Here is a 55,437-nt window from a genome sequence, read left to right on the forward strand (position 1 = left end):
CATTCCGAACCCGGAAGCTAAGCCTCACAGCGCCGATGGTACTGCAGGGGGGACCCTGTGGGAGAGTAGGACACCGCCGGACTCCTTTTAGACAAGAAAGCCACCCAATGCTGGGTGGCTTTCTTGCGTTGTGCTCGAGAAGAGTTGAGCAAGAAGAGCCATCCTTCGTGGGGTGGCTCTTCTGCGTTAACGCGGGTGTGGTCGCGCAACTCAGCGCTTCCGTTACCCAGCGCTTCAAGGTCGCACAGCTCAGCGCTTCAAGCGTGCCTCGAGCATGGCGGCGCACTCCTGCACAGCGGCAGCGAGCAGCTCCTCATCCAGATCCGCGCGGCCCCACGTCACCGCCACCGCGGCAACCGGCCAACCGGCAGCATCGAGAACTGCGGCGCCCACACTGCGCAGCCCATCCGCGATCTCGCTGTTCTCCGTCGCATATCCCCTCGTCCGCACATGCTGGAGCAGTTCGCGCAGCTCGCGCGGCGTGCGGGGCCCGAGCCCTGTGCGATCGGGGAACGCCGAGACGTCCGGATAGAGCGCCCGCACCTGTTCCCGGGGGAGCGCCGCCAGCATCGCGCGGCCCGAAGCCGTGAGGTGGGCGGGGAGCCGCACCCCCACATCCGTCACCAGGGCGGGCCTTCGAGGTGCGCGTTCCTCGACGATGTACAGCACATCCCCACCGCTCATCACCGCCAGGTGCGCGCTCTCCCCCAACCGGTCCGAGAGCGCAGCCACCAGAGGACGGCCCCTTCGCGCCAAAGGCTGTTGGCGGGTGTAACCGCCGGCGAGCTCGAAAGCTGAGGTGCCGAGCCCCCAGCGTCTCTCCTCGCGCAGGTGCAGCACGAATCCGTGAGCGGCCAGGGTGGTGAGCAGATGGTAGACCGTGGACCGGGGCAGTTCGAGCTCACGCGCGATCGCCGACGCCGCCACGGGTGCGGGCCGTCCGGCGAGATAGCTCAGGATGCGGAGCGTGTTCTCCGCCGCAGGCACCTGCGCGGTCGGCACTTGCGCCGCAGGCACCTGCGCGGTCGGCTGCTGCGCGGTCAGTGTTTCCACCGCCGGCACCTCCACCTCCGGCACCTGAGCGCTCTTCGCGTTGTCTGGGATCACAGACACAGCATCGCACGAACGGGTGTCCCCAGCCACACGTCGGGTGTGGAATCGAACCATGACTGAACTCGCCCCCGTGCTGGTCGGAGCGGCCCCGCTGTCTCCCGCCGATGTCGTCGCCGTCGTCCGTCGCAACGCACCAGTGCAGCTCGACGCGAATGCGCTCGCGCGCGTCGCCGACGCCCGTCGCGTGATCGACGGTCTCGCGGCGGACCCGAACCCGCACTACGGCGTGTCCACCGGGTTCGGCGCTCTCGCAACCACCTTCATCGCCCCCGACCGTCGCATGCAGCTGCAGGCCAGCCTGATCCGCTCGCACGCCGCGGGCACCGGGGCCGAGGTCGAGCGCGAGGTCGTGCGCGGACTCCAGCTCCTGCGGCTGCAGACCCTCGCCTCCGGCCGCACCGGCGTGCGTCCGGTCGTCGTCGAGACCTACGCCGCGCTGCTCAACGAGGGCATCACGCCTGTCGTCCGCGAGTATGGCTCGCTCGGCTGCTCCGGCGACCTCGCACCCCTCGCACACATCGCCCTGGCCGCGATGGGCGAGGGCGACGTCCGCGACGCATCCGGCACGCTCCTCCCTGCCGCCGACGCCCTCGCCGCCGCCGGCATCGACCCGCTGACCCTTGTCGAGAAGGAGGGGCTCGCGCTCATCAACGGCACCGACGGCATGCTCGGCATGCTGGTGCTCGCCCTCCACGACCTCGAGACGCTGCTGCTCACCGCCGACCTCGCCGCGGCGATGTCGGTCGAGTCGCAGCTCGGCACCGACGCGGTGTTCGCCGCCGATCTGATGGCACTTCGTGCGCAGACGGGTCAGGCCGAGTCCGCCGCGAACCTGCGCGCCTTCCTCGGCGACTCCCCGATGGTCGCGAGCCACAAAGGACCGGACGACGGCCGCGTGCAGGATGCCTACTCGCTGCGCTGCTCGCCCCAGGTGCACGGCGCCGCCCGCGACACCCTCGCGCACGCCACGCTGATCGCCGGCCGCGAGCTCGCCAGCGTCATCGACAACCCCGTCATCACCCTCGACGGCCGCATCGAGTCGAACGGCAACTTCCACGGCGCTCCGGTCGCGGCGGTCCTCGACTTCCTCGCGATCTCGGTCGCCGATGTCGCCTCTGTCTCCGAGCGTCGTACGGATCGCGCGCTGGATCCGGCCCGCAGCCACGGCCTTCCTCCCTTCCTCGCGGACGAGGTCGGCGTCGACTCCGGTCTCATGATCGCGCAGTACGCGGCAGCGGGGATCGTCTCCGAGCTCAAGCGCCTTGCGGTGCCGGCATCAGTCGACTCGATCCCCTCTTCCGCGATGCAGGAGGATCACGTCTCGATGGGATGGGCCGCCGCCCGCAAGCTGCGCCGGGCGATCGACGGCCTCGGCCGTGTGCTCGCGATCGAGATCCTCACCGGCGCCCGCGCCCTCGACCTGCGCGCCCCGCTGCAGGCCGGACCCGCCACGGGTGCCGTGCGCGACCTGGTCCGCACCGTAGCCGACGGCCCCGGACCCGACCGCTTCCTCTCCCCGGAGATGGAAGCCGTCACCGCCCTCGTCCAGTCGGGCGACGTCGCCCGCATCGCAAAGGAGCACGCTCATGGCTGAGTCCACCGCATCCGACACCACCGCTTCCGACGTCACCGCTTCCGGCGTTCCGGTGTCCGGCGCTCCTGTCTCGGGACCTCGCGTCGTCCGCGCCGCCCGCGGCAACCAGCGCACCGCGAAGAGCTGGGGCGCCGAGGCCGCCAAGCGCATGCTGATGAACAACCTCGACCCCGAGGTCGCCGAGCACCCCGAAGACCTGGTGGTCTACGGCGGCACCGGCAAGGCCGCCCGCAGCTGGGACGCCTACGACGCGATCGTGCGCACCCTCGACGAGCTCGAGCCCGACGAGACCCTGCTGGTGCAGTCGGGCAAGCCGGTCGGTGTCTTCCGCACGCACGAGTGGGCACCGCGCGTGCTCATCGCCAACTCGAACCTGGTCGGCGACTGGGCGACCTGGCCGGAGTTCCGCAAGCTCGAAGAGCTCGGCCTCATCATGTATGGGCAGATGACCGCCGGATCCTGGATCTACATCGGCACACAGGGCATCCTGCAGGGCACCTACGAGACGTTCGCCGCCGTCGCCCGCTCGCTCGGCCGTGACTCGCTCCGTGGCACGCTGACACTCACGGGCGGAGCCGGCGGGATGGGCGGTGCCCAGCCGCTGGCCGTGACCATGAACGACGGGGTGGTGCTGATCGTCGACGTCGACGAGTCGCGTCTCATCCGTCGTGTGGAGCACGGCTACCTCGACGAGTACACGACCGACCTCGATGCGGCCGTCACCCGAGTCCTCGCTGCCAAGGATGCGGGCGAGGCCCTCTCGGTCGGCGTGGTCGGCAACGCGGCCGAGGTGTTCCCCGAGCTGCGGCGCCGCGGCGTGCCGATCGACATCGTGACCGACCAGACCAGCGCCCACGACCCGCTCGCCTACCTCCCGCTCGGCATCGCCGTGGCGGACTGGAAGGCCGAGGTCGAGCGCGACCCCGAGGAGTTCACCCGCCGCTCGCGCGAGTCGATGGCCGCGCACGTCGAGGCGATGGTGGCTTTCCAGGATGCGGGGGCCGCGGTGTTCGACTACGGCAACTCGATCCGTGCCGAAGCGCAGCTGGGCGGTTTCGCGCGCGCGTTCGAGTTCCCCGGATTCGTGCCGGCGTACATCCGCCCGCAGTTCGAGGAAGGACGCGGACCGTTCCGCTGGGCAGCGCTCTCCGGCAACCCGGAAGACATCTACAAGACCGACCGCGCGATCGCCGAGCTCTTCCCCGAAGACGCCGCCCTGCACCGCTGGCTCGAGAAGGCCGGCGAGAAGGTGCACTTCGAGGGGCTGCCCGCCCGCATCTGCTGGCTCGGCTACAAGGAGCGCCACCTCGCCGGACTCAAGTTCAACGAGATGGTCGCGTCGGGCGAGCTGTCAGCTCCGATCGTGATCGGGCGCGACCACCTCGACTCCGGATCCGTGGCATCGCCGTACCGCGAGACGGAGGCCATGAAGGACGGTTCCGACGCGATCGCCGACTGGCCGCTGTTGAACGCCCTGCTGAACACGGCCTCCGGCGCGTCGTGGGTGTCGCTGCACCACGGTGGCGGTGTCGGCATCGGCCGTTCCATCCACGCCGGTCAGGTCACGGTCGCCGACGGCACGGAACTCGCGGCCGAGAAGCTGGAGCGCGTGCTGACGAACGACCCGGGTACCGGCGTGATGCGTCACGTCGACGCCGGCTACGAGCACGCCCGCGAGGTCGCCCGCGAGCGCGGCCTCAAGGTGCCGATGCTCTGAGAGGCTCAGGACATGGCAACGCTCATCACGAACATCGCGGAACTGACCACGAATGTCGCCACCGGTGACGACATCACCGGCACCCTCACCGATGCCGCGGTGCTGATCGAGGGCGGGCGGGTCGCCTGGGTCGGCGCCGCAGCGGAGGCACCGGAAGCCGATGAGGTCGTCGACGCCGGGGGCCGCGCGGTGATCCCCGGCTTCGTCGACAGCCACAGCCATCTCGTGTTCGCGGGCGACCGCGCCGCCGAGTTCGAGGCGCGCATGGCGGGGCAGAAGTACGCCGCGGGCGGCATCCGCTCCACCGTCGCCGCCACCCGCGCCGCGAGCGATGACGAGCTGCGCGCGCGACTGCGGGGCTTCCTCGACGAGATGCTCGCGCAGGGCACCACGACCGTCGAGATCAAGAGCGGCTACGGGCTGAGCGTCGCACACGAGGAGCGCCTGGTGCGCCTGGCCGCCGAAGTGACGCCCGAGGTGACGTTCCTCGGTGCGCACGTCGTGCCAGCCGAGTATGCCGACCGCGCCGACGAGTACGTCGATCTGGTCACGGGCCCCATGCTCGACGCCTGCGCTGCGCACGCGAAGTGGATCGATGTCTTCTGCGAGACCGGCGCCTTCACCGTAGCGCAGTCGCGACGGGTGCTGGAGGCCGGCATCGCACGGGGACTCGCCCCCCGTGTGCACGCGAGCCAACTCGGTCCGGGCGAGGGCGTGCGTCTGGCCGTCGAGCTCGGCGCGGCATCCATCGACCACGGCACGTACCTGACGGATGCCGACATCGATGCGCTCGCCGGATCCGACACCGTGCTCACCCTGCTGCCGGGCGTCGAGTTCTCGACGCGGCAGCCGTATCCGGACGCACGCCGCCTGATCGACGCGGGAGTGACCGTTGCCCTGGCGTGCGACACGAACCCGGGGTCGAGCTTCACGTCGTCGATGCCGTTCTGTATCGCGGTCGCCGTGCGCGACATGGGGATGACGCCGGCCGAAGCCGTGTGGGCGGCGACCGCGGGCGGCGCGAAGGCGCTGCGTCGAGACGATGTCGGCGTGATCGCGCCCGGTGCCAGGGCCGACCTCGTGCTGCTGGACGCACCGACGCGCATCCACCTCGCCTACCGCCCGGGAGTGCCGCTCGTGCGCACCGTCTGGAAGGACGGCCGGGCGGTCGGCTGAGCCCGAAGCCCCCGCCGGCCGCCCAACCGCCGACCGCTCAGCCGATCGCCCGGCTCAGCCGATCGCCCCGCTTCAGCCCAGCGCCTGCGCGACGACCACCGCGGCTGCGGCCGACCATGCCTGCGGGCGGCAGGCCGCGGGGTAGGGAAGGGGCGCGCCACCGGGAACGCGGGCATCGCCCGCGTGCAGCTCGGGAACGCGGTACTCGAAGCCCTCCGCGAGGTCGAGCAACTGCTCGGCGACCATCCGCGCTTCCGTGTCGAGTCCGGCGCGCATCATGCCGTGCACCGCGATCGCGGTGTCATGTGCCCACACACTGCCGCCGTGATAGCTCAGCGGCCAGTAGCCGGCGGCCCCGGTCGACATCGTGCGGATGCCGTAGCCGCTCGACATGCTCGGTGCGGTCAGCAGTGCCGCACAGGCCTGCTCCTCCTCCGGATCGAGGATGCCGGTGCCGATCAGGTGTCCGATGTTGCTCGTGAGGGTGTCGACCGGGGCGCCGTGCGCATCGAGGGCGATGGCCGGGTAGCGGCCCTCGGGCGTGGTCACCCAGTACGCGGCGCGGAAGCGTGAGCGAAGATCTGCGGCCCACGTCCGGAGCTCGGCCGCGCCCGGTTCACCGAAGGTGTCGAGCAGGTCGGCACCGCGGATGGCGGCTTCGTACGCATAGCCCTGCACCTCGCTCAGGGCGATGGGCCCCTCGGCCAGGCGCCCGTCGCGCCACTGGATCGAGTCGCCCGAGTCCTTCCACCCCTGGTTCGCGAGGCCGTGGCCCGACTCATCCGCGTAGTCGATGAAGCCGCTGCCCGAGGCGTCGCCGTGCACTGTCATCCACGTGAGCGCGGCGCGAAGAGCCGGGAGCAGTGCCCGCACCTCGCGCTCGGACATCCCCTCGGCGTGGGCATCGGCGAGCAGGCAGATCCATAGCGGAGTCGCGTCGACGGTGCCGTAGTACAGCGGCGGCAGGTGCACGCCCTCGTTGGGCAGCGAGAGGGCGCCGCTGCGCAGCTCGTGCGCGATCTTGCCCGGAGCCTCGGCCGTCGACGCATCGTGCACGGTGCCCTGCAGGCGCGCCAGCACGCGCAGGGTAGAGGCCGCCATGTCGGGGTCGACCGCGAGCGCGAGTCGTGCGGCCCAGAGCGAGTCCCGACCGAACAGCGTGAAGAACCAGGGGGCTCCGGCGGCGTAGAACGCATCATCCGGGTGCGCGGGCAGCGCGAGGCGGAGTGCGGAGAGATCGGCGGTCGCCTGCTCCATCCAGCGTGCTGCGCGCGAGGCGGAGGGAACGGCCGGCTGTGGGGCCCGCGACGGCAGCGCGGCAGCGACGACGAGAGTCGGGTCGTCGAGCTCGACCATCCAGCCCACGGCGGCAGAGCCGCGCGGCGGCACCACCACATCCCAGCGCAATACCAGCGCGTTCCCGTCCTGCGTCACCGTGGCCTCGGGGGCGGTGAGCGCGAACGACGCCTCTCCCGCGCGGCAGACGGATCCGTCCCAGCTCCAGGTTGTATCAGCGGCGAGCCCGGCCTTGACCTGCTGCATCGGCGCGAAATCCGGGAGCACCCGCACGGTGAGGGTCATCGGAACTGCGGTGTCGAGATGGGACACGACCGTGATCCGCTCGGAGAAGGCACCGGCGGCGACCCGCCGGTCGCGGTCCATCCGCACCTTCGGATCGGCCGATTCGTCGTCGAGCCCGCGGAGCAGATCCGTCAGGAGCGCCTGCTGCGGCACCGGCGACGTGCATCCGATGGATTCGAGCGCGGTGCCGTCGACCGTGGTCTCGATGCTCCGGACGTGTCGCACGTCGCCGTGGTAGATGCCGTGGATCGGAGCGGTGCCCATGCGGCCGACATCGTCGGACCATGCCTGGGTCGGTGCCTCGAGCATGATCACGGCGTCGTCCAGCAGCGGCTGGAGGGGCGGGGTGGGGGTCATTCCTTGACGGCTCCTTCTGTGGAGTTCATGATGCGGCGCTGGAAGACGAAGAACATCACGGCGACGGGGATCGTCATGATGAGCGCGGCCGCCAGCTTGAGCGGGTACTGGGTGCCCTGGCTGAGTCCGCCACTGGCCAGGGATGCGACACCCTTGGTCAGGGTCGTCAGGGCGGGGTCGTTGGTCGACACGATGAAGTGGCTGAGCTCGTTCCAGGAGCCCTGGAACGACAGGATCACGATCGTCACGAGCGCCGGCGTCGCCATCGGCAGCACCACCGACCAGAACAGCCGGAACGTGCCGGCACCGTCGATGCGGGCCTGCTCCTCGACCGACTCGGGGATCGACTCGAAGAAGTTCTTCATGATGAACACCCCGGCCGCGTCGACGAGCAGCGGCAGGATCATCCCTGCATAGGAGTTGAAGATACCGAGCTGGTTGATCACGAGGAACTTGGGGATCAGCAGCACGACGGTCGGCACCGACATCACGGCGACCAGTGCGGCGAAGACGACACCGCGCCCGCGGAAGCGGAGTCGAGCCAGTGCATACCCGGCGAGCGAGTTGAAGAACACGCGGCCGGCGGTGACGAAGATCGTCACGATCGCGCTGTTCACGAACCACGAGGGGAAGTCGGAGTTGCGGAACAGGCGCTCGTACGCGGCGAATGTCCACACGTCGGGGATGAGCGTGATCCCGCTGGAGGCGGCATCCTCATCGGTCTTGAAGCTCGTCGCGACCTGGATCAGGAAGGGATAGATGTAGACGATCGCGAGGATGATCAGCAGCGCGTAGAGCGCGATCTGCCACGTCAGCTGCTTCGACGAGAGCCGCCTCATGACGAGGCTCCCTTCGACGGGGACGATGACGAGGACGCATACGCGCGGATGCGTCGCTTCGAGACCGGCCGATCACGCAGCACCCATCGCTGCAGAAGCGTGAAGATCACGATGATGATGAACAGGATGAACGCGATGGCGGCACCCTGCCCCCACTCCTGGTTCTGGAACGCGGTCTGGTACGAGAGGTAGGCCGGAGTGAGCGTGGTCTTGCTCGGTGCTCCTCTGGTGCCCGTGTAGATCTGGTCGAACACCTGCCAGCAGCCGATGAGGCCGAGGGTGAGCACGGTGAACAGGGTCGGGCGCAGCTGGGGCAGCGTGATGCGCCAGAACCGCTGCCAGCCGTTCGCGCCGTCCATCATCGCGGCTTCGTCGACGTCGGCGCCGAGGTTCTGGAGACCGGCGAGGAAGATGAGCATGAACGTGCCGGAGGTCGTGAAGATCGCCATCAGGATGTAGGCGCTCATCGCGACGGAGGGGCCGGCGAGCCACTCCCACCACGACACTCCGAGGGCCCCGCCCTGGGTGAGGGCCACGGGGCCGGCATCCACGCCGACCGTGCCGAGTGCCAGATGCAGGATGCCGCGTGGGTCGTTGAACCAGTTGGGGCCGTTGATGCCGAACCACGAGAGCACGTCGTTGACGGCGCCGCTCGAGGTGAACAGGAACATCCACAGCACGGTGATCGCGACGGTGCTGGTCACGGAGGGGAAGTAGTAGGCGGTGCGGAAGAATCCCCGCCCGCGGAGCATGGCGCGGTTGACGAGGATGGCGAGGAACAGCGCGAGCGCGGTCTGCAGCGGGACGACGAGAAGCACGTACCAGGCGTTGTTGCGCAGCGACGTGCCGAAGTCCTTGGTCGCGAGGCCGCCGTCGGTGAGGACGGCTGCGAAGTTGTCGGCGCCGACGAACGAGACCGAGCCGGAGAGGGGGCTGCCGCGACCGCCCCAGTCCGAGACGCTCACCCAGAGCGCCATGAGGACGGGGATGAGGAGGAAGACGCCGAGGATCACGATCACCGGCGCCGTGAACAGCCATCCGGCTGCCGCCTCGCCGCGGCGGAGCCCGGAGGCCCTGCCGCGGCGAGGCGCTGCCTTGATCGCCATGGCTACTTGACGACCGCTTCGAGGTTCGACTGGACGGAGTCGAGGATCGTCTTCGGGTCGGCCGTCTTGAGCGACTCGAGCTGCGAGTTGAAGTCGGCGATGACGTCGGCGGTCCCGGCCTGGTTCGGCGGGAACTGCGCGTACTCCGCGCCTGCGAGGAACGGCTCCAGCTCAGGGTTCGCCGAGGTCCAGTCCGCGGCGGCGGACTTGATCGACGGCATCGGACCGAACGCCTTCGAGAAGGCCAGCTGGCTGTCGGCGCTCGTCAGGTACTCGACGAGGTCGAGGGCGGCCTGCTGGTTCGGGCTGTCGGCAGCCATTCCCCAGCAGTTCGTGAACTGCAGCGTGCCCTTGCCGCCGGCGCCCTCGGGGAGCTCGGCGACCGTGTACTGCAGGCTGCTGTAGTCGTTCGAGAGCGCTCCGGTGATCCAGTTGCCCTCGATCACCATGGCGGCGGACTGCTTGCCCAGCGCCTCGCCGCCCCATCCGGCCCCGACATCCTTGGCGTACGCGAACGTGCCGTCGACGAGGTGCGATTTCACGTAGTCGAGGGCCTCGACGTTGGCGGTGTCATCGGCGATGACCGTGCCGTCGTCGACGAGCCCTCCGCCCGCTTGCGCCATGAAGACGCCCACGCGCTGGTACTCGGCACCGAAGGCCAGTCCGACATGGTCGGCGGTCGTGAGCTTCTGCGCCACCGCGGCGAGGTCGTCCCAGGTCTTCGGGAGGTCGGCGTCGGTGAGCCCGGCGTCGGTCCACATCTGTGTGTTGATGATGAGGGACAGCGTGGAGAAGTCCTTGGGGGCGCAGTAGAACGTGCCATCGACCGTGAAGTTCTCGACGAGCGATGGGTAGAAGTCGTCCTTGTTGGCGAGTTCGTCGCCGTAGGCCTTGAGCGATCCGTTGGCCGCGTAGCCCGAGGCCTGGTCGGCGGAGAGGTAGAACAGGTCGGCCGGGTCGCCGGCGGCGAAGCCCTGCGACAGCTCCTGGTCGAGGTTGGTCGCGGTCTGCACCTTCGCCTTGATGTCGGATTCGGCCGACCAGGCGTCGACGGCGGACTGCACAGCGGCTGTCTCGGCGTCACCGGACGAGCCGATCAGGACGGTGAGCGCGTCGTCGGAAGAGGTGAGCCCCTCGTCGTCCGCCTTCTGGTCGTCTCCGGCGAAACCGGAGCCGCAGCCGGTGAGCACGAGCGCGCTGGTGAGCAGCACCGCCCCGGTACCGAAGACTGCGCGAGTGGTGTGCCGTGTCATGGTCTCTCTCCTTTGATGAGTCACTGCGGGCGACGGCCTCGGGAGGACCGTGCGGGTTCGTCGCAGAAATTTGAACGATCAAACTCTGCGTGGAATAGGCTAAGCGGGAGTCGCGGGAAGTGTCAACCCGGGCGTGAACGAGGAGGTGCGATGGCGAAGGCGCCGACCGTCGAAGACGTCGCCGAGCGCGCGGGCGTCTCCCGGCAGACGGTCTCGAACGTGCTCAACACTCCCGACATCGTCCGCCCGGCGACCAGGGAACGCGTCATCGCGGCGATCCACGAGCTCGGCTATCGACGTCACGCGGCTGCGCGACAGCTGCGGTTGCGGCGCAGCTCGACGATCGGCATCCGCCTCGATCCGTACCTCGGCGGGATCTCCGGCGTCGTCCTCGACCGCTTCGTGCACGCGATCACCGAGCGCGCGAGCGAGCGGGGGATGCGGATGCTCGTCTATGCCGCACGCACGCGGGAAGAAGAGATCCAGAGACTGTCGGAGCTCTGGGAGGGGTCGGAGATCGATGCGGCGATCATCACCGGCACTTCGCGCGACGATCCGCGCGTGCGCAGCCTCGATCAGGACGGGCTGCCTTTCATCTCGTTCGGTCGGCCGTGGGGGGAGGACGACATCGCCGACCCGCGCCACCTCTGGGTCGATGTCGACGGCGCCGCGGGAACGCGCGCCGCGACCGAGCACGCGCTGACCCGTGGCGGCAGCGTCGCGTTCCTCGGATGGCCGACGGGATCGGGCACGGGTGACGATCGCGAGCGCGGATGGCGGGAGGCGATGGCCGCAGCCGGGGCGCGGGGCACACGGTTGACGGCGGAGGAGGGTGTTCCGTTCGCCCGCGCCTGCGTCGATGCCGCGCTTGCCGCGGGGCCGGGACCGGTGCCGGATGCGGTGGTGTGCGCCAGCGACTCGCTCGCGGTCGGTGCGCTGCTGGCGGTCGCCGCCGCGGGGCTCTCGTTGCCGGTGATCGGCTTCGACAACACGCCGACGGCAGAGGCGCTGGGCTTCTCGAGCGTCGAGCAGCGTCCGGAGGATGTGGCGACAGCGATCCTCGAACTCCTCATGGGCCCGACGGGTGAGGTCGTCGCCCCGCGCACCCTGCAGGCGGGGTCGGCGCACGCACTGATCACCCCCGAGCTCGTGGTGCGCTGAGCCGCACGCCGACCTTCTATGCCGCGCGGCGCATACGCAGCGTGAAGGCGATCCCGGCCAGTGCGATCACCACGATCCCGTAGCCCACGCACACCGCTTCGAGGCCGACGACCCCGACCAGCGCGCCCGCGATGACCACTGGCACTCCGAACGCGAGGTACGCCAACAGGTAGATCACGGCGAACGTGTCGGCGCGACGACCTCGACGCGCTCTTCCCCGGGTTGCTCGACTCGGTGCCGCGCGGCTGAGAGGCGTGCGTATGGTGGAACTGTGGAAATCATGTGGTTCACGCTGATCTTTCTCGCGGTGCTCAGTGCCATCTCCATCGTCATGAGGCGAAGGAGCCGGAAGTAGCGATCGCTCTTCCTGCGCCTCTGGGGCCGTCGATCCCACGGAGGGCGAAAAGTCAATCTTCGAGCGATTTGATTGCGCAGATGAATAACCCTCCTCCGTGAAGGTGTTGTCGTTATGCTCCCCGATTTGGTTCGGATGCTGCGCCGGGCGGATACTTCTCGCACCCGTGACCTGCCATCCGGTCCCGGGAGCCGACATGCAGACATCCTCTTCTCTCGCCCCAGGAACGACCATCGCCATCGTCGGCGCCGGCCGTCTCGGACGCGTACTCGCGCGGGTGCTGCGGGCCGCGGAGATCGAGGTGCTCGGTCCGATCGGGCGCGACGACCGGATCCCGGATGCCGACATCGTGCTCCTCTGCGTCCCGGACGCGTCGATCGCCGGGGTCGCCGTCGAGGCCCGGTCTCACGCGCGGTTCCTGGGACATGTCTCCGGCGCGACTGCGCTCGCGGATGTGGACTTCAGCCTCCATCCGCTGCAGACCTTCACCGGCACGGAGGGGGCCGAGGCGTTCCGCGACATCGGCGCCGCGATAGCCGGCCGCACCCCCGCAGCCCGCAGGGTCGGGGAAGAGCTCGCCGTCGCCCTCGGTGCGCGTCCGTTCGCGGTCGACGACATGCACCGCGCGAGCTACCACGCGGCTGCATCGTTCGCTTCGAACTTCGTCCTCACCGTGCTCGATTCCGCGGAATGCCTGGCCACGGCGGCGGGCATCCCCGACGACGAAGCGCGGGCGCTCCTGGCCCCGCTGATCCGCCGCACTGTCGAGAACTGGACGACGAGCGGCGCTGCTGCTGCTCTGACCGGACCCATCGCCCGCGGCGACGAGGCGACGGTCGCGCGCCAACGCGCCGCCGCCGCAGAGGCCGGCATCGACGACCTGTTCGACGCGCTCGCCGCAGCCACCCGTGCGATCGCCGCACGCCGCACCGCCGTCACCCCCGTCACGGCAACCGAGGAGTCGCACGCATGAGGATCCTCCGCACGATCCCCGAGGTCCGGGCGGCCGTCCGCGACGCCAGGGCCGAGAACAAGACGGTCGGCCTCGTTCCCACCATGGGCGCCTTCCACGACGGTCATCTCTCCCTCGTGCGCGCCGCACGCGATGAGTCCGATCTCGTCGTCGTCTCGCTCTTCGTCAATCCGACCCAGTTCGGCGCCGATGAAGACCTCGGTGCCTATCCGCGCGATGAGGCTCGCGATGCCGCGCTCGCCGAGGTCGAAGGCGTCGACATCCTCTTCGCTCCGGACGCGTCCGAGATCTATCCCGACGGGTTCGCGACGAACATCCACGTCGCGGGCCTCACCGACGTTCTCGATGGTGCGAGCCGCGGCGCGCACCACTTCGACGGCGTCGCCACGGTCGTCACGAAGCTGTTCGGGATCGTCCGCCCCGACACGGCCTACTTCGGGCAGAAGGATGCGCAGCAGGTGCTCGTCGTCCGTCGTGTCGTGCGTGACCTCGAACTCGATGTGCGGATCATGGCCTGCCCCATCGTGCGGGAAGCCGACGGACTCGCCATGAGCTCGCGGAACGTCTACCTCGATCCTGCCGCTCGGGAACAGGCGTCGGCGCTGAACCGCGCCCTCGACGCCGGTCTCGCGGTGCTCGAGGCGGGCGACCGTGATGCGGGCAGCATCCTCTCCGCCGCGCGCGACGTGCTCGGCGACGCGGGGATCGATCCCGAGTATCTCGAACTCCGTGACGCCGAGACGCTGCGCCCCCTCGCCCGCGTGGACCGCGACGCTCTCCTCGCCGTCGCCGCGCACGTGGGCGCCGCCCGCTTGATCGACAACCACGTCCTGCGCTTCGCCGATGCCTCGGACTCCATCGACACGAATCCCACCGATACGGAGACTCGCGCATGAGTGCTCACGCCGATTCCCGCGCCCGCGTCACCCTCGCCACCCTCGCTGCGAAGAGGTCGGCCCGTGAACCCATCGTCATGGTCACCGCCTACGACCACCCGAGCGCGCAGATCGTGGAGGCCGCGGGTGTCGATGTCGTGCTCGTGGGCGACTCCGCGGCGATGACCGTGCTCGGCTATGACAGCACGGTGCCGGTCACGATCGACGAGATGCTCATGCTGACCACGGCGGTGCGGCGCGGACTCCGGTCTCCTCTGCTCGTCGGCGACCTGCCGTTCGGATCGTACGAGGCCTCCGACGAGATCGCCATCGCGACCGCGCAGCGCTTCGTCAAAGAGGCCGGCTGCGACCTCGTCAAGATCGAACGTGGCGGCACGACCGTCGACCGGGCGCGTGCGCTCGTGCAGGCGGGCGTCCCTGTCGTCGGACATGTCGGGCTCACGCCGCAGACCGCCACCGCGCTCGGCGGATACCGCGCTCAGGGGCGCACCGCCGAGGCCGCGCTGACCGTGATCGACGACGCCCTCGCGCTGCAGGCGGCCGGGTGCTCGATGCTCGTGGTCGAGGCGGTGCCCTCCGAGGTGACCGCCGCGCTCATGCCGCTGCTCGACATCCCGGTGATCGGCATCGGCGCCGGGGCGGATGCCGATGGGCAGGTGCTCGTCTTCCACGACCTGCTCGGTCTCTACGACGGTGGGGCGGCGAAGTTCGTCAAGCGCTACGCCGATCTGCGCGCCGCCGCGATCACGGGTGTGGAGGCCTACGTGGCCGAGGTGCGCGCCGGGGTCTACCCGGCGGCGGAGCACGGGTACGGGATGCCGACGGGCGAGGCGGCGCGTCTCGTGGAACTGCTCGCCGAACGGTAGATCGCGTTGGGCCACGCGGCTGCTCGTCGTTGCGGCTCTCCTGCACAGCCTCCGTCTTCGACGAGTTGTCGACACCTCGTGCTTCCGGGGCGGGGAGTGCAGTCGTTGGCGCTCTAGCGTTGCGCGGATGAACCTCTCACAGCATGTGAACGTCACATGGGCACTTCACGTCGGGTTGTCTGTCGCCGATCGTCCTGAACTCACCCGAGTCATCCGCGTGCCACGCGACGCCCCCTCCTACTGGGTCGTGGAGGCGTACCGCCTCAGTCTCGGGCTCGAACCCGACGTCCCCGAGAGCGAGGAGGAAGCCGACCCGCCACCCCTCATCGATCTCCTGCCCTGGCGATGTCGCACGCAGCAGGTCTCGATCCCCGGCGTCGCCGAGTCAGTCGACGTGACGATCACCGGTCCGTTCGAGACCCGTATGGGCGATCCGCGGGTCAGCGTCGTCGATGCGGTCCCTGCTGACGAGGATGAGCGGGTTGCGGGGGATTGGCAGACGCGACGCCCGCCGTTCCGGGCGGAGCATGTGGAGTTCGAGCTCGCACAGCGCTTCGGCCTGGTGCAGCCGCGCCTCGACCCGTCGGTCGGGGGAGTGGTCGGCGACGCCCTGCGCGACCCCTCACCGCTGGCGTCGCTGTGCGAGTCGTTGAGTCCGGTGCGTCGGCTGGCTCTTCTCGCGCACCTCGAAGACACAGGGCTGATCGACGCCGCACCGCCCGATTCGGTGACGGGTGATTCGGTGACGGCTGACTCGACGACGGTGGAGACCGTGGCGGAGGGGCTGCGGGCGCTGGTGGCGCAGATCGGTGCCGATGGCGTCGAGCAGGATCCGGCGGACGGATGGCTGCCCCGCGCGGTCGCAGCCCGCGCCGTCGAGGTCCTCGGGTGGCCGGACGCGGCGCCTCCCGGCCGGCCTGACCCCGCGGAGGCTCTGGTGCTGCTCGCACGTCGCACGAAGGCGGTCCGCCGATTTCGCGGGCGCGTCGTGGTCACTCACCGCGGGCAGGCACTGGCGAAGGGCGAGCGGGGTGCATTCGCGCGGATCGTCGAGGCCGTCCGCGCGATCGGAAGAGAGGGGATGTTCCCCAGCGGGCAGCCGCGCACGGTGACCCTGGCGCTGCTGGCCGTCGCCGATGGCTCGGTCGCGACGTTCGATGAGCTTCCCGAGTTCATCGAACGCGGTGAGGCGGCCGTGGCGGAGGGGCGACGAGGCGGAGCTTGGGGTTTCGAATGGTCGCTGCGATCGCGTCAGGAGGATGGTGCGGACCGCCGTTTCGGTCACCGAGACGCGGCGGGGCGGGTGATCGAGATCCTGTGCCCACTCTCGTCGCCGGGAGCGTTCGGCTCGATCACTCCAGCGATGCGCGCCGTCGCACGAGCGGCTGTGCGTTGACTCCGCTGGTGGCGGGCAGGGCTGGCGGCGTCAGTGGCGCCGCACGAGTGCTCGTATCCGTCGGACCGTGCGCCCGGCGAAGTCCTTCGCGCGACCACCCGGCCATTCACGGCGAAGCTCGACCGTGCCGTCGTCCGCAGCCACAAGCGTGCAGCTTCGGCCGGCGAGCAGCGGTGACCTTCCCGCGCGCGCGAGAACCGCCGGGGCGGCGACGAGCGGAGTCTCGAAGGTCCAGCCCATTCGCCGGATCTTCACGGTCAGAGCGCCTCCACGCGACTCGTCGTCCGGGCCGAACACCTTCACAGGGTCGATCGATATGCGGGCGGCGTCGAGGTCGCGGGGCTGCCGACCTCCGACACGGCGCTCGGCACCGGTCTCGCCGTCGGTGAGGAAGAGGTCGAGTCGATCGTTGCGAAGCTCGCGGTCGGCGACGAGAACGGTCTCCGGAAGACCGTCGATCGTCGAGACGGGGAGCGAGATCAGGCGCGTCACCTTCTTCTTCTTCTTGGAGACGGGTGCCTGGGCATCCGAACCCGAGGATTCCGCAGCCGGGGCCTCGGCGACAGTGGATTCGAAGACGAAGGCATCGCGCCCATCCCTCGTGAGGGTCACGCGGAGCGTCAGGTGCAGGCCGCCGCCGCGAGACCAGCGCGCCTCGGTCACCACGGCACGGCACGTGATGTCGGCCTCGAAGTGCGCGAGTGCCAGCAGGTCTTCGCGACGATCCGCCCGGAGCAGCGCCGCGCGGATCCGGTGCGGGAAGCCGAGTCCGGCATCGACGCCCGGTCCGAACGTCTTCTGCACCAGAGGGGTGACGACGTCGAGCAGGCGGTCGCGGTATTCATCGGGATACCGGACCATCTGTCGCCCGGAGAGCCGCTTCAGGATCTTGCCGCGGAACCAGTGCCGCAGAAGCCGGTCGCGCAGCTTTCCCGGTTCGGTGTGCGCCTCGACGAGGTCGAGCACCGTCTCGAGATGGGGGAAGTACGATTCCGGGTCGATGCGCGAAGAACTCGCGCTGCCCGGCTCTTTGACCCAGGCGTAGCAGGGTTCGCTCGCGAGGATCGAGATCGTCGACGCGGCGAAGTACGCCTGCATCACGAACAGATGATCCTCGAGGCGTACTTTTCCCTCGGGGAAGCGGATGCCGTTGCTCCGCAGGAAGGAGGTGCGGAACATCTTGTGAGGGGTGAGCATCTCCAGAAGCGGGTCGGTTCCGAGGACCGCGTTGGGGACGTCGTGGCTGAAGATGCGGCTCGGCAGACGACGGCCGATGCCCACTTCCTTGCCCACGATCACATCGGACGAGTGCTGGTCGGCATATTCGCACAGCTTCTCGAGCGCACCGTCGAACAGGTAGTCGTCCTGGTCGACGAACTGCACGTACGTTCCGCGAGCAGCGTCGACGCCATGGTTGCGGGGCATGCCGGGCCAGCCGGAGTGCTCGAGCGACAGCACCCGCACGTGCGGGCGGTCGCGGGCGATGGCGGCCAACCGTGCGCCGGTAGGCTCACCGGATCCGTCGTCGCAGAGGAGAACCTCGAACGAGGAGGTGCCCAGAGTCTGTCGATCGAGCGACGCGATGAGGTCGTCGAACGAGGGCCCTGGTCGGTACACCGGGACGATCACACTCACACGGATGCTGTCCGTGGATGCCTTGCTCGTCTCCGGCCGATCACTCTGTGACAAACGTCCCACTCCCCCAAGTCGACAATCCCCCGAGCTAAACACGACTTCCTGTGTGCGTCACCGGGCTTGCGCGACGGCCGGGCGTGTGCGCGGTTCGCGCACACGGCGCACGACGATCGGAAGCCGCGCGGCCCGGCGAAGTGCCTGAGCGGACGAGGGGACCGATCGGAGAAGCCTGCGGGAATCTCAGGAGGCGATGCTCTGCGCGCGCGAGTCGCCGGCACGCGAACCGACTTCGGCCCACACAGCATCCAGGGAGATGCCCAGCACGTCGGACACGGCCGCGATCGTCGAGAAGGCGGGGGTGGCCACGCGGCCGGATTCGATCTTCCGCAGCGTCTCGGGAGAGATGCCGGCATCGAGCGCCACGCTCAGCATCGACCGCTCACCGCGGGCTCGGCGCAGCAGCGCTCCCAGGCGCTCGCCGCGTTCGACGTCGGCCGGGCTCAGAGGCATGCGGACCATCATGATGCCCATTGTAATCCCGGGATAGTATTACCGGGATAGTTATTGGAAACCCGGAGGGAACCCCATGATCGAGATCCTGAACGCCGAGGAGCTCGTCCGCGCCAGGGCTGCCGGCGCGCTCGTCGGCGACATCCTGCAGGCGCTGAAGACCCGCGCCGCGGTCGGCGTGAACCTGCTCGACCTCGACCGATGGGCCCGCGAGATGATCGAGGATGCCGGGGCTGAATCCTGCTACGTCGACTATGCGCCGTCATTCGGGCGGGGGTCCTTCGGGCACTATGTCTGCACGGCAGTGAATGACGCCGTGCTGCACGGCATGCCCCACGACTATCGACTCGTCGATGGCGACCTGCTCACGCTCGACCTGGCGGTCACTCTGCGTGGAGTCTCCGCCGATGCCGCCATCAGCTTCGTCGTCGGCGAGAATCCCGCGGCAGAAGACCTCGCGCTGATCGCGACGACCGAGCGCGCGCTCGCCGCGGCCATCGCCGCCGCCCGCCCGGGTGCGCGCATCGGCGACCTCTCACATGCCATCGGCTCGGTCCTGAGTGCCGACGGTTATCCGATCAACCTCGAGTTCGGGGGTCACGGCATCGGCTCCACCATGCATCAGGACCCGCACGTCGCGAACGATGGGCGACCGGGCAGGGGCTACAAACTCCGCCCCGGCCTGCTGCTCGCCCTCGAGCCCTGGGTCATGGTGGACACCGACGAACTCCGCACGGATGCGGACGGGTGGACACTGCGCAGCGCGACCGGATGCCGTACGGCCCACAGCGAGCACACGATCGCGATCACCGAGCACGGCGCTGAGATCCTCACCCTCCCGTCGCGCTGAATGCTTCCGGCACGCAGAGCACTCCCGTCGCGCTGACCCGGTCCGGACCCCTACAGTGAATCCCATGCGCGACGCGGCGTCTCTCGAGTGGACTCAGGTCGACCTCACCAGCCGCCGTGGCGCATGGGGTCAGCGCATCACGGCGGGCCTGCTGGTCGCGTCGGGTGTGATCGGCTTCGCGGTGAGCTTCCCCGCGCTGTCTGCGCGGTGGTGGGAGCTTGCTCTCCTCGGCTTCGGGTGTCTGCTCATGGTGCTGCTGGGCATCGGACTCTGGATCAACGCGAGCGTGAATGCGGACGAGACCGTCACGCTGAAGGAGGCGGGGGTCCGCGTCGCCCTGCCGGTGGTCGCGGCCTTCGAGACGACCGACGAGGCCGTCCGGTACCAGCTGCAGCTGCGTCTCCCCGAGCCCGCCGATGTCGGCCGCGAGTACCTGGTGCACGCGTGCGGCGACAGTCGATGCATCGCCGCAGGGCGTGCAGCGCCGAACGCCGAGCTGCCGGTGCTGCTTGATGCGAAGGCGAAGAAGTGGGGCGTCATCCACGGGGCCGACGCATCGGAAACTCTCACCCCACCTTCAGGGTGAACGATATATCGTTGAGTATCGTTCACCCCAGCAGGAGGTCATCATGAACAACGCATTCCCCTCCAACCCGTTCGGCGGCAACAGCGGCTCCGGGAGCAACGGCGGACCCGGAGGACTCTTCGGCGGATCCGGCTTCGGCACGGGCCCTGGCGGCCCGGCGTCCGCGATCTTCGAAGCCATGGACCAGCTCCGCAAGTCGTTCGAGTCCCGCCCCTCCGGCGGCTCGCGCATGGCCCGCGGCGATGTCCGCACGGCGGTGCTCTCCCTGCTCGGCGAGAAGCCGATGCACGGGTATCAGATCATCAACGAGATCGCCGAGCGCAGCGGCGGCACCTGGAAGCCGAGCGCCGGCTCCGTGTACCCGACACTGCAGCTGCTCGCCGACGAAGGACTCATCGAGGCCGAGGAGCAGAACGGTCGCAAGACCTACTCGCTCACCGAGGCCGGCCGGGCGATCGCCGACGAGAACTCCGAGACCCCCGCTCCGTGGGAGTCGTCGTCCGGCAAGGACGGCCACCGCGACAGCGCCCGCTTCAACGCTCTGCCCAAGGCCGGCGTCGATCTCGCCGCCGCGGCAGCGCAGGTCGGTCGCAGCGGTTCGGCCGAGCAGGTGCAGCAGACGATCGAGGTCCTCGACGAGGCCCGCCGTAGGCTGTACTCGATCCTCGCGCAGGACTGACCGCGCAGTGCGGCATCAAGTGGGGACCCGCGAAGGAGCCACGCGATGACGGATGCTGCGGCACAGGGCGTTCACCGCGCCAGGTACCGCCGCATCCTGTCGTTCGCCGGCCGGGAATTCCTGAAGATCTGGTGGTTCGAACTCGTCCTTCCGCGATTCGGGATGAGCAGGATCGCGGAGCGCACACGCGGCCAGCGGATGCAGACGTTCGCGCGTCGCTTCCATGCTCTCGCGGTCGAGCTCGGCGGACTCATGATCAAGGTGGGACAGTTCATGTCGTCGCGCCTCGATGTGCTGCCGCCGGAGATCACGAAAGAGCTCGAAGGTCTGCAGGACGAGGTCCCTCCGGTCCCCACGCCCGCGATCCGTGCGCTCGCCGAAGCCGAGCTGGGCATCCCGCTCGAGCGCGCCTACGCCTGGTTCGATGAGACTCCGGTCGCCGCGGCATCCCTCGGGCAGGTGCACCGCGCCAGGCTCTCCGACCTCGACGCCGCCGACACCGGCCTGGACGAGGTCGTCGTCAAGGTGCAGCGCCCCGGCATCGACGAGATCGTGGCGGTCGACCTCGCGGCCCTTCGCCGGGTCGCCCGCTGGCTGACGCGTGTGCGCATCGTCGCCGACCGGGTGGATGCGCCCGCGCTCGTCGAGGAGTTCGCCGCGACCAGCCTCGAGGAGATCGACTACCTGCACGAAGCCGCGAGCGCCGAGAGGTTCCGCGAGAACTTCGCCGACGACCCGCGCGTCGACACTCCGGAGATCGTCTGGGAGCGCTCGACGCGTCGGGTGCTCACGCTCTCCGACGTCACGGCCATCAAGATCAACGACACCGATGCCCTCCGCGCGGCCGGTATCGATCCGTCCGAGGTCGCCGCCGTGTTCGCCGAGGTCATGTTCGACCAGGTGTTCACCCACAGCTTCGTGCACGCCGACCCGCACCCCGGCAACATCTTCGTCACGCCGGTTCCCTCGACCCCAGGAGAGCCGGGGCGGGGGTTCCGCCTCACCTTCATCGACTTCGGCATGATGGCCGAGATCCCCGCGAGCCTCCGCGACGGATTGCGCACACTCCTGATCGCGGTCGCCGGTCGCGACAGTCGGGGCCTTGTCGCTGCGGCGCAGGAGATCGGGGTGCTGCTGCCCTCGGCCGACACCAACGAGCTCGAACGCGCCCTGACCACGTTGTTCGCCCGGTTCGGCGGCATGGGCTTCGCCGAGCTGAGCAAGGTCGACCCGCGCGAGTTCCGCGACTTCGCGGAGGAGTTCGGCGACATGGTGCGCTCGCTTCCGCTGCAGTTGCCCGAGAACATGCTGCTGCTCATCCGGGCCGTCTCGCTGACGTCGGGCATGTGCAGTGGACTCGACCCCGCGTTCAACGTGTGGGACGCCGCCGAACCCTATGCCGGGCGTCTGCTGCGCGACGAGAGCGGCAACATCGTGCAGGCTTTCGCGAGCCAGGCGATGGGCACCATGAGCACGACCTGGAATCTGCCAGGACGCATCGACAGGATCATCACCCGCATCGACGACGGCAACGTCTCGTTCGACACCTCGCGGCTGGAGCGTCGCCTCGACCGGCTCGAGGGCATCGCCCGCCGCATCGCCTCGGGGGTGCTGTTCGCGGCACTGCTCATCGGAGGTGCGTTGCTGGTCCCGTCTGTGGCGCCGTTGGGCATCACGCTGATCTGCGTGTCGGTGCTCCCGCTGCTGCACTCCCTGTTCGCAGGGTTCGGCCGCCGCGGTCCGCGCTAACCAGCGAGCGGCTCGGGCGCTGTTCGGGAGGACAGGCGATCACGCCGGATCAGGCGCCTTTCGGGCGAATCGGCCTGATTCGACGTGATCGCCTGATCTCCCGCGCTGCAGTCCGCCACGCCCGAGGCCGAGCCGCCTCACGTTCGAGCACCACGGTCGGACGCCTCCCGTGACAGGATGGGATGCCATGGAGACCCCTGACGAGAAGCCCGACGAACGCTCCGCAGGACACAATCCTCCGCGCCCCCGCACAGATGCCGTCGGCACGGGAGCGAACCGCCTCCCGACGAAGGCCACCGAGACCGCGCGAAAGATCGTCCGCGACATCGCCGCCGTCCCCCCGCGCAGCGTGCACCCGGCGCTCGTGCCCGGCGTCTCGGTCGAAGAGACCGGGCGCACGTACCGCACCGACCCGCTCGTGTTCGGCGTCGCGGTCGCCCTCACCCTCGCCTTCATCGCGTGGGGAGTGTTCGCGGGAGACAACCTGGCCGGCACGACTCGCACGGTGCTCGACTGGGTGGTGGAGTACTTCGGCTTCTTCTTCACGACCATCGCCACGGTCATCCTCGTCTTCATGCTGTTCGTCGGCTTCAGCCGCTACGGGCGCATCCCGCTCGGTCGTGATGACGAAGAGCCCGAGTTCTCGATGTTCTCGTGGATCTCGATGCTGTTCGCCGCCGGCATGGGCATCGGCCTGGTGTTCTGGGGCGCTGCCGAGCCGCTGAACTTCTTCGAGAACCCACCTCCCGGCACCGTCGAGGCGAACACCCTCGACGCGATGCACACGGCGCAGACGCAGGTGCTCTATCACTGGGGTCCGCAGGCGTGGGCGTTCTACGCGCTCGTGGGTGGTGCCATCGCGTACGGGGCCTTCCGTCGCGGTCGCACCCCGCTCATCTCCTCGATCTTCGCGCCGCTGCTCGGCGAGGGCCGCACGACCGGCCCCCTCGGCCGCACGATCGACATCTTCTCGATCATCGTGACGCTGTTCGGCACCGCCGCATCGCTCGGCCTCGGCGCCCTGCAGATCGGGCACGGCGTCGAGATCGTCAGCGGTGCGGGCCCGCTCGGCAACGGCGTGCTGATCGCCGCCATCGCCGTGCTCACCGCCTGCTTCATCGCCTCCGCTGTGTCTGGCGTCTCGAAGGGCATCCGCGCGCTGTCGAACATCAACGCCGTCGTCGCGCTGCTGCTGGCGTTCTTCGTCTTCTTCGTCGGACCGACCCTCCTCATCCTGAACGTGATCCCCTCGGTCGCCGTGCAGTTCATCGGTGATCTTCCGCAGATGATCGGCCGCTCCGCTTCGCAGGGCGAAGCCGCGCAGACGTTCCTGTCGAGCTGGACGATCTTCTACTGGGCCTGGTGGATCTCCTGGTCGCCGTTCGTCGGCATGTTCATCGCCAAGATCTCGCGCGGCCGCACCCTGCGTCAGTTCGTGTCGGTCGTCATCGTCGTCCCGTCCGCCATCTCGTTGGTCTGGTTCGCGATCTTCGGCACCACGGCGATCCAGCAGCAGATGAGCGGAGCGAACCTCACGGTCGATCCTCCGGAGGAAGTGCTGTTCGGTGTGCTGGAGAACCTGCCGTTCTCGCTGATCACCAGCATCGTGCTCATCCTGCTGATCGCGATCTTCTTCGTCACCGGTGCGGATTCCGCCTCGCTCGTGATGGGCACCCTGTCGCAGCAGGGGCGTCCGGAGCCGGCGCGCTGGGTCGCGGTGGTCTGGGGTGTGCTGGTCGGCGTGATCGCCGCCGTGCTGCTCGTCACGGGTGAAGAGGGCAGCGGCTTGAAGTCTCTGCAGAACGTGACCATCATCGCCGCGCTGCCGTTCGCGATCATCATGGCGTTCATGATGGTCGCGTTCATGAAGGACCTGCGGCGCGACCCGCTGATCCTGCGTGAGCGTTACGCCCGCGCCGCCGTGCGGCACAGCGTCATGGCGGGGCTCGAGGAGTACGGTGACGACTTCGCGTTGGTGCCGGTCGAGTACGACCATTCCGAGGACGATCTCGACTGGATCGACGAGTCGACCGTCGATGACTCGCTCGCCGAGGTGTACGAGGCCGCGACCGAGGCGATCGACATCATCCCGCCGGCCGAGGTGGATGCGGTCGTCGACGCGGCGCTGGAGGACGGACCGGTCTCTCCCGATGCCGCGGACGCTCCGGATCAGCCGCGCGCGGACTGACCCGGGAGGGGCGCGGAGATCAGGCGATCACGCCGGATCAGGCACCTTCTGCGGAGATCGGCCGGAATCGGCGGGTTCGCCTGATGCGGCGGCGTCTGCCTGCTCTGCCTTCGCCTCTTCGGCAGCGGCCGTGATGCGCGCGGCCATGCCGGCGAAGATCGCTCCGTGGAACGGCAGGACGGCGAGCCAGTACAGGCGCCCGGTCAGGCCGCGGGGAAAGAAGATCGCGCGCTGCTCATAGCGGGCGCCACCGCGGTGTGACGCGTCGTCGGGAACGGCGCGCAACTCCAGCCACGCCTCGCCCGGCACCTTCATCTCGGCGCGGAGGCGCAGGAGCGATCCGGCGTCCGTCGACTCGACCGCTTCGACGCGCCAGAAGTCGATCGCGTCGCCCACGCGGGCGGCGGTGCGGCTGCGGCGGCCGCGGTTGAGGCCGACGCCACCGACGATGCGGTCCATCCATCCGCGCACCGCCCACAGCAGTGGCGAGGAGTACCAGCCGTTCTCACCTCCGATGCCGAGGATCACGCGCCACAGCTCCGCCGGCGAGGCGGCCGTCGCGACGGAACGGGAGTCGGTGAACACCGTGCGACCAGCCCATTCCGGGTCGCTCGGCAGCGGATCGCTGGGCGCACCGGAGACCTCGGAATCCTGCCAGCTCGTCTCGATGGAGTCGCCGCGCACTCGACCGAGCGCCAGGTCGACCGCGCGTCGGTACGGAGTCAGGCCGCCTTCGGGGCGGGGGATGAGCTCGTCGACCTCGTGGTCCTTCATGATGCACTCGTTCTGCAGCGACGCGACGAGCGGGCGGGCGATCGACCGCGGCACCGGGGTCACCAGGTTCACCCAGTGCGAGGCGAGTCCGGGAGTCAACACCGGGAGGGCAGCGATCGCGCGCTGGCGGAGCCCGGCTTCGACCGCGTAGCCGTTCATCATCTGGCCGTAGCGCAGCACATCGGGGCCGCCGATGTCGACGGCGCGGTTCACGTCGGGGCCCACCCGCGCCGCCCCGAGCAGATAGTGCAGCACGTCGCGCACGGCGATGGGCTGGATGCGGTTGCGCACCCACTTCGGCGCAGGCATGTAGGGCAGCACGTCGGTGAGATGACGGATCATCTCGAACGAGGCCGAACCCGATCCGATCACGACGCCCGCTTGCAGCACGAGGGTCGGCACGCCGGATCGCAGGAAGATCTCGCCCACGTGCACGCGCGAGCGCAGGTGCGGTGAGAGCTTCGCGTCGTCGGGATGCAGTCCACCGAGGTAGACGATCCGACGTGCTCCTGCGTGGGCTGCGGCCGCGGCGACCGTCGTCGCCGCGCGCTCGTCGCTCTCCTCGAAACCCTTGCCCGCCGACATCGAGTGGATCAGGTAGGACACGATGTCGACGTCGTCCATGGCCGAGGCGACGGCATCCGCGTCATCCGCCGAGCCCTCGACGATCTCGCATTCGGGGCCCCAGGGGAACGAGGCCGCACGCGTCGCATCCCGCGCCAGGACCCGCACCCGGTATCCGGCGTTCAGCAGCCGCGGGGTCAACCGCCCGCCGATGTATCCGGTCGCGCCGAGCACGAGCGCGCGGGGCGCGGAACCGTCGTCGCGAGGGACGGCACGCAGCGTCGCTTCGCGGCCGGTGGGCTGGGTGAGTTCGGACATGCCACGAGCGTAGGCCGGGCGACGGGTCCGAGGAACGGGGTTGCGGGGCATGGCGACGGTCGGTAAGAGGGGCGCGCGGTGGCTCACGGGGTACCGGCAGGATTCGTCGGGCCGGACGGCGGATCCGTGTCGGCGCCGACCCTCGAAGCATCGTACGATCGTAGACATGGCTTCAATCGAATCGATTCGACGACCGGCGCCGGATCAGGCGTCCCGACGCGCGCGCATCGCCGTCTCTGCGCTCTTCCTGACGAACGGGGCCCTGTTCGCGAACATCCTGCCGCGCTATCCCGAGATCAAGTCCGCGCTCGGGCTGGACAACCTGGGCTACGGTTTCGCGATCGCCGCCTTCCCCGCCGGCGCGATCGCCGCTGGGCTCCTCGCGGCCGTGCTGATCCGGCGATTCGGGTCGGCGCGCATCGCCGTCATCGGCACCGTGTTGACGAGCCTGGGGCTTCTGTCGGCCGCACTCGCGCCGTCGGGCGTGCTGTTCGCCGTCGCGCTGTTCCTCGGCGGAGCATCCGACGCCATCACCGACGTCGCGCAGAACGCCCACGGCCTGCGGGTGCAACGCCGTTACGGGCGTTCGATCATCAACGGCTTCCACGCGATCTGGTCGATCGGTGCCGTGCTGGGGGGCGCGATGGCCGCCGTCGCGATCGCGCTGCAGCTGCCGCTCGGTGTGCATCTGGGCATCTCCACGGCCGTCTTCGCCGCCGTCGCTCTCGTCGCCCTGCGGTTCTGCCTCCCCGGCCGCGACGACGAGGTCGACGAGGAGGCGACCGCGGAACCCGCCGAGCTCGCCGGAGCGCTGCGTCGGGGCGTGACCCCGCGCACGGTGATCGCGATCATCGCGCTGACCCTCATCGCGATGGCGGGCGCCGTCGCCGAGGATGCGGGCAACTCGTGGGCGACCCTGTACCTCGCCGATTCGCTCGGGGCTGCGGCCGCGATCGCCCCGCTCGGCTTCATCGCCCTGGTCGGCGCTCAGTTCGTCGGCCGGATCATCGGAGATCCACTCACCGACCGCTTCGGGCAGCGCTGGGTCGCGAGAGTCGGCGGCATCATCGCCGCGACCGGGATGACCCTCGCGCTCGCGTTCCCGTCCGTGCCCGGCACGATCCTGGGGTTCGCGGCCGTGGGCTTCGGCATCGCCACCCTGATTCCCGCGGCCATGCATGCCGCCGATGAGCTGCCGGGGCTGCGGGCCGGCGTCGGGCTCACGATCGTGTCATGGCTGCTGCGTCTCGGCTTCCTGCTGTCGCCGCCGTTCGTGGGGTACATCGCCGAGAACGAGAGTCTGCGCGCCGGGCTCCTCGTCGCTCCGGTCGCCGCCCTGGTCGCCGTGCTGCTGGCGGGGTTCCTGGAGAAGCGCCGACCGCGCAGCTGACCTTCGGCCCCGCCGTGCGGATGGCGCACAGATGTCGGGAGGATGCACGCATGCAGGGAGTTCTCGCGGCGATTCGTCCTTCATCCGTGAATGCTCCCGACGGGTGGCACGGTGGGTGACGCTTTCTGCAACCCGGGGGTTGCGCAGTGGGATTGCTTGTGCAACTCTGGAGTTGCAGCTGGTTGATCGGCCGGCGGAACATGCAGGAACCCACGAAAGGACCCATCATGGTGAACATGACCCACAACGAGGCATCCGTCGTCGACGAGGAGACCTTCTCCGTTCGGCGGAGCATCCAGATCGCGGCCCCTGTCGACAAGGTGTGGCGCGCGGTGGCCGAGCCCGAGCACGTCTCCCGCTGGTTCGGGCGCACGGTGCTCGACGGCGTCGGTGTCGGCGCCACCGGCACGATGACCTTCCCCGACTACGACGTGATCCCCCTGCGGGTCGAGGAGTACGACGAACCGCGACGCATCACCTACCGCTGGAACAACGACGACGCGCTCGGGAAGCTGCCCGAGAGCATCGACGAGTCGACCTCGACCGTCTTCACCTTCACCCTCGAAGAAGCCGAGGGCGGCACCAGGCTCACGGTCGTCGAGAGCGGATTCGAGCGCACATCGGATCCGCGCGCCAACCTCGAGTCGCACCGCACCGGCTGGGACCTCGAGCTCGACAAGATGGTCGCCCTGGTGGAAGGCGAAGCGTGACCACAGAGACGCTGCTGCCCATGTTCGCGGCACTCGCGGACGAGACGCGCTGGAGCATCCTGACGGCTCTCGGCGAGGGGGATGCCTCGGCATCCGCCCTCGCCGGGCGCCTTCCGGTTTCTCGACAGGCGATCGCGAAGCACCTCGCCGTCCTGCAGGAGGTCGGCCTCGTCGAGCCCGTGCGGGTGGGGCGTGAGGTGCGCTTCCGCGTCGTCGGTGCCGAGCTCTCCGCGACTGCGGCGAAGCTCGACGTGATCGGACGCGAGTGGGACCGCCGTCTCGCCGCGATCAAGGAGATCGCAGAAGGGCTGTAGGTGCCGTCCGGTCTTCAGAGCGCGGTGTAGCCGCCGTCGACGAGGTGGTAGCTGCCGGTGATGAAGCTCGCGGCGTCGCTGGCGAGGAACGCGACGAGGTTGGCGACCTCGTCGGCCTGGCCCAGGCGTCCGATCGGGTGCTTGCTCACGAGGAAGTCCTTCGCCTCGTCGCCCATGTTCGCCAGCAGCGGGGTGTCGATGAAGCCGGGGCCCACCGAGTTCACGCGCACGCCCTTGGCCGAGTACTCGAGCGCGGCCGACTTGGTCATGCCGACCACGCCGTGCTTGGCCGTGACGTAGGCGGGGGAGCCGGCGAAGCCGACGCTGCCGAGGATCGAGGCGATGTTGACGACAGAGCCGCCGCCGTTCGCGAGGATCGAGGGGATCTGGGCCTTCATGTTGCGGAACACCGCGTTGAGGTTGATCGCGATGACCTTGTCCCACGCCTCGTCCTCGTACTCGGCCGTCGGCGCGGTGGCGCCGCCGATGCCCGCGTTGTTGACGCCGATGCGCAGCGGAGCGAGCGAGTTGGCCAGCTCGATGGAAGATGCGATCCAGGCCGCATCCGTCGCATCGCCGACCGAAGCCTCTGCCGTGCCGCCTGCCGCGCGGATCTGGTCGACGACCGCGTTCGCGTGCTCCGCGTTCAGGTCGTTCACGACGACGGATGCGCCGTTCTTCGCCAGCAGGAGGGCGGTCGAGCGTCCGATTCCGCTGCCTGCTCCCGTCACGATCGCCGAGCGGTTCGAGACGTCGTACTGAGCCACGAGTGACTCCACTTCCGGGCGGGCGCGGTGCCGGGAGATCTTCTCGGACGGTCCGTCCTTCCCTCCAGCCTACGCCCGAAAAGCGTGGGTGGATTCACGTGAATGGATCTATTGACACCTGTTCTCCGCAGGAATAACGTACAACCAAATGGTTGCACAAAGAGAACTGAGCGAAGCGGAGGTCGACCGTGTCTTCCACGCGCTGGCGACGTCGACCCGGCGCGACATCCTGCGCCGGACGATCGAGCGTGAGCAGTCGGTCTCGACCCTCGCCTCCGAATACGAGATGTCGTTCGCCGCGGTGCAGAAGCACGTCGCCGTGCTCGAGGCCGCGAACCTCATCGTCAAGCGCGCCGAGGGACGCGAGCGGCTCGTCCGCGCGAACCCCGAGATGATCGCCCGCGCCAGGGCGCTCCTCGCCCGATACGAAGAGCTGTGGCGGTCGCGCATCGCCCGACTCGACGACCTGCTGGCCGAGCCACCTCGGCCCGCCTCATCCGACACCAGCGACACCACGAAGAACGAACAAGGAGACTGAACATGCCTGTCACCGACGTCACCACCGATGCCGAGAACCTGACCATGACCGTGGTCGCCGACTTCGCGGCCCCCATCGACCGCGTCTGGAGCGCCTACAGCGACCCGCGTCAGCTCGAGCGCTTCTGGGGTCCTCCCGGATGGCCGGCCACCTTCACCGCCTGGGACCACACCGTCGGCGGGCGCGCCGTGTACTCGATGAACGGTCCGCGCGGCGAGAAGTCGTCCGGGTCGTGGGAGTTCATCTCGATCGATGCGCCGAACGGATTCGAGGTCATCGACTCCTTCGTCGATGAGAGCGGCAAGCCACTCGAGGGCTTCCCCGCGCAGCGGATGTCGTTCGCGTTCGAGCCCACGGCCGACGGCACCCGCATGGTGACCACGAGCCACTTCGACTCGGTCGATGCGCTCGAGCAGGTCGTCGAGATGGGCCAGGTCGAGGGCATCAAGATGGCGATGGCCCAGCTCGACACCGTGCTGCAGGATCTCCGCGAGTACGCACAGGGCAAGGGCACGCGCGTCGAGCTGCTCGACGACACCCACGTGCGCATCACGCGACTGGTCGAAGGGCCGCGCGAACTGGTCTGGCGGGCGCACTTCGAGCCCGAGCTCATCCGCAAGTGGATGCTCGGACCCGACGGCTGGGAGATGACGGAGTGCGTTGCGGCCACCGAGGTCGGCCAGTCGTACCGGAACTCCTGGGCGCCGGTCGGCGACACCGAGGGGCAGCCGTTCGGTTTCGAGGGGGAGGCGCTCTTGATCGACGCGCCGCGCCGCGCGGTCAGCACCGAGCGCATGCAGGGGCTGCCGACCGAGACCCTCAACGACCTGAACCTCTACGAGGAAGACGGCGCGACGCTCGTCACCCTGCTGATCGAGTATCCCGACAAGGAGACGCGCGACATGATCCTCGCCACCGGCATGGCCGACGGGATGGAGTCGTCGTTCGCCCGCCTGGAGCGGGAGCTGCTCTCCGTCTGACGCTGCATCTTGCGCGCAAGCAGTCGCCGTTTCAGGCGTTCACGCCGGGTCAGGCCGATCTCTCCCGAGACGGCCTGACCCGGCGTTTCGGCCTGCCCCGGCGGGGCCGAGCATCGAGGTGCCACACCTCCACGCAGGTGTTCGGGATAAAGTGGCGACACGATGAGGATCACGCGCCGCACTCTGCTCCTCGGCGCCGGAGCCGGTGTCGCATCGGTGCTTCTCGCCTCCTGCACCCCGGAACCGGCTCCAACGCCGACGCCCACTCGCACGCGCGAGCCCGAGCCGCCGCCCGGTGTCCCGGCAGCGGCAGGCAGCATCCGCAGCACCTGGACCACCGATCCGTTCGCACTCGGAGCCGCCAGTTTCACGCCGGTCGGCGTGCTCGCCGGCACCCGTCTCGCGCTGGGAAAACCCGTCGACGGGCGCCTCTTCTTCGCGGGTGAGGCCACGGACGAAGAAGCGCCAGGAACGGTGCGCGGCGCGATCGGCTCGGGTGCGCGTGCGGCCGAAGAGCTCCTGATCCCGGCGACCTCGGGGGAGCGTGTCGCCGTCGTGGGCGCAGGACTTGCCGGTGCCACCGCTGCCGCGCTGCTCGCCGAGGGCGGCATGGAGGTGACGGTCTTCGAAGCCAGGGATCGCGTCGGCGGACGGGTCTACTCCCGCGTCGAGGAATCGTGGCCCGTGCCGGTGCAACTCGGGGCCTGGCTCTTCGGCGCGGATGACGTCGAGGTGCTCGATCGGATGAGCAAGGGAGAGGTCGGCGTCGTCGATCTGGCGGGCGAGGTGTGGCGCGGGCCCGACGGTGACGTCGACCCGGTCGACCCCCAACCGTTCGACGCGGCGATCGCGACCGCGCAGGCCGCCCCGGAAGACTCCTCCGTCACCGACGCTCTGACCGCGGCCGGTATCGATCCCGCTGATCCTGCGACCGCTGCGCTGCTCGCGATTCTCGCCGCCCGCACCGGTGCCGGCGCCGACGAACTGTCCAGTTGGTTCGCACCGCCGCTGCCCGATGGCGACCCGAAGGCGGCGACCGGCGACGTCACGCCGTTCATCGAGCAGGCCCTCGACGGCGTCAAGGTGGGGCTCAACTCCCCGGTCGCCCGCCTCGCGTACGACGACTCCGGAGTGAGTGTGCGCCTCGGTACCGGAGAAGCGCTGTCGTTCGACCGCGTGCTCGTGACCGTGCCGCTGGGCGTGCTCCAGGACCGCAGCATCGAGTTCGACCCGCCGCTGCCGTTCTCCAACCGCGGTGCGGTGTCGATGCTCGGCATGGGCGCGATCGAGACGGTATGGCTGCGGTGGGACGAGCCGTTCTGGGAGAACGAAGAGGCGATCTGGCATGCGGTCGGCGCCGATGTGGTGATCCCGACCTGGATCAACCTGCGACCCGCGACCGGCGAGAACGTGCTCGTCGGCATCGTGGGCGGGGCTGCGGCCACCGAATTCGCGAAGCTCGACGAGGACGAGGCCGTCGAAGCGGCTCTCGCGTCGCTGGCCCTCTACGTCTGACCGACGCGTTCACCGATCGGCGCGCGTTCGGGTGTCGGCGTATCGGAGGTCGCATCGACGTCCATGCGCAGTCGTCTCGGCAGCGGCATGCGGCTGACGAGCACGAGGACCGTGGCGACCGCGGCGAAGGTGCCGAGGGCGATCGCCGACGAGAGGATGAACTCCATCGGGCCGCTCACCTGCCGCGGGTCGAGGAAGTAGTACGGGTACCAGCCGATGAGCGGCCCGCGGATCATGGTGGCGACACCCCAGAGCATCGGATAGGCGAGCGTGACCGGGATCACCCGCCAGGGGACGGAGCGGTGTCCGGGGGCCAGCGCCCATGCCGCCACCGTCACGGCGGGGAGCCAGAAGTGCAGCACCTGATCCGACCACGGTACGTCGATGCGGATACCCCGGATGCCGGCTTGCCAGACCAGGATCGCGAACACGAGTCCGGCGGTGATGGTCCAGGTCAGCACGAGCGCCAGCGCGATGGTGAGCCAGCGCGGATCCCGGGCAGTGCGCAGGGCGATGACCCCCGCGATGCTCAGCAGCACCACGAACGCGATATTCGACTGGTTGGTCAGGTACGCGAAGAAGTTCTGGCTCGCGATGGTGTTCGACGCCAGGCCCCAGGCGAGTCGATGGATGAGCGCCACCAGGCAGACAGCAGCAGCGCCGAGGCGGAGCAGGCCGAAGACGGTGCGGGCCTTCACCGCTGCGTCACCACCCATTCCGTCATCAGCCGAGTCTACGGAGGTGGCGCTGCGCAGAGCCTCAGATCAGGCGGCGGAGCGCCTCTTCGAGCGAGATGCCCTGAGCTTCGGCGCGGTCCCGCAGTCGCGCGTGCTCGTCGGACGAGAGGGGGATGCGCAGCTCGATCGGGTCGTCTTCGGCCGCATCCAGACCGTCGAGGAGATCGGATGCCTCGGCCCACAGCGGCTCGGCGACGGCAGACGCAGCGGCCGGCGACACGGCGGAGGCCGTCGCCGGCGCGGTCGCCCGAGTGGGGGCCGATGAGGGGGTGGAGGCGGCGACCGGTGCCGACGCGGCGACCGCGGCTCCGGCATCCGTCCCGAGGGTGAAGCCCGGTCCTCGTCGCGGTTCCTGCTTCGCCTGGTATGCCTTCGCTGCGGCGTTCGCGCGCTCGTCGGCGGCCTCGTTCAGCGGATGCCCCGCGTGCCCCTTGACCCAGGAGAACTCGACGTCACGACCGCGGATGGCTTCGTCGATGCCCTCGAGAAGGTCGCGGTTGAGCACGGGACCGCCGTCGGACTTGCGCCAGCCCTTGCGCTTCCACCCCGGCATCCACTTCGTCACGGAGTCGATCACGTAGCGGCTGTCGCATTCGATCAGCAGCTTCTCGTCGGTGCCCGCCGTCGCGAGCAGCAGTTCGAGCACCGCGCGCAGCTCGCCCTGGTTGTTGGTGCCGTGCGGCGAACCGCCGGCCGCCCAGTTCTCGTCGTCGATGTACCAGGCCCACCCGTTGGGACCGGGGTTGCCCAGGGCGGAGCCGTCTGCGGCGGCGGTGATCGTCATCCCTCAACCGTAGCCGCGCGGCCCGACGTCGATTCGCACTCCGGTCGCAGCCGTCCCCAGACGAGGGCGGTGCGGAGGGGCTGGCCCCGCTTCCTACCGCCGCACCACCATCGGGGTCGTGGTGACGGGATCAGGGGTCACGATCGCGTCGATGCCGAAGACCTCTCCGACACGCTCCGCCGTGATCAGCTCGGCGGGAGTGCCGGTCGCGACCACACGGCCTTCCTTCATGAGCACGAGGTTGTCGGCGTAGCGCGCCGCCTGGTTGAGGTCGTGCAGCACGGCGATCACGGTCTTGCCCTGCTGGTTGAGGGCCTGCAACAGGTCGAGCAGTTCGTACTGGTGCGCGATGTCGAGGAAGGTGGTCGGCTCGTCGAGCAGCATCACGGGGGTCTGCTGAGCGAGCAACAGTGCCACCCAGACCCGTTGCCTCTGCCCACCGGAGAGCTGGTCGACGTAGCGCTCCGCGAGGTCGGCGGTGTTCGTCGCGGCCAGGGCGTCGCGGGTGGCGGTGTCGTCGGCGGAGGTCCAGCGCTGCAGCGCCGAATGGTGGGGATACCTTCCGCGTGAGACCAGGTCGGCGACCCGCATGCCCTCGGGGGCGATCGCATCCTGCGGCAGCAACCCCATCCTGCGGGCGAGCTCCTTGGATCCGTACTCGCCGAGGGCACGACCGTCGAACAGCACATCTCCGGATTCCGGCTTCAGCACCCGCGCGAGCGCGCGCAGCACGGTCGACTTGCCCGAGGCGTTCGGTCCGAGGATGACGGTGAACGACCCCTCGGGCAGAGCGAGGTCGACACCGTCGACGACGACCTTGCCGTCGTAGGCGACGACGAGTCCACGGGCTTCGAGTGCCGGATGCTGCGTGGTCATTGTTCCTCCGGGTGTTCGAATCGCCCGAATGGCTCCGTTTCCGGTGGCATGGAGCCATTCGAGCGATTCGAAAAGCGTCAGCCGAGCAGGTCCTCGACCTGGTCGATCACCAGGTTCGCACCGATCACGCCGATGCCCACCATCCAGGTGTCGTCCTCGACCTCGAACGCCTTGTCTCCAGCGGGACCGGGCTGTGCGCCCCAGAGACCGGTGATCTGCGCCTGCGTGGTCGCGGTCGGGTCGCCGCCGGGGCTCATGTAGAACACCACGTCGCCGTCGATCTGCTCGTAGAGCTCGGGGCTGAGCTCCATCATCGAGTACTCGTTCCAGTCGCGGTCGGCGCCCAGATCGAAGCCCATGTCGGTCAGCAGCGATCCTGAGAAGGTGCCGGGGCCGTAGAGGCGGAAGTTGTCGGCGCGGAAGCGCACGATCGATGCGGTGGTGCCATCGGCCTCGACGGTTTCGCCGACCTCGGCCGCACGGTCCTCGACGCCCGTGATCAGCTCGTCCATCTTGTCGCTCTGGTTCACGGCAGCGGCGGTGAGCACGGCCTGCTCGGTCCAGTTCGTGCCGGTGTCCTCAGAGAACACGGTGGGCGCGATCGCCGACAGCTCCTCGTAGAGCGCCTCGTGCCGCACCTTCGAGCCGATGATCAGGTCCGGGGCGAGGTTCGCGATCGCGTCGACGTCGGGCTCGGCGATGAAGCCGATCGATTCGGTGCCGTCGAGGTCGTCGGCGAGGTAGGCCGGGAAGCCGCGTCCGGCCCCGATCTCCGGTGCGCCGACCGGAGTGATGCCCAGGGCGACCAGGGCGTCCATCTGCGGGGAGTCGAGCACGACGATCCGCTCGGGGACCGACTCGAACTCCGTTTCGCCCATCGCATGCTCGACCGTGTAGCTCGAGCCTTTCGCGGCGGGAGCGGACTCCTCGGCGGCGGGAGTGCTGGAGCAGGCGGTGGCGATCAGGGCGATCGCGGCGAGGGAGGCGGCGGCGGTGGCGAGCGGACGGAAGCGGCTTCGGAGAGGTCTGTTCACGTGTCACAACCCTAGCGATGTTTGGTTAGGCTATCCAAATATGAGTTCTGAACCCGTCGTCGTCGCGCGCCGTCGCGCTCCGGCCCCGGCATCCCGGTTCCCGGCGTGGTTCGGGATCGTCCTGGTGCCGGTGGTGCTGGCCATCGCGCTGGCGTTGAGTCTCGCCGTCGGCGCCCGTTTCGTACCCCTCGACGAGGTCGTGCTCTCGCTGTTCGGCACGGGCGACCAGAACGTGCTGAACATCGTCGGCGAACTGCGCGTCACCCGCACCGTCAACGCCGTGATCTGCGGCGTCGCCCTCGGTGCGGCCGGAGTGCTGATGCAGGCGCTCACCCGCAACCCGATCGCCGATCCGGGCATGCTCGGCGTCAGCGCCGGTGCTTCGTTCGGTGTCGTCGCCGGTATGAGCGTGCTCGGCGCGCTCGGCGTCGGCGGCACGATCTGGCTCGCGCTCGGCGGAGCCGCGCTCGCCTCTGCTGTGATCTTCTGGTTCTCCGGTACCCGCTTCGCCTCGGGCTCGCCCGTGCGTCTGATCCTCGCGGGCGTGGCGTTCTCGGCGATCCTCGCGGGAGCATCGCAGGCGATCGTGCTGACCGACGAGACCGTGCTCGACGCGTTCCGGTTCTGGCGGGTCGGCTCGCTCACCGCCAGACCGGTCGAAGAGGCGCTGCCGCTCGTCGTCTTCATCGTCGTCGGCGTGATCCTCGCCCTGCTGCTCGGGCCCGCGCTCAACCTCATGGCGCTCGGCGACGACAGCGCGATCGCGCTGGGGGTCAAGCCGGGCGTCGTGCGCGCACTCGTGCTCGTCGCCGTCACCCTCCTCTGCGGCACGGCGACCGCGATCGCCGGTCCCATCGCGTTCGTCGGCCTCGTCATTCCGCACCTGCTGCGCCGCCTCGTCGGGCCCGACCTTCGGGTGGTGCTGCCGCTGTCGCTGCTCGCCGCCCCCGCGATGCTGCTGCTGGCCGACACCCTCGGCCGCGTGATCGGCGGAGGCGGCGAAGTGCAGGTCGGCATCGTCACGGCCCTGATCGGTGGCCCGTTGCTCATCGCATTCGTCGTCGGCAAGCGGACGGCAGGACTGTCGTGAGTGTGCGCACCGATGCCCTCACGGCAGACGACCGCGTGCTGCGTGGCACACGCTGGTCGTTGCGGTTCAGTCACCGCACGGCGGTCGTGTGCGGCATCCTCGCCGCCGTACTCCTGGTGCTGCTGGTCGCCGCGCTCATGATCGGCGAGTACGTCGTCACCCCGGCAGCGCTGGTGGAGACGCTGCTCGGGCGCCCGCCGGAACGGCTCGACGGCTTCTTCGTGCTCGGGCGCCGTCTGCCGCGCAGCCTCGTCGCGATCGTCGTCGGTGCGAGTCTGGCCGTCGCCGGGGCCGTGTTCCAGAGCCTGACCCGCAACCCGCTCGCCAGCCCCGACGTGATCGGCATCAGCAGCGGCGCCTCGGTCGGCGCAGTCGTCGTGATGCTCGTGCTCGGCGGATCCCTGGCACAGGCCGCCCTCGGTGCGGTGATCGGCGCCCTTGTGATCGCCGGCGTGATCGTGTTGTTCACGGCACGCTCGGGACTCCACGGCGTGCAGCTGATCCTCACCGGTGTCGCCCTGTCGGCCACCGCCATGGCCGTGGTCGACTACGTGCTCACCCAGGTGTTCGTCGCCAGCGCGACCACGGCACAGACCTGGCTGATCGGCTCACTGCAGGGCCGCGGATGGGGCGACCTCCTTCCGGCGCTGATCGCATTGCTCCTGATCGTCCCGCTGCTCATCGCGGCGGCTCCGGACGCACGGATGATGGCCCTCGGCGACAGCGTCTCGACCGCGCTGGGCGTGCGGACCGTGCGCGCACGATGGATCCTCCTCGCCGCCGCCACGCTGCTGGTCGCCGTCGCGGTCGCCACGGCCGGTCCGATCTCGTTCATCGCGCTGATCGCCCCGCACATCGCCCGACGGCTGACCGGTGCGACCAGCTTCCTCGCCTCGGGCCTCGTGGGGGCTCTGCTGCTGCTCTCGAGCGACCTGCTCGCACAGAACATCTTCCCGGCGCCGATCCCGGTCGGCGTCGTCACCATCACCGTCGGCGGCGCATTCTTCCTGTGGCTGCTCTGGAGAGAGGGGGCTCGGCGTGGCTGAGCACACTGTTTCACGCGTCCGTCCTCCGCAGCGTCCTCGCCGCGCCGGAGCTCGCGTCTTCGCTGCCCGGGTCACCGCCGTGCGCGATCTCACTCCGCACATGCGCCGGCTCACGATCGCGGCCGAGGAGTTCGCCGACTACGCACCCGCGGGACCGGACGAGTACCTGGGTCTGCTGCTGCCCCGCGGCGAGAGCATTCCGCTCGTGCTGCCCGCGAACGATGGGACGGAGAACATCCGTGCGGCCGTCGCGGCCATCCCCGAGGACGAACGGCCTGACCTGCGCTGGTACACGCTGCGCCACCATCGCCCGGAGGCCCGGGAGATCGACGTCGACTTCGTGGTGCACGGAGACGAGGGGCCGGGCACGCGGTTCGCCGTGCGGGCCCGGGTGGGGTCGACCCTCGGTATCCGCGAGTGCACGGCCCTGTATGCGCCCCTGCCCGAGACGCGCGCGCGGGTGATCATCGGCGACGAGTCGTCACTGCCCGCGATCGCGCGCATCCTGGAGACGACGGAGGCTCCGGAGACGCACGTCTTCATCGAGATCGCGGATGCCGCGGAGAAACAGGAACTCGCGGGCGCCGTCACCTGGGTCGAGCGCCGGGGTGAGCTGCCCGGTGCGCGACTGCAGCGGGCGGTGCGGGTGGCTGAGCTTCCCGAGGTGATCGACTATGCGTGGGTGTGCGGAGAGCGACTCGCGGTGCAGGAGCTACGCCGTCACCTGGTCGACCTCGGCGTATCGAAGGACCGGATCACGTTCTCGGGATACTGGCGGTTGGGCGAGGCGCGGGGCTGAGGTCGGCGGCTCCGGCCGGTCTGTCAGTCGTCTTCGGGGTCGTCGTCCTCGGGTTCCTGGTTCTCGGTCGCTGTCGCTTCCGGCACGGGAGGGGCGACCGGGAACAGGACCGAGCTCAGATCGCCGCTGGTCTCCGCGCCGAGTCCGATCGACAGCGGGTCGACGACGGGTGCGGTGTCGAGAAGGTCCGATTCAGAGCGCTCGAGCGGTTCCGAGGGCAGCACCCACTGGTTCTCTTCTTCTTCAGGCTTCTGCTGGAACAGTCCCATGGGGACCATTGTGACCCCGGGGTGAGGTCAGGAGGTCGGATTCACACGGGATTGATCGGATGCGGCGCTGTTGGTCCGTGTCGATATCGTGATCGTCAGGCCGAGGTCGCGCGCCGGAAGGTGAAGTATCCAGAGACGGCGCCGTGATTCACGACGCCCGTGCCGGTGCTCATCACGCGGTCGGAGGTGGTGGCGCCCGATCCGACGAAGGCGTATCCGGTGTGCTCGAGTCGCCAGCCGGTCCTCTCCACCTCGCTGAGGAAGTAGCCGACGCTCTCGTTCTGGAGGTAATCGTTCGCTGCGGAACCCCACGATGACGGGGCTCCGGTGAGGCGGCTGACCTCGACGTGCAGGTGCAGGAGAGGGTCGCCGCGGGTGTGTGCTTCGCGTGCTGCCCCGAGCAGTCGTTCGGCTTCTTCCGTCGTCAGCATGAGCCCCCTCCTCGCGTCGCCGTCGGTCGACGGCTCATCTGAGAGCGTACGTCGGATGACGCCGTCAGGCCGAGGCCTGGCGCACGGCTTCGACGAGCGTGCGCCAGGGGCCGTCGAGCGCGGAGTCAGGCAGCTCGCGTTCGCGTCTCTCGGACGGTGTGCGAGCGCGGATGCTCCAGACGAACCGATCGGCCCCCGCCCCGGAATCCGGCTCCTGGTCCCACGGGCAACGGTCGATCAGGTCGATCCACTCCACGGCGTCGTCGGGTGCCGCTTCCACCCGCCATTGACGACGGATGCCGGCGATGCCGCCGGTGCGCACCACCGCGATCACGACCTGTGCATCAGTCGGTGGAGGGGACTCGCTCATCTTCATAGACTCCCACGGTCGTCCACGCGCGTCGAGCGGCTGCGGCCGTGGCCCGATCGATCGTCTCGGCCGCAGCCACCGTGGCGTCGGCGAACTGCGTGAAGGTCGCGGTGCTCGACAGGCCGCCGGTGAGAGCGCGATACCAGACGTTTCCCGCGCGCTCCCACGCCTTGCCGCCGAGGTCGATGGCGAAGAGGGCGAAGGCGCGGTTGGGGATGCCGGAGTTGATGTGCACGCCACCGTTGTCTTCGGTGGTGCGGACGAAGCCGCTCATGTGGTCGGGCTGCGGATCGCGGCCGAGCTCGTCGTCGTCGTAGGCGGTGCCGGGCGCGATCATCGAGCGCAGCGCCGCACCCTCCACGGCATCGGTGAAGATCTCGGCGCCGATGAGCCACGTCGCCTCGTCGGCCGTCTGGTCGAGGGAGTATTGCTCGGTCAGGGCGCCGAACACGTCGGCGATCGACTCGTTCAGTGCGCCGGGCTGCCCCTGGTACTCGAGGTTGGCAGTGTGCTGCACGACGCCGTGTGCGAGTTCGTGGCCGATGACCGTGAGTGAGCCGGTGAAGTGCTGGAACACCTCGCCGTCGCCGTCGCCGAACACCATGCGCTCGCCGTCCCAGAATGCGTTGTCGTAGTCGACGCCGTAGTGCACGGTCGCATCCAGCGGGGCGCCCGCGTCGTCGAGGGAGTTGCGGTCGAAAGCCGCGAGGAGCATCTCGAACGTGGCGCCGAGGCCGTCGAAGGCCTCATTCACCGCGGTGTCGTCGACCGGGGCATCGTCTTCACCGCGTACGACCGCGCCGGGCAGTTGCTGGGTGTTGCCGGCGTCGCTGATCGTGCGGTTGGGGGCGTCGGACAACTGCGCGACGAGGTCGCCGTTCTCGTCGATCGACAGGTCGATGCGGGCGCGGAACGGCGGTCGGCCGGCGGTCAGCGTCTGTCGCGCAGCTGCGGCGGCCTTCGGGAAGCGGCCCGACTCGGCCAGGCGCGCGAGCAGATAGGAGGGGACCACTCCATGACGTTCTCCGGATGCTGTGCTGCTCATGGTGCGACCCTACGCCGGGGCGCCGACGTTCGGGTGTTGCGCGCGCGTTGCGCTGAGAACCGCGTCGGACGGACCCGGCGTGGGGCGGAGTTCTCCGTGTGGGGAGGAGCCGTGACGCGTGGCTGTCCGCCCGACGCGGAGTTCTCCGCCCGACGCGGTGCCGCCTCCTGACGCGACTCGGGGTCAGTCCCTGTCGATGCTCAGCACGGTCGTGCGCAGCCCGTCGGACTCGTACTGCACCGGCATGCCCGGATGGTCGATCGAGAACCAGAAGACGCCATCGTCGGTGTCGTACCTGCGACAGGTGAGTTCGCCGAGCGGTGTCGACAGGCGCACGGTCGACACGCTCGTGGTATCGGCGTCGAAGGCGGCGTGGCCCTGGAGCTCGGCCCAGGTCACGCGGTTCGAGACGACGGCACTCGGGTCTTCGGCCGCCCACCGCTCGAGGGTCGCGCCCTCTTCATCGGTGTCGCTGAAACGGTTGACGTGTTCGCCCATCGGACCGTCCGGCCCCTCCAGGAGAAGGCGGATCGACTTCCCGGTTCCGGTGGCGTCACGGATCTCTTCGGCGGTGAACGGTGTCGGCAGCAGCCCTGGTCCGAGCAGGTGCGGGTCGGGATCGGTCATGAAGACAGTCTGCGCCATGGCCCGGCTCCTGCACGGTCGACGTCGTCCGTTTCGGGTCGTCGGGTGTACGGCTTGGCGTCGAATGCACGGATTCTACGCGCGAAGATGCCGTGCACTCGGCGGCATCCGGTGCACTCGCGATGCGGAGGGGCTGTGCAGCTAGGCGGCCTTCATCTGGATCAGTTGGATGAGGTTGCCGCAGGTGTCGTCGAGCACGGCGACCCAGGCGTTGCCGATGTCGGTCGGCGGCTGCGTGAAGACGACGCCGAGCCCGGTCAGGCGCGTGTGCTCGGCGTGGAGGTCGTCGACCGTGAACTGCGCGAGGGGGATGCCGTCTTCGACGAGCGCGTCGCGATAGGGCTTCACCGCGGGGTGCCCGGACGGCTCCAGCAGAAGCTCCGGTCCGTCCGGGGCTTCTGTCGACTTCACGGTGAGCCAGGAATCATCGCCCAGCGGGATGTCATGGTGCTTTGTGAAGCCGAGCACGTCGGTGTAGAAGGCCAGCGCCTTGCGCTGGTCGTCGACGAAGATGCTGGTCATTTCGATTCTCATGGGATGCTCCGTGTGTTCGGCCAGCGCTCGGCGATGCGGGCGAGGGGCTCGGGATGGAAGTAGTGGAATTTGGAACGGCCACGCCGCTCCGTGGAGATCAGGCCCGCCGACTCGAGCACCGCGAGGTGCTGCGAGACCGCCTGCCGGGTCAGAGTGAGGCCGTGCCGCATCGTCAACGTCGTGCAGATCTCGAAGAGCGTCTGCTCGTCGCTAGCCGACAGCTCGTCGAGGATGAGGCGCCTCGTCTCGTCGTCGAGTGCGCGGAACAGATCGGCCATGGGCCCATAATAGGCAAGTACCAACTTGCATATCTACGTCGACACTCAGGCTTCCGCGTTCGGTGGCCGCCGAGTGCACGAGAACCCGCCGAGTGCACGGCTTCCCTGCGTCGATACGTCGTGCACTCGTCGACAAGCCGTGCACTCGGCGTCCGGAGCCGTGCGCTCGGCGTCCGGGCATACCCCCAGGACGCTCGCGTAAAATCGGCACAATGACCGACGCCCCTTCCGACGCCGCACCCGACTTCGGACCGGGTGTCGATCCCGATGACCTCGCCACGACGCTGCGTGTGCTGGCCGAGCTGCACCAGATCGACAACGAGCACCCCGACTTCGTCGCCGTCCGCCATGCGACCGCCGCGATGTTCAAGGCCGTCAAGCGCGTACGTCGCAAAGAGATCCGCGACGCGATCGCCGAGGCCGACAAGGCCGTGGTCGCCCGCACCGCCACCGGGGCGCCCGACCGCATCGACGACGAGACCCGCGGCAACGACCTCGCCACCAGCGTGGTCGACGCCCCGATCGCGGGCGAACTGCTGAAGCCGCGCAACTGCTACATCTGCAAGCAGCCGTACACCGTGGTCGACGCGTTCTACCACCAGCTCTGCCCGGATTGCGCCCGCTTCAGCCACGGCAAGCGCAATGCCCGCACCGACCTCACCGGCAAGCGCGCCCTGCTCACGGGCGGCCGCGCCAAGATCGGCATGCACATCGCCCTGCGGCTGCTGCGCGACGGCGCGCACACCACGATCACGACCCGCTTCCCGCGCGACGCCGTTCGCCGCTTCTCGGCGCTGCCCGATTCGGCCGACTGGCTGCACCGTCTGCGGGTGGTCGGCATCGACCTGCGCGATCCCGCCCAGGTGATCGGCCTCGCCGACTCGGTCGCAGCGCAAGGCCCGCTCGACATTCTCATCAACAACGCCGCGCAGACCGTGCGCCGCTCGCCGGGGGCATACTCCCTGCTGGCGGATGCTGAGCTGCAGCCGCTTCCCGACGGTCCGCTGCCCGAGATGGAGACCTTCGGTCACACGGCTGACCCGCACCCGCAGGCGCTGCAGGCATCCGTCGACGCGCATCCGCTGCTCTCGGTGGCTGCCCTCGGCGGCACGGTCGCCGAGCAGGGTGGCCAGGCGCTCACCGCCGAAGACCTCGCACGCCTCGCGATGGCCCCCGGGTCGTCGTCGCTCGAGAAGCACGCCGACGGCACCGCGATCGACGCCGGCGGACTCGTGCCCGACGTGAACCGCGTGAACAGCTGGGTGCAGTCGATCGAGCAGGTCGATCCGCTCGAGATGCTCGAGGTGCAGCTCGCCAACACGACGGCACCGTTCCTGTTGATCAGCCGCCTGCGCGCGTCGATGGCCGCTTCCGACTCCCACCGCAAGTACGTCGTGAACGTCTCGGCCATGGAGGGCCAGTTCTCGCGCCGGTACAAGGGGCCTGGCCACCCGCACACGAACATGGCCAAGGCGGCGCTCAACATGCTCACGCGCACCAGTGCCGGCGAGATGCTCGAGAAGGACGGCATCCTGATGACCGCCGTCGACACCGGCTGGATCACCGACGAGCGTCCGCACTACACGAAGGTGCGCCTCGCCGAAGAGGGCTTCCACGCCCCGCTCGACCTGGTCGACGGAGCCGCCCGCGTGTACGACCCGATCGTGCGCGGCGAGGCCGGCGAAGACATCCACGGCGTGTTCCTGAAGGACTACGAGCCCAGCCCCTGGTGAAGGAGGCGCCCTGGCTCCGATCGACGGACGGCGCGACGCCGGGATGCGCCACCACGTACGGTCGCGTTCGGGCGTGGTATCAGCGTTTTGTCCAGGGTTCCCCGCAATCTGGCCATAGAGGAGCGCCGCGCGCTTTCCTAGTCTCGAGATGACCGCACCGGCGATTCCCGCCGGTGCTGCCGATCAGACAAGGACGTTCCGCCATGGCCACCTCATCTCCAGTGTCGAAGACGAACGCCGTGATGGATTCGAAGGCGACGGACACGGGGGAGCCGCGGGAGCGGATCACTCTCCCCGACGCTCCGCACGAGCAGGCTGTCCGGCTCGAGGCAGGGGAGGCCGTCGCCTGGAGCGAGGCCCTGCGCATCCTGACCTATGCCGCCGGGGAACCCAGCCGCTACCCCATGTACCTCGACCAGCGCGTCTATCAGGGATCCAGCGGGAAGATCTATCCGCTGCCGTTCACCGAGCACGTCGACGAGGAGGCGGAGCCTCGCGACTGGCAGGCGGTGCACATCGAGAACCGCTACGTGCGGCTGGTCATCCTGCCCGAGCTCGGCGGACGCATCCACATCGGGTTCGACAAGACCACCGGTTACGACTTCTTCTACCGGAACAACGTCATCAAGCCCGCCCTGGTCGGGCTCGGAGGACCGTGGATCAGCGGCGGGGTCGAGTTCAACTGGCCGCAGCACCACCGCCCGGCCACCTACCTTCCCGTCGAGACCAGCATCGAGCACGAGGACGACGGTTCGGTGACGGTCTGGTGTCACGATCATGACCCCTTCGCCCGCATGTCGGCCCAGCACGGCATCCGCCTGCGCCCTGACAGCACGGTCGTCGAGCTGCGGGTGCGCCTGCACAACCGCACGATGGAGCGTCAGACGTTCCTGTGGTGGGCGAACGTCGCCGCCTTCGTCCACGACGACTATCAGTCGTTCTTCCCGGAAGACGTCCGCTACGTCGCCGACCACGCCCGTCGTGCCCTCACCGCTTTCCCCGAGGCCGATCGTCCCTACTACGGAGTGGACTACCCTGCCTTGGCCGCGGAGCGGTCGGGAGCCGACCGCATCGACTGGTACCGCAACATCCCGGTGCCCACGTCGTACATGATCGTCGACTCGGCACAGGACTACTTCGGCGGTTACGACCACGCGGCAGGTGCCGGCTTCGTGCACTGGGCCGAGCGCCGCATCTCTCCCGGCAAGAAGCAGTGGACCTGGGGTGACGCGCCGTTCGGCCGTGCCTGGGATGCCCAGCTCACCGATGACGACGGCCCGTACGTCGAGCTCATGGCAGGTGTGTACACCGACAACCAGCCCGACTTCAGCTGGTTGCTGCCGGGGGAGACCAAGACGTTCAGCCAGTACTGGTTCCCGATCCCCGCGATCGGCGTGGCCCACCAGGCGACGACGGATGCGGCGGTCCATGTCGACCGGGGCGTCCTCACCCGCGCCGTCGCCGCCGTCACCTCCCCGCAGCGGGGCGCGACCCTCGCCATCCTGCGCCACGGCGAGACCGTCTCCACCCGGCGCGCCGACCTCGCGCCCGGTGTGCCGTTCGAACTCCAGGCCGAGATCTCCGGTCCGGGTCTCGCCGTCGAGCTGCGGGCGGCGGATGGGAGCATCCTGGTGCGCTGGGAGGCCGTGGATGAGACGGATGACGAAGAGCCCTGGGTCGCAGAGGAGCCGCCGGCACCCGAGGCCATCGAGTCCGTCGAAGAACTGTTCCTGACCGGCCTCCACCTGAGCCAGTACCGCCATCCGACACGTTCGCCCCTGCCATACTGGCGTGCCGCGCTCGAGATCGACCCCGACGATGCGCGCACCAACCTCGCACTCGCCGACTGGGAGTATCGGCGCGGGCGCCCTGTCACCGCGCTCGAGCGGGTCGATCGCGCCCTGGCACGGATCACCCGCCGCAACGCCAATCCGCAGGACGCGGAGGCGTTCTACATGCGGGGACTGATCCTGGAGCGTCTGGGGCGGACTTCCGAGGCCGAGCAGGCCTGGGGAAAGGCCGGGTGGGATGCGACGTGGTCGGCTGCTGCCGGGTTCGCGCTCGCCCGCTCGCACGCGAGGCATGGTCGTGATCGCGCGGCATTGCGGGTGATCGAGAGCATCGACGGCGTGGTCGCTCACGACGCCAGACGCATCGCACTGCACGTGATCGTGCTCCGCCGCCTCGGGCGCGACGACGCCGCACACGCCCTGCTCGCGGACGCGCTGATGTCGGATCCGCTCGACACGACACTGCGCATCCTCGCCGGAGACCTGTCGGCGGATGATCCAGGTCTCCTCTTCGACGCCGCGCTGGATCTGCGGGCCGCGGGCGAAGACGGCATCGCGCTCGAACTGCTCGGCCGCATCGCCGAGCTGCCGTTCGACGGGCGCGGGAACTGGAGGCCGCTCGCCCATTACCTCGTCTCGAGCATCCTGGATCGAGCGGGAAGCGCGGACGATGCCGCGCGCGCCAGAGCCCAGGCGCGGACTCAGGACCTCACGTGGGCGTTCCCCGCCGGGCTCGATGCGCTCGAGATCCTCGACGAGGCGGTCCGCGCAGAGCCTGCGGATGCGACCGCTCGGCACCTCCGCGGGATGCTGCTGTACGGTCACGGTCGCCGCCTCGACGCGGCAGAGGATTGGGACCGGGCGATGGCCGCCGGATCGGAGCATCCTGTGCTCCTGCGCAACGCCGCGCTGGCGGCGTACAACATCCGGCACGACGATGATCGGGCCTGGGCGCTCTATGGGCGGGCCGTCGAACTCGCCCCGGACGATGCGCGCCTCCTCTACGAACAGGACCAACTCGCCGAACGCCTCGGGCATCCGGAGCGCGAGCGGCTGTCGCGGCTGCGATCGGTCGTGACGGCCGTGCTCACCCGCGACGATCTCACGATCTCCTACCTCGCGCTGCTCATCGACGCGGGGGAAGCCGAGGAAGCCCTGCGCATCCTCACCGAACGGTCCTTCCACCCCTGGGAGGGTGGCGAAGGGCAGGCGCTCGGGGTGTGGGACGCGGCACACCGGGCGCTGGGGCTCGCGCAGACCGATCCGCCGGCCTCCCTCGGCGAGACGCGCTCGCCGTACACTCCGCCAGTCGCCAGGGATGACGCGGGTGTGACCGACTACTTCGCCACGAGTCTGCCCGAGCTCCTGCTCTTCGCCCGAGAACAGCCGGAGGGCTGAGCGGGTGGCGCGGACACCGCTCAGCGGCGAGCAGTGCATCCTGCAGGCATTCGGGTATCGGGCGGAGATCGCGACCGTCGGTGCGACCGTCCGTGGGTTGAGCCACGAGGGGCGAGAACTGGTCGCCGGTTTCGATGCCGACCGGGTGCGTCCGGCGATGCGCGGAGCCCTGCTCGTGCCCTGGCCCAACCGCGTCGCCGACGGCAGGTACGCGTTCCAGGGCGAGATCCATCGTCTGCCCCTCGACGAGCCGGAGACCGGCACGGCCGTGCACGGACTCGTCGCGTGGTCGTCGTTCCTCGCCACCGAGGTCGACGCCGAGAGCATCACCTTGGAGACGACGCTCGAACCGCGGCCCGGCTACCCGTGGCGGCTGCGGGTGCGCGCCGTGTTCCGACTCGAGCCCGGCGGGCTGCGGCAGGAGATCAGGGTGCACAACGATTCCGATCGGGCTGCTCCGGTGGGCATCGGCGGTCATCCCTATCTGCTTGCCGGGCCCGCCGGGGACGGCGCGATCGACGGCTGGGAGCTCGAGGTCGACGCCGCGGAGGTGCTGCTGACGTCGCGGCAGCGGATGCTCCCCGAAGGCCTGGTCGCGGTGGACGAGCACCCCGAGCTGGACTTCCGCATCCCGCATCGGATCGGACGGACGCGGTTCAACAACTCCTACACCGGTTGGCGACGCTCGCCCGAAGGCACCGCCGCGGTCGAGCTGCGGGGACCCGACGGGTCGGGCGTGAGAATAGCCTGGGATCGCCGCTGCGACTGGGCGCACCTCTACAGCTCCGATGAGCCGGTGGACGGCATCCGACGCATGGCGCTCGCTGTCGAGCCGATGACCTGTCCGCCCGACGCGTTGAACTCCGGTCGCGGTCTGCTCACGGTCGACCCCGGCCGGAGCACGGATGCCGGCTGGCTCCTCGGCGCGCTCTGACCTCTCCTGTCCATCATCGTTATGTCTAGGTTTCCCATGAAATGCTTCCTGTTGCACCGGAAAACGCCGCCTTACGTTAGTGAAATGTTCATCGACGAACGCTCAGCTCAACGATCAGAGCGCACCTCCCGGAAAGCGGCCCGCCATGGCCGTTGACGTCGCTCCGCTCGTCGCCGCACCCGAGACGCGCGAGACCCGCGAACCTCGAGGCAAGCGCGCCAGACCGTCGCTCTCGGCGGCGCACCGCGGTGACGCGAAGATGGCGTGGCTGCTGATCTCTCCCGCCCTCCTCGGGTTCCTCGTCTTCGCCGTCTACCCCACGCTGCGCGGGATCTATCTCAGCTTCACCGACTTCCGTGTGCTCGGTGACGCCAACTGGATCGGCGGCGCGAACTTCGTGCGCATGATGAGCGACGAGGTGTTCTGGAACTCCCTCCGGGTGACGATCTACTACGTCCTGCTCTCGGCGGGCGGCGTGATCCTGCTCTCCCTCGTGACAGCGGTGATACTGCACCGCCTGACGACCTCGACCACGATCCGCAGCGTCATCATCATCCCCTTCCTCGTGTCCAACATCGTCGCCGGTGTGATCTGGACCTGGATGATGGACTCCCAGCTCGGCATCGCGAACGAACTGCTCGAGGCCATCGGCATCCCGCGCATCCAGTTCTTCACGGATCCGGCGTGGGCCATCCCCGCGTTGGCGGCCATCACGGTCTGGAAGGGACTGGGGTACACGACGATCCTCCTCTTCGTCGGACTCCAGGCGATCCCCGTCCAGGTGTACGAAGCCGGTCGGCTGGACGGGGCGAGCGAGTTCCAGATGTTCCGGCGCATCACCATCCCGCTGTTGCGACCGGTGCTCGCCATGGTCGTCATCCTCACCATCATCAACTGCTTCCAGATCTTCGACCTGGTCCAGGTGACGACGAAGGGCGGGCCGGAGAACTCCACCAACGTGCTGCAGAACTACATCTACAGCAAGGCATTCGGGCAGTTCGACTTCGGCTACGCGTCGGCGATCTCCCTCGGACTGTTCCTGATCATGCTCGTCATCACCTTCGTGCAGATGCGCCTGTCGCGCATCAACGAGTCGGACACGGACTAAGGGGTAGCCATGACCACCACGCACATCGAACGTCGGCGGCGTCGTCCGTTCAGCATCGGCCGCGCGGCCGGCTGGACCTACCTCAGCATCGTGCTGATCGTCACGATCTTCCCGTTCTACTGGATCCTGCGCACCGCGCTGTCGAACAACAAGGCGCTCGCCGCCGACCCGAGCTCGCTGCTGCCCGTCGACTTCACCGTCGAGGCCTTCCGGCGCGTTCTGGGCTTCGCGACACTCGCCGAGGCCCAGGCGCAGGGCGGCAACGTCGCCGGCTTCGACATCGGCATCTACATGCGCAACTCCGTGATCTACGCCGGGATATCGACCGTCCTCGTCGTGCTGTTCTCCGCCCTCGCCGCCTACGCGTTCTCCCGGCTCGAATGGCGGGGGCGCAACCTGGTCTTCGGCATGCTGATGGTCGCGCTGATGGTGCCGGGGATCATGACGCTGCTGCCCAACTTCGTCTTCATCAAGCAGCTCGGCCTCGTCAACACCTTCGCGGGACTGATCCTGCCCGGGGCGCTCTTCTCGGCATTCAACATCTTCTTCCTGCGTCAGTTCTTCCTCGGCATCAGTCGCGAGGTCGAGGAAGCGGCGATCATCGACGGCGCCGGGCGCCTGCGCGTCATGTTCCGCATCATCATGCCGATGGCGCAGGGGCCGATCGTGACGCTTCTCATCCTCGGCTTCATCGGCGCGTGGAACGACTACTTCTGGCCGCTGCTCGTCTCCACGTCCGGTGACGAAGTGCGACCGCTGACCCTCGCGCTGGCGGTGTTCCGTCAATCCGCGCCGGGGACGGCGACCGACTGGGCGGGGCTGATGGCCGCCGCGCTGATCGCCGCCCTGCCGATGTTCCTCATCTTCCTGATCTTCGGACGCCGCATCGTCAATTCGATCGGCTTCTCCGGCGTCCGCTGACCCCCGCACCGACATCCACCGCAAACGAAGGAACCAGAGATGATGACACGATCCACCTTCATGAAGGGCGCATTGATCACGGCGACGGCGTCGTTGCTCGTGCCGCTCGCCGCCTGCTCCACGGACGCCGGCGGCGAGGCCGGAGGGAAGGTCCCGATCCAGTGGTGGACCTGGGACCAGGGCCAGTCGCTGTCGTACGAGAAGTGCGCCGACGCGTTCAACGAGGCGAACCCCGACATCGACGTCACGGTCTCGTACTACAACTGGAACGACTACTGGACCAAGCTCACCGCCGGCTTCGTGGCCGGCGACGCCCCCGATACGTTCATGAATCACGCGAACTACTTCCCCGAGTACGTCTCGCAGGGCCAGCTGCTCGCACTCGACGATCTGATCGCCTCGAGCGATTTCGATCTCGATCGCTTCAGCGTCGGGGTCGACACGTGGACGTACACCGACGGCAAGCACTACGGCCTCCCGAAGGACTGGGCGACCGAGGTCTGGTACTACAACGAGGATGCCGTCGCCGATGCGGGCCTCACCGCCGAGGACATGCAGAACATGACGTGGGCACCGGACGGCAGCGGCACGTTCGGTGAGATCGTGAAGAAGCTCACGGTGGACGCGAACGGCGTGCACGGTGACCAGCCCGGCTTCGATAAGGACAACGTTGCCGTCTACGGTCTGATGCCGATGGGTCTGCAGGGCAACAACGGACAGGACAGCTGGAGCGGCTTCCTCTCGACGACCGGCTGGACGCTGGGCGACGAGAAGAACTGGCCGACGCGCTTCCAGTACGACGAGGACGTGTTCAAGGAATCCCTCGACTGGATCCGCAGCCTGAGCGCGGACGGCTTCAGCCCGAAGAACGGGGCGTTCACGACGGAGATCGCCGACTGGCTCGGTTCCGGCAAGATCGCCATGGCAGGCAGCCACACCGCGAACCTCGGCTCCCTGACCAGCATCGACGGGGTGAACATCTCGTTCGCCCCGACCGTGATCGGCGAGGACGGCGAGCGCAGCTCGCTCACCAACTCGAACGGCGACTCGATCTGGGCAGGGACGAAGCACCCCGATGAGGCGTGGAAGTGGGTCTCGTACCTCGGCTCCACCGATTGCCAGAGCCTGGCAGGCGAGGACGGCACGTTCTTCCCGTCGATCCCGGAGTCGATGAAGGTCACCCAGGAGGCGATGAAGGCGAAGGACATCGACGTCGCCCCGCTGGTCGAGCTCGTCGAGAGCGGACAGACGTTCACGACCCCCGTGTTCCAGCGCGGCGGCGAGCTCGACGCGACGTTGAAGCCGATGTGGGAGAAGTACTGGAACTTCTCGGCAGACAGCGAGATCTTCGACCAGATGGCAGCGGAGTCCGAGCGGATCCTGGCTCAGCAGTAATCGTCTGGTGTGCGGCGGAGCCCCCGGGTTCCGTCGCACACCGCCCTTTCATCCGGAGCTGATCGGAGCTGCTCATGCCGCTGTCCGTCCTCTACCTCGGCGGGACCGGCGTCATCTCCTCGGCCTGCGTGCGGGCATCGCTCGCGATCGGGCATGAGGTCCATGTCCTCCGCCGAGGGACCGCGGGCTCGCGGGCGCTGCCCGCCGGAGTGATCGAGCACCGCGGTGACGTGCGCGACGAAGAGTCCGTGCGTCGCGCGCTCGGCGGACGGGCCTTCGACGTCGTCGCGGACTTCATCGCGTTCGCCCCCACCCACGTCACCACCGCGCTCGATCTGTTCGGCGCGGACGCCGGGCAGTACGTCTTCATCAGCTCCGCATCGGCGTATCAGAAGCCGGCGGCCATCCTCCCGATCCGGGAATCGACGCCGTTGCGCAACCCCTTCTTCCCTTACTCCCGAGACAAGATTGCGTGCGAGGACGTGCTGGTGCGCGAGTACCGTGCGAGCGGAGCGCCAGTCACGATCGTGCGCCCGTCGTACACCTACGACGAGACGCTCTTCCCCATGGACAGCGGGTGGACGGTCGTCGAGCGGATGCGGGAGGGGAGACCGATCCTGCTCCCCGACGGCGGCCGCCCTTTGTGCACCCTCACGCACGCCGACGATTTCGCGGCGACGTTCGTGAGGTTGCTCGGAGATTCGCGGACGCACGGCGAGAGTTTCCACATCACCGGCGAGGAGGCGATCAGCTGGCGTCAGGCGTTCGACGCGGTCGCGATCGCCGCCGGGGCCGTCGCCGACTACGTCTCCGTGCCATCCGAGGAGATCGCCGTCGTCGACGGCGGATGGGGCGAGATCCTCCTCGGTGACCGCGCGCACTCCTCGATCTTCGACAACAGCAAGGTTCGCTCCCTCGTGCCCCAGCATGCCGCCACCGTGGCCTTCGCAGAGGGCGCCAGGAGGATCGTGGATTGGCACGACCGCACACCGAGCGCCCAGGTGAGAGATATCGATCGCGAGAGGCTGATGGATGAGCTGATCGCGCGCCGCCTCGGGGGCTGATCCGCGTCAGCCGCGGTACGCGCGGGGGCTCACGCCGTGCACCTTCTTGAACTGTCGGGCGAAGTAGAACGCATCCGGGAAGCCGACCTCGGCGGCGATGCTCGCGATCGTCCAGTTCGTGATGTGGAGCAGCTCTCGCGCTCGCGCCATGCGCAGCATGGTGAGATAGCGCAGCACCGGCTGCCCGGTGTGCCGTTTGAACAGGGCGCTGAAATGCGAGGTGCTCAGCGAGACCGATGCGGCGAGGTCGGCGACGCTCAACGGTTCTGCGAGGTGCTCCCGCAGGTACCGCACGCTCTGCTCGATGAGTTCCTCGGTGTCATCGGCCGCGCTGCGGCTGGCCGCCAGGTGGGTGAGCGCGTGCCAGGCTGCGCCGGAAGCGGCGAGGAGGCTCGGCAGAGTCGTGTCCCGTTCGGCCCATTGCAGGATCTCGGCGAGCAGCGTCGCGACGCGATGCGGATCGTGCGGGCGCCGCACGGGGTTCTCTATCGTCATCCCCGCGCGTTCGAGGAAGCGGTTCAGCTCGGGTCCTGCCGCATGGAACCACCACAGTGTCCACGGATCGTCCGCATCGGCGCCGTAGGCGTGCTCGTGGCCGGGAGGAAGCACCAGCACCTGGCCCCGCGACACCGGGAAACGCCCGGTCGCGGTCTCGCACCAACCGGCTCCGTCGACGCAGGCGATCACCACGACCTCGTCGATCGCCTGTGTGCGACGTTTGCCGTGGGAATGAGCGCGGGGGAAGTAGCCGCAGTCGGTCACGATGAGCTGTGGTGTCCCCGGCATGCGGAACACCTCGTTGACCAGGGGGCGGGGGAGGACGAGCATGCGCTGTCCGGGGAACCCGTCGGGGATGAGCACGATCCGAGTATCGACGCAGATCGTCGGAATGTCCATGTCGATCATCGGTTGACGCCTTGGCCCTGGCGGTCCGAGCGCTCTAGCGTTGAAACGTCGCGGGAGATCCGCGGCGGCGAAGATGCCCGGTACGACCCGCGGAACGAGGACTCGAAGATGGCCCCCACAGCACCGCATCACTCAGTGAATGCCGAAGACGTCGTCCACCTGCGTGCCGGCGGGACGAGCGTGGTCGTGCTCCTCTCCGACGGCCGCCTGCCCCGCATCATCCACTGGGGCGAAGACCTCGGTGACCTCCGTGTCGAAGATCTGGTCGCCCTCGCGTCCACGGCGCTCCCCGCCATCGGCGACAGCGCGGTGACGTATCCGCAGCCGGTTCCCGTGCTGGCGCAGCTGCCGGAGGGTTGGATGGGGCGCCCTGGCCTCGTCGCGGATCGCGATGGCGCAGACTGGGCCGCGAAGTTCGCGGTGACCTCCGTCGCGCGCATCGACGATTCCGAAGTGCAGGGAGTGACTGTCTCCGGCGCAGACGCGCAGTACGGCCTCGAACTCGAGATCGAGCTGCAGGTGCTCCACGCCAGTGGTCTCGTGCGCCAGCGTGCACTGCTGCGCAATGGGCGCGAAGAACGGGTGCGCGTCGGGGGGCTCGAGCTCGCGCTCCCCGTTCCGCAGGAGGCGGATGAGGTCATGGACCTGACCGGACGCTGGTCGCTGGAGCGTGTTCCGCAGCGCCGCGCGTTCGACGTGGGCGAATGGGTGCGCACCTCGCGCGGAGGCAAGCCGGGACTCGAGCACACGATGCTCGTCCTTGCCGGGCGCCGTGGGTTCGGGTTCCGCTCGGGTCGCGTCTGGGCCACGCACCTCGGGTGGAGCGGCAACCAGACGCTCGGCGCCGAACGCACCCCCGCGGACGTGCGCCGACTCGTCGCCTCCGAGCTCCTCGTCGCCGACGAGGTGACGCTGGGCCTCGACGACGAGTACGTCACCCCATGGCAGTACGGATCGTGGGGTGACGGCCTGGATGAGCTCGCAGCGCGATTCCATCGTCATCTGCGCGCATCCTCCAACCACCCCCACGGGCCGCGCCCGGTGATCCTCAACACCTGGGAAGCCGTCTACTTCGATCACGATCCCGCCGCGCTCATCGCGCTCGCGGAGCGAGGAGCAGAGGCGGGCGCCGAGAGGTTCGTGGTGGACGACGGCTGGTTCGTCGGTCGTCGTGATGACACGACCTCCCTCGGAGACTGGACGATTGACCGGGAGCGCTGGCCGGATGGCCTCGCCCCGCTCGCGACCAGGGTTCGCGAGCTCGGCATGGACTTCGGTCTGTGGTTCGAGCCCGAGATGGTCAACCTCGACTCCGAGCTCGCCAGGACACATCCAGAGTGGCTCTTCGACGCCGGGCATGGGGCCGGGATGCCCTCCCGCCACCAGCATGTGCTCGATCTGGGGCATCCGGCGGCCGAGGCCTACGTGCTCGAGGCCGTGTCCGCCCTGGTCGCGGAGCTCGACATCGCCTACATCAAATGGGACCACAACCGCTACCTGCTCGATGCAGGGCACACCCCGACCGGCAGGGCCGGCTATCGCGCGCACACTCTCGCCGCCTACCGGGTCATGGACGAATTGCATCGGCGGCATCCGGGGCTCGAGATCGAGTCGTGCGCCTCGGGCGGCGGTCGGATCGATCTCGGAGTGCTCGCGCGCACGCAGCGGGTGTGGCCGAGCGATTGCAACGACCCTCACGAGCGCATGGAGATCCAGCGCTGGACGGGCCTGCTCGTGCCGCCCGAATACCAGGGCACGCACATCGGTGCCGAGCACTCGCACACCACTCACCGCCAGCAT

The 55,437-nt window shown here is 69.0% G+C and carries 52 protein-coding genes and 1 rRNA gene (1 of these 53 only partly in view); 31 read left to right on the forward strand and 22 right to left on the reverse strand.

Features of this window, described 5'->3' with window-relative positions; translation table 11 throughout:
* Window positions 1-82, forward strand: a 5S ribosomal RNA gene (gene rrf / locus ACIQLD_RS13375); the annotation flags it as partial.
* A gap of 167 nt (window positions 83-249) precedes the next feature.
* Here rrf and ACIQLD_RS13380 read toward each other — a convergent pair.
* Window positions 250-987 carry an IclR family transcriptional regulator gene (locus ACIQLD_RS13380; protein WP_402610269.1) on the reverse strand — a complete coding sequence of 246 codons (738 nt, stop codon included), beginning with the start codon at window positions 985-987 and terminating at the stop codon, window positions 250-252.
* A 178-nt stretch (window positions 988-1,165) separates the two neighbouring features.
* On the opposite strand from ACIQLD_RS13380, the gene hutH reads away from it, so the two are divergent.
* The 3 genes from hutH to hutI are packed head-to-tail and all read left to right on the forward strand — an operon-like array spanning window position 1,166 to window position 5,600.
* Entirely contained in the window at window positions 1,166-2,707 is a 1,542-nt protein-coding gene (hutH, locus tag ACIQLD_RS13385; RefSeq protein ID WP_402608576.1) for a histidine ammonia-lyase, read from the forward strand.
* Window positions 2,700-4,424 (forward strand): urocanate hydratase, encoded by a 1,725-nt coding sequence (gene hutU / locus ACIQLD_RS13390; protein WP_402608578.1) that lies wholly within the window; start codon window positions 2,700-2,702, stop codon window positions 4,422-4,424. The genes hutH and hutU overlap by 8 nt, the downstream gene beginning before the upstream one ends.
* 12 nt (window positions 4,425-4,436) lie before the next feature.
* Window positions 4,437-5,600 (forward strand): imidazolonepropionase, encoded by a 1,164-nt coding sequence (hutI, locus tag ACIQLD_RS13395; RefSeq protein ID WP_402608580.1) that lies wholly within the window; start codon window positions 4,437-4,439, stop codon window positions 5,598-5,600.
* A 72-nt stretch (window positions 5,601-5,672) separates the two neighbouring features.
* Here the strand turns inward: hutI and ACIQLD_RS13400 are convergent, their stop codons facing one another.
* From ACIQLD_RS13400 to ACIQLD_RS13415, 4 genes are read right to left on the reverse strand one after another with little or no spacing between them, the layout of a single operon-like run.
* Window positions 5,673-7,538 carry a glycogen debranching N-terminal domain-containing protein gene (locus ACIQLD_RS13400; protein WP_402608582.1) on the reverse strand — a complete coding sequence of 622 codons (1,866 nt, stop codon included), beginning with the start codon at window positions 7,536-7,538 and terminating at the stop codon, window positions 5,673-5,675.
* Window positions 7,535-8,377: a carbohydrate ABC transporter permease gene (locus tag ACIQLD_RS13405; RefSeq protein WP_402608584.1), complete on the reverse strand. Its 843-nt coding sequence runs from the start codon at window positions 8,375-8,377 to the stop codon at window positions 7,535-7,537. Before ACIQLD_RS13405 ends, ACIQLD_RS13400 begins: the two co-directional genes overlap by 4 nt.
* Complete coding sequence (locus ACIQLD_RS13410) at window positions 8,374-9,483, reverse strand: carbohydrate ABC transporter permease (protein WP_402608586.1); 1,110 nt, start codon at window positions 9,481-9,483, stop codon at window positions 8,374-8,376. The genes ACIQLD_RS13405 and ACIQLD_RS13410 overlap by 4 nt, the downstream gene beginning before the upstream one ends.
* 2 nt (window positions 9,484-9,485) lie before the next feature.
* Window positions 9,486-10,736 carry an extracellular solute-binding protein gene (locus ACIQLD_RS13415; RefSeq protein ID WP_402608588.1) on the reverse strand — a complete coding sequence of 417 codons (1,251 nt, stop codon included), beginning with the start codon at window positions 10,734-10,736 and terminating at the stop codon, window positions 9,486-9,488.
* A gap of 150 nt (window positions 10,737-10,886) precedes the next feature.
* On the opposite strand from ACIQLD_RS13415, the gene ACIQLD_RS13420 reads away from it, so the two are divergent.
* Window positions 10,887-11,897, forward strand: a complete 1,011-nt coding sequence (locus tag ACIQLD_RS13420) for a LacI family DNA-binding transcriptional regulator (protein WP_402608590.1) — start codon at window positions 10,887-10,889, stop codon at window positions 11,895-11,897.
* A 16-nt stretch (window positions 11,898-11,913) separates the two neighbouring features.
* Here the strand turns inward: ACIQLD_RS13420 and ACIQLD_RS13425 are convergent, their stop codons facing one another.
* Complete coding sequence (locus ACIQLD_RS13425; RefSeq protein WP_402608592.1) at window positions 11,914-12,075, reverse strand: hypothetical protein; 162 nt, start codon at window positions 12,073-12,075, stop codon at window positions 11,914-11,916.
* 373 nt (window positions 12,076-12,448) lie between these two features.
* On the opposite strand from ACIQLD_RS13425, the gene ACIQLD_RS13430 reads away from it, so the two are divergent.
* The 4 genes from ACIQLD_RS13430 to ACIQLD_RS13445 all read left to right on the forward strand — a co-directional run bounded on the left by ACIQLD_RS13430 (window position 12,449) and on the right by ACIQLD_RS13445 (window position 16,383).
* Window positions 12,449-13,225 (forward strand): DUF2520 domain-containing protein, encoded by a 777-nt coding sequence (locus ACIQLD_RS13430; RefSeq protein WP_402608594.1) that lies wholly within the window; start codon window positions 12,449-12,451, stop codon window positions 13,223-13,225.
* On the forward strand, window positions 13,222-14,121 hold the full coding sequence (panC, locus tag ACIQLD_RS13435; RefSeq protein ID WP_402608596.1) for a pantoate--beta-alanine ligase: 900 nt from the start codon (window positions 13,222-13,224) through the stop codon (window positions 14,119-14,121). The genes ACIQLD_RS13430 and panC overlap by 4 nt, the downstream gene beginning before the upstream one ends.
* Window positions 14,118-14,987, forward strand: a complete 870-nt coding sequence (gene panB, locus ACIQLD_RS13440; RefSeq protein ID WP_402608598.1) for a 3-methyl-2-oxobutanoate hydroxymethyltransferase — start codon at window positions 14,118-14,120, stop codon at window positions 14,985-14,987. Before panC ends, panB begins: the two co-directional genes overlap by 4 nt.
* 127 nt (window positions 14,988-15,114) lie before the next feature.
* Complete coding sequence (locus tag ACIQLD_RS13445) at window positions 15,115-16,383, forward strand: hypothetical protein (protein WP_402608599.1); 1,269 nt, start codon at window positions 15,115-15,117, stop codon at window positions 16,381-16,383.
* A 30-nt stretch (window positions 16,384-16,413) separates the two neighbouring features.
* On the opposite strand, the gene ACIQLD_RS13450 is transcribed toward ACIQLD_RS13445, so the two are convergent.
* Window positions 16,414-18,081, reverse strand: coding sequence for a glycosyltransferase family 2 protein (locus ACIQLD_RS13450; protein ID WP_402608601.1), 1,668 nt, complete (start codon window positions 18,079-18,081; stop codon window positions 16,414-16,416).
* 177 nt (window positions 18,082-18,258) lie between these two features.
* Window positions 18,259-18,537 (reverse strand): helix-turn-helix domain-containing protein, encoded by a 279-nt coding sequence (locus ACIQLD_RS13455; RefSeq protein WP_402610271.1) that lies wholly within the window; start codon window positions 18,535-18,537, stop codon window positions 18,259-18,261.
* Window positions 18,538-18,604: 67 nt separating this feature from the next.
* Between ACIQLD_RS13455 and map the strand changes: the two genes are divergently transcribed.
* The 5 genes from map to ACIQLD_RS13480 all read left to right on the forward strand — a co-directional run bounded on the left by map (window position 18,605) and on the right by ACIQLD_RS13480 (window position 24,580).
* Complete coding sequence (map, locus tag ACIQLD_RS13460) at window positions 18,605-19,378, forward strand: type I methionyl aminopeptidase (protein WP_402608603.1); 774 nt, start codon at window positions 18,605-18,607, stop codon at window positions 19,376-19,378.
* Between the two features lie 64 nt (window positions 19,379-19,442).
* Window positions 19,443-19,964, forward strand: coding sequence for a hypothetical protein (locus tag ACIQLD_RS13465; RefSeq protein WP_402608606.1), 522 nt, complete (start codon window positions 19,443-19,445; stop codon window positions 19,962-19,964).
* 43 nt (window positions 19,965-20,007) lie between these two features.
* On the forward strand, window positions 20,008-20,643 hold the full coding sequence (locus ACIQLD_RS13470; protein WP_402608608.1) for a PadR family transcriptional regulator: 636 nt from the start codon (window positions 20,008-20,010) through the stop codon (window positions 20,641-20,643).
* A gap of 45 nt (window positions 20,644-20,688) precedes the next feature.
* Window positions 20,689-22,392, forward strand: a complete 1,704-nt coding sequence (locus ACIQLD_RS13475) for an ABC1 kinase family protein (protein WP_402608610.1) — start codon at window positions 20,689-20,691, stop codon at window positions 22,390-22,392.
* Between the two features lie 187 nt (window positions 22,393-22,579).
* Window positions 22,580-24,580, forward strand: coding sequence for a BCCT family transporter (locus ACIQLD_RS13480; protein ID WP_402608612.1), 2,001 nt, complete (start codon window positions 22,580-22,582; stop codon window positions 24,578-24,580).
* A gap of 27 nt (window positions 24,581-24,607) precedes the next feature.
* Here the strand turns inward: ACIQLD_RS13480 and ACIQLD_RS13485 are convergent, their stop codons facing one another.
* A complete protein-coding gene (locus tag ACIQLD_RS13485) occupies window positions 24,608-26,236 on the reverse strand; it encodes an SDR family oxidoreductase (protein ID WP_402608614.1) in 1,629 nt (542 codons plus the stop codon).
* 166 nt (window positions 26,237-26,402) lie between these two features.
* Here ACIQLD_RS13485 and ACIQLD_RS13490 point away from each other — a divergent pair, with 166 nt between their 5' ends.
* The 3 genes from ACIQLD_RS13490 (at window position 26,403) to ACIQLD_RS13500 (ending at window position 28,650) form a co-directional block, all read left to right on the forward strand.
* Complete coding sequence (locus ACIQLD_RS13490) at window positions 26,403-27,626, forward strand: MFS transporter (RefSeq protein ID WP_402608616.1); 1,224 nt, start codon at window positions 26,403-26,405, stop codon at window positions 27,624-27,626.
* Window positions 27,627-27,853: 227 nt separating this feature from the next.
* Window positions 27,854-28,336, forward strand: a complete 483-nt coding sequence (locus ACIQLD_RS13495; protein ID WP_402608618.1) for an SRPBCC domain-containing protein — start codon at window positions 27,854-27,856, stop codon at window positions 28,334-28,336.
* Window positions 28,333-28,650, forward strand: a complete 318-nt coding sequence (locus tag ACIQLD_RS13500) for a metalloregulator ArsR/SmtB family transcription factor (protein WP_308737263.1) — start codon at window positions 28,333-28,335, stop codon at window positions 28,648-28,650. Before ACIQLD_RS13495 ends, ACIQLD_RS13500 begins: the two co-directional genes overlap by 4 nt.
* A 14-nt stretch (window positions 28,651-28,664) precedes the next feature.
* On the opposite strand, the gene ACIQLD_RS13505 is transcribed toward ACIQLD_RS13500, so the two are convergent.
* Window positions 28,665-29,417, reverse strand: a complete 753-nt coding sequence (locus ACIQLD_RS13505) for an SDR family NAD(P)-dependent oxidoreductase (RefSeq protein ID WP_402608620.1) — start codon at window positions 29,415-29,417, stop codon at window positions 28,665-28,667.
* A gap of 148 nt (window positions 29,418-29,565) precedes the next feature.
* Here ACIQLD_RS13505 and ACIQLD_RS13510 point away from each other — a divergent pair, with 148 nt between their 5' ends.
* The 3 genes from ACIQLD_RS13510 to ACIQLD_RS13520 all read left to right on the forward strand — a co-directional run bounded on the left by ACIQLD_RS13510 (window position 29,566) and on the right by ACIQLD_RS13520 (window position 32,450).
* Complete coding sequence (locus ACIQLD_RS13510) at window positions 29,566-29,955, forward strand: ArsR/SmtB family transcription factor (protein ID WP_402608622.1); 390 nt, start codon at window positions 29,566-29,568, stop codon at window positions 29,953-29,955.
* A 2-nt stretch (window positions 29,956-29,957) separates the two neighbouring features.
* Window positions 29,958-30,935: an SRPBCC domain-containing protein gene (locus tag ACIQLD_RS13515; RefSeq protein WP_402608624.1), complete on the forward strand. Its 978-nt coding sequence runs from the start codon at window positions 29,958-29,960 to the stop codon at window positions 30,933-30,935.
* Window positions 30,936-31,097: 162 nt separating this feature from the next.
* Entirely contained in the window at window positions 31,098-32,450 is a 1,353-nt protein-coding gene (locus ACIQLD_RS13520) for an FAD-dependent oxidoreductase (protein ID WP_402608626.1), read from the forward strand.
* Here the strand turns inward: ACIQLD_RS13520 and ACIQLD_RS13525 are convergent.
* From ACIQLD_RS13525 to ACIQLD_RS13540, 4 genes are all read right to left on the reverse strand, one after another.
* Window positions 32,441-33,166, reverse strand: a complete 726-nt coding sequence (locus ACIQLD_RS13525; RefSeq protein ID WP_402608628.1) for a Pr6Pr family membrane protein — start codon at window positions 33,164-33,166, stop codon at window positions 32,441-32,443. The genes ACIQLD_RS13520 and ACIQLD_RS13525 overlap by 10 nt on opposite strands.
* 43 nt (window positions 33,167-33,209) lie before the next feature.
* Window positions 33,210-33,971, reverse strand: coding sequence for a ribonuclease H (locus ACIQLD_RS13530; RefSeq protein WP_402608630.1), 762 nt, complete (start codon window positions 33,969-33,971; stop codon window positions 33,210-33,212).
* A 93-nt stretch (window positions 33,972-34,064) separates the two neighbouring features.
* Entirely contained in the window at window positions 34,065-34,847 is a 783-nt protein-coding gene (locus ACIQLD_RS13535) for an ABC transporter ATP-binding protein (RefSeq protein WP_402608632.1), read from the reverse strand.
* Window positions 34,848-34,924: 77 nt separating this feature from the next.
* Window positions 34,925-35,881 carry an ABC transporter substrate-binding protein gene (locus ACIQLD_RS13540; protein ID WP_402608634.1) on the reverse strand — a complete coding sequence of 319 codons (957 nt, stop codon included), beginning with the start codon at window positions 35,879-35,881 and terminating at the stop codon, window positions 34,925-34,927.
* A gap of 40 nt (window positions 35,882-35,921) precedes the next feature.
* On the opposite strand from ACIQLD_RS13540, the gene ACIQLD_RS13545 reads away from it, so the two are divergent.
* The 3 genes from ACIQLD_RS13545 to ACIQLD_RS13555 are packed head-to-tail and all read left to right on the forward strand — an operon-like array spanning window position 35,922 to window position 38,816.
* The gene (locus ACIQLD_RS13545; protein WP_402608636.1) at window positions 35,922-36,971 is read left to right on the forward strand and encodes a FecCD family ABC transporter permease; all 1,050 of its coding nucleotides are present in this window, start codon (window positions 35,922-35,924) and stop codon (window positions 36,969-36,971) included.
* Window positions 36,968-38,017 (forward strand): FecCD family ABC transporter permease, encoded by a 1,050-nt coding sequence (locus ACIQLD_RS13550; protein ID WP_402608638.1) that lies wholly within the window; start codon window positions 36,968-36,970, stop codon window positions 38,015-38,017. Before ACIQLD_RS13545 ends, ACIQLD_RS13550 begins: the two co-directional genes overlap by 4 nt.
* Window positions 38,010-38,816, forward strand: a complete 807-nt coding sequence (locus tag ACIQLD_RS13555; RefSeq protein ID WP_402608640.1) for a siderophore-interacting protein — start codon at window positions 38,010-38,012, stop codon at window positions 38,814-38,816. The genes ACIQLD_RS13550 and ACIQLD_RS13555 overlap by 8 nt, the downstream gene beginning before the upstream one ends.
* A 23-nt stretch (window positions 38,817-38,839) precedes the next feature.
* Here the strand turns inward: ACIQLD_RS13555 and ACIQLD_RS13560 are convergent, their stop codons facing one another.
* The 7 genes from ACIQLD_RS13560 to ACIQLD_RS13590 form a co-directional block, all read right to left on the reverse strand.
* A complete protein-coding gene (locus tag ACIQLD_RS13560; protein ID WP_402608642.1) occupies window positions 38,840-39,085 on the reverse strand; it encodes a hypothetical protein in 246 nt (81 codons plus the stop codon).
* 95 nt (window positions 39,086-39,180) lie between these two features.
* Window positions 39,181-39,516 (reverse strand): hypothetical protein, encoded by a 336-nt coding sequence (locus ACIQLD_RS13565; protein WP_402608644.1) that lies wholly within the window; start codon window positions 39,514-39,516, stop codon window positions 39,181-39,183.
* Window positions 39,517-39,580: 64 nt separating this feature from the next.
* Window positions 39,581-39,886: a protealysin inhibitor emfourin gene (locus tag ACIQLD_RS13570; RefSeq protein ID WP_402608646.1), complete on the reverse strand. Its 306-nt coding sequence runs from the start codon at window positions 39,884-39,886 to the stop codon at window positions 39,581-39,583.
* Window positions 39,861-40,931, reverse strand: a complete 1,071-nt coding sequence (locus ACIQLD_RS13575; protein WP_402608648.1) for a M4 family metallopeptidase — start codon at window positions 40,929-40,931, stop codon at window positions 39,861-39,863. Before ACIQLD_RS13575 ends, ACIQLD_RS13570 begins: the two co-directional genes overlap by 26 nt.
* Before the next feature lie 183 nt (window positions 40,932-41,114).
* Window positions 41,115-41,558: a hypothetical protein gene (locus ACIQLD_RS13580; protein ID WP_402608649.1), complete on the reverse strand. Its 444-nt coding sequence runs from the start codon at window positions 41,556-41,558 to the stop codon at window positions 41,115-41,117.
* 159 nt (window positions 41,559-41,717) lie between these two features.
* The gene (locus ACIQLD_RS13585; RefSeq protein ID WP_402608651.1) at window positions 41,718-42,110 is read right to left on the reverse strand and encodes a VOC family protein; all 393 of its coding nucleotides are present in this window, start codon (window positions 42,108-42,110) and stop codon (window positions 41,718-41,720) included.
* Window positions 42,107-42,388 (reverse strand): ArsR/SmtB family transcription factor, encoded by a 282-nt coding sequence (locus tag ACIQLD_RS13590; RefSeq protein WP_402608653.1) that lies wholly within the window; start codon window positions 42,386-42,388, stop codon window positions 42,107-42,109. The genes ACIQLD_RS13585 and ACIQLD_RS13590 overlap by 4 nt, the downstream gene beginning before the upstream one ends.
* Window positions 42,389-42,600: 212 nt before the next feature.
* Between ACIQLD_RS13590 and ACIQLD_RS13595 the strand changes: the two genes are divergently transcribed.
* The 7 genes from ACIQLD_RS13595 to ACIQLD_RS13625 all read left to right on the forward strand — a co-directional run bounded on the left by ACIQLD_RS13595 (window position 42,601) and on the right by ACIQLD_RS13625 (window position 52,731).
* Window positions 42,601-44,121: an SDR family NAD(P)-dependent oxidoreductase gene (locus ACIQLD_RS13595; RefSeq protein ID WP_402608655.1), complete on the forward strand. Its 1,521-nt coding sequence runs from the start codon at window positions 42,601-42,603 to the stop codon at window positions 44,119-44,121.
* Window positions 44,122-44,324: 203 nt separating this feature from the next.
* On the forward strand, window positions 44,325-47,309 hold the full coding sequence (locus tag ACIQLD_RS13600) for a DUF5107 domain-containing protein (protein WP_402608656.1): 2,985 nt from the start codon (window positions 44,325-44,327) through the stop codon (window positions 47,307-47,309).
* 4 nt (window positions 47,310-47,313) lie between these two features.
* Window positions 47,314-48,243 carry an aldose 1-epimerase family protein gene (locus ACIQLD_RS13605; RefSeq protein WP_402608658.1) on the forward strand — a complete coding sequence of 310 codons (930 nt, stop codon included), beginning with the start codon at window positions 47,314-47,316 and terminating at the stop codon, window positions 48,241-48,243.
* Between the two features lie 145 nt (window positions 48,244-48,388).
* Complete coding sequence (locus ACIQLD_RS13610; RefSeq protein ID WP_402608660.1) at window positions 48,389-49,351, forward strand: carbohydrate ABC transporter permease; 963 nt, start codon at window positions 48,389-48,391, stop codon at window positions 49,349-49,351.
* 9 nt (window positions 49,352-49,360) lie between these two features.
* Entirely contained in the window at window positions 49,361-50,272 is a 912-nt protein-coding gene (locus ACIQLD_RS13615) for a carbohydrate ABC transporter permease (protein ID WP_402608662.1), read from the forward strand.
* A gap of 39 nt (window positions 50,273-50,311) precedes the next feature.
* Window positions 50,312-51,667, forward strand: a complete 1,356-nt coding sequence (locus ACIQLD_RS13620; RefSeq protein ID WP_402608664.1) for an ABC transporter substrate-binding protein — start codon at window positions 50,312-50,314, stop codon at window positions 51,665-51,667.
* A 74-nt stretch (window positions 51,668-51,741) separates the two neighbouring features.
* Window positions 51,742-52,731: an NAD-dependent epimerase/dehydratase family protein gene (locus ACIQLD_RS13625; protein WP_402608666.1), complete on the forward strand. Its 990-nt coding sequence runs from the start codon at window positions 51,742-51,744 to the stop codon at window positions 52,729-52,731.
* 6 nt (window positions 52,732-52,737) lie between these two features.
* Here the strand turns inward: ACIQLD_RS13625 and ACIQLD_RS13630 are convergent, their stop codons facing one another.
* A complete protein-coding gene (locus ACIQLD_RS13630; RefSeq protein WP_402608668.1) occupies window positions 52,738-53,637 on the reverse strand; it encodes an AraC family transcriptional regulator in 900 nt (299 codons plus the stop codon).
* A gap of 108 nt (window positions 53,638-53,745) precedes the next feature.
* On the opposite strand from ACIQLD_RS13630, the gene ACIQLD_RS13635 reads away from it, so the two are divergent.
* Window positions 53,746-55,437: the 5' portion of an alpha-galactosidase gene (locus ACIQLD_RS13635; RefSeq protein WP_402608670.1), read on the forward strand. 468 nt of this gene lie beyond the right edge of the window; 1,692 of the gene's 2,160 nt are visible here — the first part of the coding sequence; it begins with the start codon at window positions 53,746-53,748; its stop codon lies beyond the right edge, outside the window.

Source organism: Microbacterium sp. NPDC091662, from assembly GCF_044756705.1.
GTDB lineage: Bacteria > Actinomycetota > Actinomycetes > Actinomycetales > Microbacteriaceae > Microbacterium.

Coding starts and splice junctions, on each gene's coding strand:
- hutH (WP_402608576.1), top strand. CDS start 1,166: ATGACTGAACTCGCCCCCGTGCTGGTCGGAGCGGCCCCGCTGTCTCCC.
- hutU (WP_402608578.1), top strand. CDS start 2,700: ATGGCTGAGTCCACCGCATCCGACACCACCGCTTCCGACGTCACCGCT.
- hutI (WP_402608580.1), top strand. CDS start 4,437: ATGGCAACGCTCATCACGAACATCGCGGAACTGACCACGAATGTCGCC.
- ACIQLD_RS13400 (WP_402608582.1), bottom strand. CDS start 7,538: ATGACCCCCACCCCGCCCCTCCAGCCGCTGCTGGACGACGCCGTGATC.
- ACIQLD_RS13405 (WP_402608584.1), bottom strand. CDS start 8,377: ATGAGGCGGCTCTCGTCGAAGCAGCTGACGTGGCAGATCGCGCTCTAC.
- ACIQLD_RS13410 (WP_402608586.1), bottom strand. CDS start 9,483: ATGGCGATCAAGGCAGCGCCTCGCCGCGGCAGGGCCTCCGGGCTCCGC.
- ACIQLD_RS13415 (WP_402608588.1), bottom strand. CDS start 10,736: ATGACACGGCACACCACTCGCGCAGTCTTCGGTACCGGGGCGGTGCTG.
- ACIQLD_RS13420 (WP_402608590.1), top strand. CDS start 10,887: ATGGCGAAGGCGCCGACCGTCGAAGACGTCGCCGAGCGCGCGGGCGTC.
- ACIQLD_RS13430 (WP_402608594.1), top strand. CDS start 12,449: ATGCAGACATCCTCTTCTCTCGCCCCAGGAACGACCATCGCCATCGTC.
- panC (WP_402608596.1), top strand. CDS start 13,222: ATGAGGATCCTCCGCACGATCCCCGAGGTCCGGGCGGCCGTCCGCGAC.
- panB (WP_402608598.1), top strand. CDS start 14,118: ATGAGTGCTCACGCCGATTCCCGCGCCCGCGTCACCCTCGCCACCCTC.
- ACIQLD_RS13445 (WP_402608599.1), top strand. CDS start 15,115: ATGAACCTCTCACAGCATGTGAACGTCACATGGGCACTTCACGTCGGG.
- ACIQLD_RS13455 (WP_402610271.1), bottom strand. CDS start 18,537: ATGGTCCGCATGCCTCTGAGCCCGGCCGACGTCGAACGCGGCGAGCGC.
- map (WP_402608603.1), top strand. CDS start 18,605: ATGATCGAGATCCTGAACGCCGAGGAGCTCGTCCGCGCCAGGGCTGCC.
- ACIQLD_RS13465 (WP_402608606.1), top strand. CDS start 19,443: ATGCGCGACGCGGCGTCTCTCGAGTGGACTCAGGTCGACCTCACCAGC.
- ACIQLD_RS13470 (WP_402608608.1), top strand. CDS start 20,008: ATGAACAACGCATTCCCCTCCAACCCGTTCGGCGGCAACAGCGGCTCC.
- ACIQLD_RS13475 (WP_402608610.1), top strand. CDS start 20,689: ATGACGGATGCTGCGGCACAGGGCGTTCACCGCGCCAGGTACCGCCGC.
- ACIQLD_RS13480 (WP_402608612.1), top strand. CDS start 22,580: ATGGAGACCCCTGACGAGAAGCCCGACGAACGCTCCGCAGGACACAAT.
- ACIQLD_RS13485 (WP_402608614.1), bottom strand. CDS start 26,236: ATGTCCGAACTCACCCAGCCCACCGGCCGCGAAGCGACGCTGCGTGCC.
- ACIQLD_RS13490 (WP_402608616.1), top strand. CDS start 26,403: ATGGCTTCAATCGAATCGATTCGACGACCGGCGCCGGATCAGGCGTCC.
- ACIQLD_RS13495 (WP_402608618.1), top strand. CDS start 27,854: ATGGTGAACATGACCCACAACGAGGCATCCGTCGTCGACGAGGAGACC.
- ACIQLD_RS13510 (WP_402608622.1), top strand. CDS start 29,566: ATGGTTGCACAAAGAGAACTGAGCGAAGCGGAGGTCGACCGTGTCTTC.
- ACIQLD_RS13515 (WP_402608624.1), top strand. CDS start 29,958: ATGCCTGTCACCGACGTCACCACCGATGCCGAGAACCTGACCATGACC.
- ACIQLD_RS13520 (WP_402608626.1), top strand. CDS start 31,098: ATGAGGATCACGCGCCGCACTCTGCTCCTCGGCGCCGGAGCCGGTGTC.
- ACIQLD_RS13525 (WP_402608628.1), bottom strand. CDS start 33,166: ATGGGTGGTGACGCAGCGGTGAAGGCCCGCACCGTCTTCGGCCTGCTC.
- ACIQLD_RS13530 (WP_402608630.1), bottom strand. CDS start 33,971: ATGACGATCACCGCCGCCGCAGACGGCTCCGCCCTGGGCAACCCCGGT.
- ACIQLD_RS13535 (WP_402608632.1), bottom strand. CDS start 34,847: ATGACCACGCAGCATCCGGCACTCGAAGCCCGTGGACTCGTCGTCGCC.
- ACIQLD_RS13545 (WP_402608636.1), top strand. CDS start 35,922: ATGAGTTCTGAACCCGTCGTCGTCGCGCGCCGTCGCGCTCCGGCCCCG.
- ACIQLD_RS13560 (WP_402608642.1), bottom strand. CDS start 39,085: ATGGGACTGTTCCAGCAGAAGCCTGAAGAAGAAGAGAACCAGTGGGTG.
- ACIQLD_RS13565 (WP_402608644.1), bottom strand. CDS start 39,516: ATGCTGACGACGGAAGAAGCCGAACGACTGCTCGGGGCAGCACGCGAA.
- ACIQLD_RS13570 (WP_402608646.1), bottom strand. CDS start 39,886: ATGAGCGAGTCCCCTCCACCGACTGATGCACAGGTCGTGATCGCGGTG.
- ACIQLD_RS13575 (WP_402608648.1), bottom strand. CDS start 40,931: ATGAGCAGCACAGCATCCGGAGAACGTCATGGAGTGGTCCCCTCCTAT.
- ACIQLD_RS13580 (WP_402608649.1), bottom strand. CDS start 41,558: ATGACCGATCCCGACCCGCACCTGCTCGGACCAGGGCTGCTGCCGACA.
- ACIQLD_RS13585 (WP_402608651.1), bottom strand. CDS start 42,110: ATGAGAATCGAAATGACCAGCATCTTCGTCGACGACCAGCGCAAGGCG.
- ACIQLD_RS13590 (WP_402608653.1), bottom strand. CDS start 42,388: ATGGCCGATCTGTTCCGCGCACTCGACGACGAGACGAGGCGCCTCATC.
- ACIQLD_RS13595 (WP_402608655.1), top strand. CDS start 42,601: ATGACCGACGCCCCTTCCGACGCCGCACCCGACTTCGGACCGGGTGTC.
- ACIQLD_RS13600 (WP_402608656.1), top strand. CDS start 44,325: ATGGCCACCTCATCTCCAGTGTCGAAGACGAACGCCGTGATGGATTCG.
- ACIQLD_RS13610 (WP_402608660.1), top strand. CDS start 48,389: ATGGCCGTTGACGTCGCTCCGCTCGTCGCCGCACCCGAGACGCGCGAG.
- ACIQLD_RS13615 (WP_402608662.1), top strand. CDS start 49,361: ATGACCACCACGCACATCGAACGTCGGCGGCGTCGTCCGTTCAGCATC.
- ACIQLD_RS13620 (WP_402608664.1), top strand. CDS start 50,312: ATGATGACACGATCCACCTTCATGAAGGGCGCATTGATCACGGCGACG.
- ACIQLD_RS13625 (WP_402608666.1), top strand. CDS start 51,742: ATGCCGCTGTCCGTCCTCTACCTCGGCGGGACCGGCGTCATCTCCTCG.
- ACIQLD_RS13630 (WP_402608668.1), bottom strand. CDS start 53,637: ATGATCGACATGGACATTCCGACGATCTGCGTCGATACTCGGATCGTG.